Here is a 55,456-nt window from a genome sequence, read left to right as displayed (position 1 = left end):
AACTTCGAGGTGTGACAGATACGCTTTATGATTTTTGTAAACCGAAAATTACCTAATAAACAGAAATATGGTAATAACAAAGAAATCCAAGAATATATAAAGCAAAAACATGGTTATACCCTTAAAACTTGTTGAATTGCACATATGAAAGAAATTTGTAGACTTAATCCTAAGATTTTACCTAATCGATTTTCTCCAAATTCAAGAACAAATCCATGTCCTCCGGATAAACAAGATGATCTCAAAGAAGCTTTCAAGCACTTTAAAATGATTTGACTTATTTCGCTCCCTTCTCAGAAATCTAAAAATAATATTTAAGGAAGCAAAATTGCTAAAACTGTTTAATAACTATGTGGTATAATTATCCAAAAACACATTGGAGGTCGAACATGAATTCTTCTGTAAGCTTGTTTCCGTTACTTACTTTTATTCCGATTATTATTTATCTTGGTCTGATGATATTTGGTGTGTGGTTCGCGGTAAGTTTAATAAAAACATTAAAAGAGAAAAATCAAATTCTAAAAGAGATTGCTAGAAATTTGGAGAATAGGAGTAAGGAAGAAATATAAAATTTCTTCCTTTTTCATTAACTAAATTACTCTTTTATTTCCTTATAAACTAAAATCATCAACAGCATTATCAATGATGTCTTGGTTAATACCGATGTAACGTAGCGTAATCGAGGGAGATGAATGATTCAAAATCTCCTGCAGCAACGCCACATCCTTCGTGCGTTGATAAAAATGGTACCCAAACGTTTTTCGAAGAGTGTGGGTACCGATCTCTGAGATGCCAATTTTATTTGCTGCTCTGTGTTGCTGCAGCTCCCGATTTATTTTGAATTGCTTATATTTCCCTGTTTTTTGTTCGTAAATCATGAGGCGGCTTTTTCCTTTGACATCTTTGACTTTGAGCTTTAGGATATCGCTGATTCTCAATCCCGTGTTAATTCCCAAGACGAACAAAAACCAATTGCGGCGACCTGTTTTCAGCAATTCTGCTTTCATCGCAGCAATTTTCTCTACGTCCCTAATGGGCTGGACGGTGCGCATCCTAAAACAACTCGCTTTCCTCATATTTGATGCATGCTGTTTTCCCTTTTGCTGTTTCAACGATCGTAAAACCATGCTCCACAGCTTCCGCTACTTTTGCCTTCCCTTGTACACCATCAATGACAAGAACGAGCGCTTTACCGGAAACTGATGTACTAGTGCACATCGGCATGACCAGGAATGATTTGATAGGCTAAGGGGGAAGAGTCAAATTCATTCCCGATCATGACGACAGGCACTAGGCCTGTGTGCTTGCCCAATAGCAGTAAAAGATGGTACAATCGGCTTGGGATATAGTTCTTTCTTAAGGGGCAGTGAGCGTTTAGCTTGCTGCTTTTTCTTTTTGACCAAATCGCTTGTAAAGTTCTTCTTTTGCTGCTAATTCTAACGTCATTAACAAAGTAAGCTGGTTTCGCATTTTTTCACAAATTTGACGAACCTCTGATGCTTTCATTAATCGACTTGCAGAAAAACACATGTTCATTGTTTTCCTCCTCGCAATTATTTAAAAACTCACTAATTCTTTAACAGGCGGACATTTATATCGGGCAACGCATTCAAAGTGATAGTACGCTTTCACAAGAGTGTTGATCGCATCCACATACGCTTTACATGTTTTGTATGACGGGCAATCCGAAAGCTTTTTATATGCGCCTTTTCCATCTTTCCATTCATCACGCAGTTCATCTAATTCTGCATACAAAAAACCTTTTAAAGCTTCGATTGCATGATCCACTTAAATTCCTCCTTTTTATATCAACGTTTAATAAATCCTTTGGCTTTGAGCTTCGTACGGTGCTGTTGTCACATTTTAAACCACGAAAATCAGTAATCGATGCAAATGCCTGCTACGTATTGAGTAAGGGCAACAAGCACATCAATCGCCTGCAAAATCGCTTCTTCAAGCCATTTTCTGTCAAACACTTTGATGGACCGCGGGTGATTCGCGATACACACGTTTTCAATCGTTTCAGTGAGTTCTTCTTTCATTTTCATCGCAAAAACACTTATCCGGTGGAGATCGCCGACTTCTCCATCTAACTTCACAGGTCCTCATCCGGTATATTCGGCTGCTGCCTCGAGTGCACCCCACGGATTATTATGTTTTTCTGCAAAGTATTTTGAGATATCCAGTTGCACTCGATATCGTTCACTTTCTTGGTGTGAGATGGATTTACGGGATTCAAATATTTCAAAAGATAGTTGCTGTTGGGTCATATTTGCCTCTTTTCTTGCTTCCTTTACTTTATCTGCGGCTCTACCACACCTCACTTTTTTATCTCTCCCTTCTACCAAAAAAATAAATGCTATGTTATTATTAAAGGAATTTATTCTGAGTCTTTGGGGCGACAACAATCAAGAACTGCTTTGGCGATCTGCTTTAAGACAGGGTTCCCCTTCTCCCATTCTTTTTCGAACCATTCTTTCCGCTCCTCAGCACTCATCAGTACCAACGGGGAGTGAATAATAACAATAGTGTTGCCGTATTTGAATTCCTTCATGCCCGCATTCCCCCTTTGTTCATGTTTATGCGGAGCATGGGAATCAATTGCTGACATTCTGATTTCATCTCACGTGCCGATCATTGTGTTTTGTTACGTTCCTTAAAGGAACATTTATCTTTAAAAAAATTTGTCCAGCTAAGGCCATGAACTGAGGCAATTTTCTTAGCAACCTTAATATCCGTTTTCAATGTAAGTGTAGTAACTGCTTGAAATTTTATAACTTTCAACGACTTGACTTTAGGTCATCTCTTTTCTTTCACGTAATTCCTTAAGCCTTGTTCTCAGCTAAGATCATCACCTTTAGTGCCTTTTAGCTGCATTGTATGTCCCTTAAAGTAACAAGAGGACATGTTTTGTATCCTTTTAGGAACATTTTTATTTCTTCTTTAAAAGTTTCTGACAGCAACTTTATAATAATTAAAATATAATTAGGTAAATTGCGGTGATAGTATGCAAATCTTCGGGGAAAGATTAAAACATTTACGAGAAAAGAAAATTCAAAGTGGACTCAAGAATATGTGACCGACCTTGTTGGAGTGGCGAGATCAACATATACAGCGTATAAACGTGTCACTAAACAACGACAACTAGATACAGTAAGTAAGTTGGCTGATTTATTCGAGGTTAGCGCAGACTATCTTCTCGGTCGCACCGACTCTCCACATGGATACGCAACAGAAACCAAAACCGCAGAAGAAGACGCACTAGCAAAAATCAATCAGCTTATCAAGGAATACAGCATCGAACAAATGGGCTTTTTTGATATTGAGAAATAGAAAAGCCTATCGGAAGGAAGAAATTGAGGAGATAATTAAACACTTTGAGTGGGTTGTTCATAAGGCAAAAGAAAAGAATAAATCACCATATGAGAAGACACCGAAGACTAATATTTAGTTTTAGGTGTCTTTATTTTCCGTTAAGGAGTAATAATAACAAAGAAATCGAACAGATAGCTAATATGTTGAAAGTAACGCCGGAGTTGTGCGAAGAACGCTTAACACAGATTAGAAACCGCCTATTAGTCAAGCCATAGCCTATATTGGGCTATGGCTTTTTGTTATATATGGATATAGTGAGTTATATACTTGTGTAGAGGTGATTTTTATGTACAGGCCGACTAATTTAGATGTTTTCATATATCTTCGAAAAAGCCGCAAAGACATCGAGGAAGAGAAAAAGGCTGCTGAAATCGGTGCATCGTATGATACTCTTCAACGTCATCGCGATACGTTGCTAGCTGTTGTAAGAAAAGAAAATCACAACATCATCGACATCTTCGAGGAAGTGGTTTCTGGAGAATCAATTGCCGAGCGCCCCGAGATTCAAAAGTTGCTTCGTGAAGTGGAGACAGGAATTGCTGATGCTGTTCTTGTGATGGATATTGATCGTCTTGGACGCGGGGATATGTTAGACCAAGGTATCCTAGACAGGGCTTTTCGTTACTCCGGCACAAAAATCATCACCCCTACAGAAGTTTATGATCCAGAAAGCGAAACATGGGAGCTTGTCTTTGGAATCAAATCTCTGGTTGCTCGTGAAGAGTTGAAAACCATCACCAAACGTTTGCAGCGCGGTCGTCGTGCTTCCGCTGCTGAGGGAAAATCCATTTCAAAGAAGCCACCATACGGATATCTTCGCGATGAAAACCTCAAGCTGTATCCTGACCCAGAAACCGCATGGGTAGTGGTGAAAATCTTTGAGATGATGCGCGATGGATATGGCCGTCAGGCGATTGCTGCGGAATTGGACAGACTTGGTGTGAAACCGCCGAACAAAAAACGTGATCATTGGTCTCCTTCAAGCATTACGGCCATTATAAAAAATGAGGTCTACATGGGGCATATCATTTGGGGCAAAGTAAAATATGTAAAACAAAATGGAAAATATAAACGCAAAAAAATGCCTCCAGAGCGCTGGCACGTAAAAGAAAATGCTCATGAACCTCTCGTATCAAAAGAGCTATGGAAAGCCGCAAATAAAGCTCATACAGGTCGTTGGCGACCTTCTACAGTCAATAACAAATCACTTTCAAATCCGCTTGCTGGCTTGTTAAAATGTGCAGTTTGTGGCTATACAATGTGGTATCAACCTCGTCCGGACAGGCCTAACGATCTCATTCGTTGCGCTAACCCACGATGCAAGGGTGTTCAGAAAGGATCTCTACTTCCGCTAGTTGAAGAAAGGATACTGCAGTCACTGGCTGAATTTATCGATCAGTTTGAAATACAAGAACAAATGATAGATAAAAGAGAAAACCAATCTGTCATTCCTCTTAAACAAAAAGCACTTGAGAAAAAAGAAAAAGAATTGAAAGAACTGAATATTCAAAAAAGTAATCTCCATGACTTTTTAGAACGAGGAATTTACACAATCGAAGTGTTCCTAGAACGGCAGCAAAACATTGTGGAGCGTATCAAACAGACACAAGAAGAGATCGAACAGCTCAAACAAGAGATAGAAAAAGAACAGCTCAAAGAAAAGAACATCAACGAGTATGTTCCAACCGTCAAAAAAGTGTTAGAAGCATATCATAGTACGGATGATGTTGAAAAGAAAAACCGCCTCCTCAAATCAGCGCTTGAGAAAGCGACTTACTTGCGTAAACCGGAATGGACTAAGAAAGACCAATTTGTTATTCAACTTTACCCTAGGATATAAATGAAACCGTTGAGAGTTCAAGTTTCTCAACGGTTCTTTTTTCTTATCGAAGTTTATCAAGAAGGTTATAGTAGTAATATGTTTTAGAACGAACTCTTCCGTCTGAGAAAATAATTCTTTGATCTTCCAATTTGCTTAGATATCTCCTAATAGTTACCTCTGATAAACCAGTTAGATTAGACAAAGTTTTTGACGTAAATATTGGTCTTTGGAACATTACATCGATTACAGTACGAATATTACTGCTATTAATAATGGAGCTTGCCCTTGCCAAATCTTCCTCGTATAGTTTATTCACCTCTTCAATTAAGCGAACATTTTTCTTAGCCTGAATACTAATGCATTCTAAGAAGAATTTAATCCATTGTGTCCAATCGCCTTTATAGCGAGTGTCATTTAAATACCGATAGTATTTATGCTTATCTCTTTCTAAAACATCACTAATAAAGAAATTTGGATAGTCAATTACACCTTTATTGTATAAATAAAGAGGTATTAAGATCCTACCTATTCTGCCGTTTCCATCGAGAAATGGGTGAATAGTTTCAAATTGCGCATGAATAATCGCAACCCTTATCAATTCATCGTAATCATCTTGAGGATCGTTTATATACTTTTCTAAATTAGACATATAATCATTAACAAGTTGCGGTTCTGGAGGAATATAGGTAGCTGTCTCGATAGTGCATCCTTCAGGCCCAAGAAAGTTTTGGATTCTTCTAAACTCCCCTGGCGAACGATTGGAGCCCCTTACATTGTTCGATAACAATATTTTATGCATTAATTTAAAAAGACGCGTAGAAATAGGAATACTTTTTAAAGCATCCATGCCATCAATTAATGCTTTATAGTAATTCAGTGCCTCTTGAGTATCCTTATTTGCTTTCTTGGTTTGAGCCTCTACCTCCATTACTTCGTCTAACGTAACTTGCGTACCTTCAATTTTTGTAGATTGAACTGCTTCCTTAAGCATTACTGGTCTTAGCAAGAACTGTGGATGTAGTTTAGAGTTTTTTAACATTGTTTGGTATTCCACGATGCTCTTATTTGCTTCCACTAACTCACGAATAAATTGAATCTGATTTACAATTTCTACCTTTAATGGTAACATTAAAGGAACAAAAGGTTTTAATCTCATGCTTCATTACCCCTTACGTTCATTTTTATTATATATTGTTTGTTAATAATATAATATATACTATTTACAATCATTTATTTCATTTTTTGAATTCAATTATACACTTTCATCACTTATTTGTTAAGAAAAAAGGCTTCTGCTTTCAGCAGAAGCCTCTCTAATTAGTGTATAGGATATATAGTTGTACTGATTAACTTCACCATAACCAAACATGTTCGATACTTTCATGAGCTCGTTGACGAGTTTGACGCAGCGGGCATTGTCGGATGTTAAGTTATCGCCGTCAGAAAAATGGAACGGATAGATATTGTAGCGAGATGGAGAATATTGCGTTTCAATTAACTCAAGTGCTTTTCGATAAGCGGAAGAACAGATTGTACCACCGCTTTCTCCTTTTGTGAAAAATTCCTCTTCGGTGACTACTTTCGCTTCCGTATGGTGAGCGATAAACGCAATTTCGACCGTCTCGTATTTTGTGCGTAAAAAGCGAGTCATCCAAAAGAAAAAGCTTCTTGCCATATATTTTTCCCATAATCCCATCGAGCCACTCGTATCCATCATTGCAAGCACAACCGCTTTCGATTCCGGTTTCACGACCTCGTTCCACGTTTTGAATTTTAAATCTTCCGGATAAATTGGATAAAAGCTTGGATTGCCGCTCATCGCATTCCGTTTAAACGCAGCCATCATTGTTCGCTTTTTATCAATATTCCCCATTAATCCTGTACGGCGAATATCGTTAAATTCAATATGCTGAACAACGTTTTGATCGGCTTCTTTTCTCTTTAAGTTCGGCAATGCTAACTGGCTAAACAATGCTTCTTCCAGTTCCATTAGCGATACTTCCGCTTCGTAATAATCGTGTCCCGCTTGGTCACCAGCTCCCTGCCCTTTTCCTTGGCCTTGTTGCCCCTCTCCGGAACCATCCTGTGCAACGATATCGCCAACTTGACTATCTCCGTTTCCTTGACCGATATGTTTATTTTTATCATAGTTATAACGAATTTTATATTCATCCAAAGAGCGAATCGGAATTTTGATGACATCACGACCGTTTGACATAATGATGCTTTCTTCTGTAATTAAATCCGCTAAGTTATTTTTGATCGCTTCTTTTACTTTTTCTTGATGCCGTTGTTGGTCATCATGTCCTTTCCGGTGGAGGGACCAATCTTCTTTTGATACAACAAAATTTCCACTCATCGTCGTTTCCCCCTCCTAAAAATTTTTCACATTTTTTCATATTGAGGCATATACTTATCTTGGCGTCTGAAAAAATCCAATCAATACATAACGGTTGTTTACTTTATATCCTATGCATGGAAGCGAAATAATTGACAAATTATTACGAAAATTACATCCTAACTTTTGGTCGGACAAGCCAAAAATCATTTCATGTGAGTAAAAAAGCATGCCCGATATTGAGGCATGCTAGCGGTTTAATAGGCTTCCTACATAGCGAAGCAATTCGTTGGCCGACGTAGAATTATAGCCGTATTCATCAATCAGCCGCGCTACCACTTCGTTAATTTTCTTTAATTGTTGCTCATCTGGTGTTTTGCTGGACGTTGTAATTTTGACGATGTCTTTTAAATCAGCGAACAATTTCTTTTGAATCGCTTCCCGCAATCGTTCATGAGAATTATAATCGAATCGTTGTCCTTTTCGCGCATAGGCGGAGATACGAATTAAAATCTCTTCGCGGAACGCTTTTTTCGCGTTTTCGGAAATGCCGATTTGCTCTTCGATTGAACGCATTAGCTTTTCATCTGGATTCATTTCTTCGCCTGTAAGCGGATCGCGCAATTTTGTTTTATTGCAATACGCTTCAACATTGTCTAAGTAATTGTCCATAAGCGTTTTCGCCGATTCTTCATATGAATAGACAAACGCTTTTTGTACTTCTTTTTTCGCAATTTCATCATATTCTTTCCGCGCAAGGGAAATGAAGTTTAAATACCGTTCACGGTCTTCCTTCGAAATGGACGGGTGCTGATCAAGTCCTTCTTTCAACGAACGCAGTACATCTAACGCATTAATAGACGGAATGCCTTTCCGAATAATGCACGAAGAAATACGGTTAATGACGTAGCGAGGATCAATCCCGCTCATCCCTTCATCAGTATGTTCTTTTTTCAATTCCTCTACATCTACTTCGTTAAATCCTTCGACGGCTTCCCCGTCATACAAGCGCATTTTCTTAATTAAATCAATATCCGGACGTTTCGATTCTTTCAGCCGAGTTAAAATCGTAAACATCGCTGCGACCCGGAGCGTATGTGGGGCAATATGCACATCGGCGACATCGCTTTCCCTAATCATTTTTTCATAAATTCTCTCTTCTTCGGAAACTTTTAAGTTATATGGAATCGGCATGACGATAATTCTGGAATGGAGCGCTTCGTTCTTTTTATTAGAAATGAATGAACGGTACTCCGTTTCGTTCGTATGAGCGACAATTAATTCATCAGCGCTAATCAAAGCGAATCGGCCTGCTTTGAAATTCCCTTCTTGTGTTAATGAAAGCAAGTGCCATAAAAATTTCTCATCGCATTTTAACATTTCCTGAAATTCCATAATCCCTCGATTTGCTTTGTTGAGTTCACCATCGAAGCGATATGCCCGTGGATCCGACTCAGAGCCATATTGAGCAATCGTCGCAAAATCAATGCTTCCCGTCAAATCAGCAATATCTTGTGATTTCGGGTCTGACGGGCTAAACGTACCAATTCCGACCCGCTTATTTTCGGAAAAGAAAATTCGTTCGACCATCACATTTTCAATGCGTCCACCGTACTCTTTTTCAAGTCGCATCATATTGAGCGGTGAAAGATCTCCTTCAATACGAATGCCATATTCTTTATAAAAATCATCGCGCAAATGGTGCGGAATCAAGTGGAGCGGATCTTCGTGCATCGGGCAGCCTTTAATTGCATAAACTGCGCCGCGATCGGTTAACGAATAGGCCTCTAATCCCCTCTTTAACATCGTTACAAGCGTCGATTTTCCGCCACCAACTGGTCCCATCAATAACAAAATGCGCTTGCGGACATCAAGTCGTTTCGCAGCCGGGTGAAAATATTCCTCCACTAATCTTTCCAACGCTTCTTCTAATCCAAATAATTGCCCGCTAAAAAACGTATATCGTTTTCTTCCGTCCACTTCCTCGACACCGGCATCTTTAATCATATTATAAACACGTGAATGTGACGATTGGGCAACCCACGGCTTTTCCTTCAAAATCTCTAAATACTCCGCGAAGGTTCCTTCCCATTTCAATCGTTCTTCTTCTTCTCGATATTTCGCGATCTTCTTTAAAATATCCATAAAGGACCTCCTTATCCTTGATGTCTAACAGCAGGATTATTACAATGTATGCGAGGATGTCCGTTATGATTCGTCTCGAAATAAAAATTTGCCCCATCACCTTCGCTTTAGACTCGTCATTCACATTGCTTGTCACATAGGCTATAATAAAAAGACGAGATGACTATTTGATGAAGGAGGAACCGCCGTGAGAACGTTGCTGGTATTAGGTGTAATCGTTGCCTTTTTAACCGCCATTTTTACAGCTGGCTACAATGACAAACCTGGTGTGAAAAATTAATCAATAAAAAACGACCTCCGTATAGAAGGTCGTTTTTTATTAAAATAGCCCATTGAATCGTTGTTGTCGTAACGCTTCATACACTAAAATCGCCGCTGTGTTCGATAAATTAAGGGAACGCACTTTATCGTTCATCGGAATGCGCAAGCAGCGCTCCATATTTGTTTCAATTAACTCTTTTGGAAGTCCGCTCGTTTCGCGACCGAACACAAAGAAGTAATCTTTTTGTGTATCGCTAAAATCAAAGGCATCATAATGCTTTTTCCCAAACTTCGTAATAAAATAAAATTCCCCTTCTTTATATTGATCAAATAGCTCCTGCAATGAATCATAATAAAAGATATTGACATATTGCCAATAATCGAGTCCAGCGCGCTTTAGCATTTTATCATCGGTAGAAAAGCCAAGCGGTCGGATTAAATGTAACACCGTGTCAGTCGCTGCGCACGTGCGTGCAATATTTCCTGTATTCGCTGGAATTTCTGGTTGATATAATACTACGTGTAACGCCACAGTGATTCACCTCAAATTGATGTTCTTCGTCTTATTATACTATACTATTACTTGTCAATAATATGAAAAAACTTATACTGAATATTGGGTGTATAAGCGGTCGAATCTTCATATGACCAGTAGCGCATTCGGCTGTTTGTCGTATGCGCGTTTACTAAAGGCATTCCTTGTTGGTCTTTGGCGACCACGATCGTCGTATGATTGAAGCGCCCGTCTCCTTCAAAATCATAACAAATTACGTCTCCCCGTATTAATTGCTCCGGCGATGATACCTCTACCGCCTGCAATCCAACTCGCGCACTGCTTAAATACCAACGAAATGAATGGGCAACGGCCCAACTATAACTCCAATTATGATTTTTCATCCACCAACCTTTTGCCCGATTCGGGTATCCCGTCATCGGTATGCCGCCAGCGTATAAACATTGCGAAACAAAGTTCGTACAATCAACTTTAAATGTTTTAAATGCCGGATTATAGCTATTCCACCATGTTTCTGCATAGCGTACCGCTTTGATTCGATCATATTCGTAAGAAATTTTCTCTCTAACGGATCGTTCCAACTCAATTTGCTGTTTTGGCTCCATCGTTTCAAAAGGCGTTACCCTTTCATCCTTAACAAGCTCCCCAGATTGAAACCGAGCTCGTCTTTCTTCCACTTGTTCCTCTATATACATCCATCTATTTTGTTTAATTAAAAACTGATAATGGACAAGATATTCAATATCCGCATGCTCCTCGAGTTCGTATTTGCGAACGACTTGCCCTTTTATCGCACATCGAACGATTTCTGCCTCCCGCTTTTCCATTAGGCGATGTTTTCTCTCCATCGCCGGATCATACAGATGGAGCATATCTTCGTTTTTGCTTCCTGACACAAAACATTGCGCACGCTTCGCTAGTAAATCCTGTAATCGCTGTTTCACGTCGCCCACCACTTTCTTTTTGTTACTACGTTATGTGAGCGACAAGCAATTTTTTCCTTATTATTTCAACATCTGCAATGCTTTCTCAATTTCATTGCGAACGTCTTCGTCTTCCTCCGTTTCTTTTGCTTTTTCCAAAGCAGGGAGCGCACGTAGATCTCCGATTTTCCCTAATGCCCACGCAGCCGTTCCTCTAATCACTGGCCGGCTATCCTCTTTTAGCAGCTGTAATAAATCAGGAATCGCCGTTTTATCCTTATAATGTGCTAACGCTAAAATCGCATTGCGCTGAATCGGCTTTTTCCCGCGCCAGGCCCCAGCAATGGAACCGAATTTTTCTTTAAATTCGCGATTGCTAATGTGAAGAAGCGGGATTAATTTTGGTTTTGAAATTTCTGGATCAGGTTCCATTTCCGGATGAAGATGAAAATCTTTTCCTTTATTTTCTGGACAGACCACTTGACAAGTATCGCAACCGTAAAGGCGATTACCGATTTTATCGCGAAACTCATCCGCTAAAAATCCTTTCGTCTGCGTAAGGAACGCAATGCATCGTTGCGCATTGAGTTGGCCTCCTTGCACGAGTGCTCCTGTTGGACAGGCATCAATACATTTCGTACATGTCCCGCAACGGTTTTCAATCGGTTCATCCGGCGGAAAGGGAATGTTCGTAATCATTTCACCTAAATACACATATGAGCCAAATTCAGGCGTAATAATCGAGCAATTTTTTCCGCTCCAACCGATGCCAGCCCTCTCTGCAACAGCACGGTCAGCAAGCTCTCCTGTATCAACCATCGATTTGACTTTTGCATCTGGAGCTTTCTTTAAAATAAATTCCTCTAATTTTGTTAACCGTTCGCGCAAAACATGATGATAATCTCGTCCCCACGAAGCTCTGCAGAAAATTCCTCGCCTTTCCGTTCTTGTACTCCGTGGCGCGTTTTTCATTTTTGACGGATACGCTAAGGCAATCGCGATAATCGACTTCGCCTCAGGTAAAAGTAATGACGGATTCGTGCGCTTTTCAATATCCGGCTCTTCAAACCCAGATTGATATCCTAATTGCTGTTGCTGACGAAGACGCTCTTTTAACTCCACAAATGGATCGGCACTGGCAAAGCCAATTTTATCAATGCCGATCATTTTACTGTATTCAATAATTTCTTCTTTTAATTTTGCCACATCCATCACTATCCCTCCTTTCGCCCAAATTCGGAATATATGTTATACTAAAGAAAAAAGAGGTGAGAAAATGGAAATCGTTGTCTCAGCAGCGGTTAAACAAGCACTGCCCCCGTTTAAAGCGGGAGTCATTATTTACAACAATATCGTTGTTGATCACTCTCCGCAAATGTTAAAAGGAAGATTGCAGCTTTTCCAGGAATCCATTTATTTTGACTTACAAGACACTCCTATTGCTGACATTCCTGAATTAGCAGAATGGCGCGCAGCTTTTAAAGCCATTGGCACCGATCCAAGCCGATACCGTCCATCTTCGGAAAGTTTATATCGGCGCATTCAAAAGCAAAACTTTATCCCGTCGATTCATTCAGCGGCCGATGTGAACAATTTCTTCTCTCTTTATTATAAAATCCCGATCGGCATTTATGACTTAGACAAATTGCAAGGAAATATTTCCATCGACATTGGTACTGATCGCGACGAGTATATCGCTATCAATGGTCGTACGGTCAATTTTGCCCGCAAACTCGTGACAAAAGACGAACTTGGACCGTTCGGAAGCCCTATTGTCGATTCAGAGAGAACCTCCGTCACTCAAGAGACAAAAAACGCAATACAATTTGTCTATTTATTGCCATCTATGAAACAAGAACAATGCGAAAAACTCGTTAATTCTATTCAAAGCATGTTTATACAAATTCACGGAGGAGAAGCTTTTCATCAAATCATTTTGTAATAAAATAAAAAACGCAATGCCCCGTTCTCCCTTAGAAACGAAACACTGCGTTGCCCCCTATGTATTTTATGCATCATGGAGCGGGTGATGGGAATCGAACCCACGACATCAGCTTGGAAGGCTGAGGTTTTACCACTAAACTACACCCGCAAAAAAGCTCGAAATATGTCGACGGAAAATGAAAATAAAAAACAGGTCTACCCTGTCAAAATGGTACTGTTGTATCCCTTCACTTACTAAAAACCTTTTATACCAAAGGTTCTTTTCCTTCTTCTCACCTTTAGATCAATGATTACCGAAAACGATTCGAACTTTCGTGCTGACGATAGATATTATATAATTTATCTCATTTTCGGTCAAGACTTTTTTCTCTATTGAAATAATTAACTAGAAATAAGATTCTGTTTTAGAGTACAAACTCTTAAATAACACCATAAAAAATATATCATTTCATTGACCATTTAACATAGGTAAGGACCTTGGGTAATTTCCAAAAATCAAGCGTTTTCTATTGTTCTTCGATCGCTTCCGTTAACCACCCATGCTACATTTCATGGCCTCAAAGATGATACAAGAAATTCTGTTCCTACATAGAAGTGAAATAGGAAGAGTACATTTTAGAAATCGTTTATTCCAAATTTCTTATCCGTTTTCTAATTTCTGAGGCAATACTTATAGGATCTTTAATCTGAAATATAACATAATTATATTTTTCGTGCCCTTCCAACTCAATAATTACAAGAGGCTCTCTGAGTTCATAAGAAAGAAAATACCATTCATTAGCATATTTAAAGCTCCCCTCATAGATCTCTAGAGGAGATATGGAAGTCCCAGGCATCCTAAGCATCCACCGAGGAGCATCAAAATAGTCTACATATACACTTTTAATTGTACAATAAGGTATTTTTACTTTTCGCTTTAAAGCAAAAAAACTCAAAATTCCTGTTAGCTTTAATGTAAGTTCTGCTTTGTCAAAATGTACTTCCCTGCCCATAATAAGGAGAAACCTCCTCTTCACAAAAAATAACAGCAATACATGCGATTTTTTTCTATATGCTTATACATCCTCCTCCCTGTTCTCCGCATCCGCTTTTTATGCTAACATCAAAAGAACCTGCTTTTCTTATTTGACTAACGGACAGTTTACTTTAGTCGTTAGGCTCTTTTTTATTGAAAACTATACATTTTTGTCAACCTTAAAGGCAATTTTATATTCTTTTTGTTGTGTGTCTTTACCTAAGTCTTTTAAGTCTAACTCCTTGTTTATGAATAAATAGTAATTGCTTCCCGTTTTATACCCCTCTTTAGGAGGAAGAATTTTTATCGTTACATTATTCTCGCGTTGGATTTTTACAGGAATATAGTTATTTCTTTCGTCTAAAACGTAGATGTTATCACTATTTAGCAACGATTCATTGATTCCTTCGTCAAAAACAATAACCCATTCTTTATTACGTTCAACAGTTTGATATAAATCAGTATCTGCTTTTTTAATAGTCTGATGAACATTCGGAGAATTAAAATATAGATAAGTTGATATACACACTGTAAAGATAGACGAAAATAACAATATTTTCTTTTTCACTAATCATACCCCCAGTTTTTTACCATTTTATAATAAATCGAAAATTTTTTCAATTCTTAAACTAATACATGCATTAGATTAAGAAAATTTATAGATAGAACGATAAATAAATATTTATTAACAAAATACATTCAAACATCATTTCAATATAATAAGAAGAAATAGCAATGTCTATTCTGACTGTTACAATTGGTTTTTAAACATTCAGGATATTAAAGAACCAGTGTCAATATGACAACCCCCCCGTATCCGATATGACGCGGGGGTATTGCTTTAAATTAGATTTTTTGTACGCAATAAGAAAACTCCTCAGATCACGGGCATTACGCTACACATCACCTGCTGCGATCCTCCTTCTGCTGTCAGTCGTGGCACTTTAATCATCCTTTGGCTCCTTCACCTTCTCGATGCAAACCGCACAGCGCGGCTGATCAAGGCCGGCAATACCGATACGTGGCCCTCACCCTCAAATTCCTTGAACTCCACGTACACTCCTCGGTCGGCGAAGGCGGACAAGCGTTCTGCAAGCTCCTTCGCGTTGTCATTTATGCGGCTTTTATGACTCTTCTCCAACTCTCCCACTGCCAGTAAGATTTCAACGTTTAGCGTTTCCCGTTCCAAGCGTGACACGAATTGTTGCTCCGCTTCGAGAAGAAGTCGTTTGTTCCAATGAATGGATGGGCTTCCTGCGATATACGTCCGGAAGGCAGTCGGCTTCGTGAAAAGCACATGCAGCGCAAAAAGTCCCCCAAGAGAATGACCAAAGAGCGTTTGCCTCTCGCTGTCAATTTTGAACTCGCATTCTATCTCCGGCTTCAATTCCTCTTCAATAAATTTTAAAAAAACTTCTGCTCCTCCTAGTTCCGGCCATGCGGTTCCGTCGGGTCTGGAAGGCAGTTCAGCAGCGGATACCGGCAGAGTAAAATCATAGAAGCGTGCAGGAGCAAACGGCATTTCCGTCGGATAACCGATACCGACGATCACAGCTGGAAAGACCCCCGTCTTTTCGGGACGACATGCTTGCACGCGCATCGCCTCCACCATCGTTCCGAATACAGCATTGGCATCCAGCAAATAGATGACCGGAAATCCCGAGGGAGGCGGCTCTCCATCAGGTTTGGCCACAAAGATTCGATATTCGCGGTTCCCAGCGCGCGAATGCATCACGCGCTGTTCTGTCCGAGGTATTGTAACCTCACGGCCAGCGGTATCCTTGACCATCATTGCAGCCTGTTCAATTTTTTTGCGAGCCACCGCTAATTCCTCCTCTAAATCTTATTTATTTGTACGCGATGATTGTTGGCGGACAGACAACATCGCAGGCAGAATCTTTAACTCACTGTTTCGTTCGAATATAACCATTTCACCGCTCGAGGGAATCGTCTTGAAAAAAATATGCGGGCATGCGGTGTTCCTTCTTCAAGCACAAACTGCAATCTTTCTCTGGTCAATCCGTTATTCATCAATATGGTATAGGCTTCTTTCGTTCTTGAAACCATTTCTTTCTGGATGTTCTGCTTCTCAATTCCCTCTATACTTCCCACATCCATATAAATTTTCAGTCTGGAATCGATAGTTTTCGATTGCATAAAATCGATGAAACCTTCGTACCAAAACGATCCTGATATTGAACCGATTTTACCAAACACATTGGGGTACAAATAAGCGGCATAAATGGAAATCAGTCCTCCGAGTGACGCCCCGATCATTCCCGTTTGCTGCCGGCGACTGTCCGTCTTGTATTCTCTATCAATATAAGGTTTTAATTTCTCCACAAGAAACGACAGATAGTTGAAGCCCTGGCCGCCAAAATCGGCATATTTATCAGATAAAGCTTTCGCATACCACAGCGTATATTCATCCAATCGATTTTTCGGCTCAATGCCAACCAGTAAAAGCTCTCCAAGTTCGCCGCAAGCAAACATGCGCTCCAATCGCACCAAGGAATTGTTCTGGTGAGGATCGAATAAGTCTCCGCCGTCCTGAACATAAACAACCGGGAATTTCTCTCGACTTGTTTCATAAGAGGGAGGGAGATAGATGAAGAGTTCCCTTCCTTCAAAGAACTCCTTAACCAATGTGCCGTTCATATCGTTCTCCTTATAGTAATCATGACGGATCCAATCATCAAGCTTGATCGAAGACAGTGATCAAATGAGCCGCAGGAATCCTTGGCTGTGCAGGCGGAATCTTGGCAGGATAGCCGATATGAAGATTGCCCACCACTTTTTCACCGGGCTGGATGCCCATTGTTTCACGGAATATGGATTCATGCAACCACCCATACGTCTCCCACACCAATCCGATTCCCTTTTCCCAAGCCAACAAACTGAAGTTGTGGATCACGCAACTGGTCGACGCATAATCTTCTTCCCTGACAATCAGATTGGGATCTTCCTTCATCAGAACAGTCAAAATCATCGGAATGGACATGATTTTGTCATAAAACTTCTGTCCAACTTCTTTCTTTTTGCTCGGGTCGGGTTCCTTTCTCTCTTTGATTTTCCGTACAGCCTCGGCAATCTTCCTGCGTCCTTCGCCATAGGTGAGAATGAAACGCCACGGTTGCGTCATACGATGATTGGGCACCCAAATGGCGGTTTCAAGTAGCTCCATCACAAGTTCGGGAGATACGGGACGATCTTCGAAGGTATGAACCGAACGACGTTCTCTCAACAATTGGCTAAGTTCCATAACAATCCTCCATTTCACCTTATGAACAAGGCCTTTTTCTTCCTACACTTTGGTTTTAAACAACAAGTACACGAAATAAGGGATACCAATGATAGAAATGACAATCCCAACAGGCAGCTCGATCGGGGAAAAGACGGTTTTGGCAATAAAATCGGAAACGATGACTAAAAGCATACCGATGGTTCCGCATACAGGAATGACCCGATGATGATGGATGCCGATCAAACGCTTGGCAATATGGGGCGCTATCAGGCCGACAAATCCGATGTTTCCAGACACGGACACACACGCGCTCACGATGCCAATGCTGCTTAAAAGCAATACATTTTTTTCTTTTTCCGTGGAGACTCCTAAGCTTTTCGCACTGTCTTCCCCCAATTGAAGCAGGTCCAGAATATACGATTTTCTGATGATAATAGGAACTAAAATGACAAGCCATGGCAACATCGAAACGATATATTGCCAATTGGCGTTCCAAATGCTTCCTGTGAGCCATACCGTCGCCATCTCGAAGTCCTGCGGATTCATTTTTAGGGATAAGTATAAAGATAAAGCCCCTAGTCCGGAGCCTGCTGCGATCCCAACTAAGATCAGACGCTGGGGATCCAATCTCCCGTTCCGCCAGGCAAAAAAGTAAATCAAAACGGCGGCTCCCAATCCGCCAATCCATCCGAACAACGGCATTGCCAAGATAGACAGCCATCCACTTCCCGCTATTCGCCCCTCAAAGAAAAACATAAAAATGACAATCGCGGCTCCCGCTCCCGCGTTAATGCCCAAAATCCCAGGATCAGCTAGCCCGTTTCTGCTTATCCCTTGTATCGCAGCTCCCGCGACACCGAGACCGAACCCGACGAGCGCGGCAACTACAATGCGTGGCAGCCGAAAGTCGAAAATGACCAAATCGTGATCCGGAACTGGATCGATTCGCAACAGGGTCTTCAGCACGTCTATGACCGTCATGTCAAATACGCCATTCGTCAGACTGACATAAATCGCAACTAGCACAATTCCGAAACTTATAAGCAGCACTGTCCAATAGCGTCCCGCCGAGTTTTTAGGCATGTTTCCCTCCTCCTCTCTTGTAAATTAAATAGAGGAAGAAAGGCACACCAATCAAGGAAGTGACGACCCCGATCGGTGTCTCAAACGGATAGTTCAAGAACCTGCTGAGGATATCAGACAGAGCCAGAAAGATGGCTCCGAGAACGCCGGCGCAAGGAATAATCCACCGATAATCAACACCAACCAAAAACCGGGTGATATGGGGAATGATCAGGCCCACGAATCCGATATTACCAGCCAGTGCGACGGAAATGCCGGTCAAAATGACGACGCTGGAGACAGCCATCGCCTTGACCAGCATCGTTCTCTGTCCCAAGCTCACGGACACGTCCTCGCCCAATGAGAGAATCGTGATCGATTTGGAAATAAAGAGCGCGATCGCGATACCGACCAGTGCAAAAGGCACCGCGAGTTTGATCAGACCGGGATCCATCTGGTGCAGCCGGGCATTGTACCAAAAACTGATGTTTTGTGAAACTTGAAAATAGGAGGCCATGGCGGCTGAAACACTGCTCAGAAACGTTCCGATGATGGTGCCGATGATCGCCATTCGAACTGGAGACATTCCATCCGGCAAGAGTGACGCTAACCCGAAGACGATGCCCACAGCAAACATCGAGCCGCCAAATGAATACATGATCATATCCAAAGAAGAGGCTCCCGGCGCCAAAATCATACAAAGTGTAATGGCAAAAACCGATCCGTCAGAAACCCCCATAATAGAAGGTGACGCAAGATAGTTTCTTGTCATTCCTTGCATGATGGCCCCAGATATGGCTAGGAACGCTCCGATTAGAAGCGCTCCGATCACCCTTGGCAGCCGGGAATGCATCACGATTTGATGGTTCACATTGTCCGGATCAAAGTGGAAAAACGCATCCCAAACCGTCGTCCAGTCTATATTTTTCGCTCCATATAGAATAGATGCAATGATGATGAACACCATCACAATCGGGGAGAGCCATAGTATGAAAGCCGGCAAAAAAATCTTTGATCGCATATTTATGCTACCGCCTTGTTTTATTCATTGCCCAGCTTCTCCACAGCCGCTTTCAAGAAATTGATTTTACTCCATGCCGTACCGCCTTGCGCGAGCGGATCAACAACGTTCACAAACACTTTGTTATTTTTGACTGCATTGATGCTTTGCCAAATCGGATTGTTTTGCAAGTTTTTGAGTGCATTAGGCTGATCCTTGTTCTCGTCCTCAGAGAACTGCACAAAGATATAATCTGGATTCATTTCACTAAATTTTTCTAGAGAGATCATTTCCTGCGCTTTGGCGTTTTTGATCTCTTGTGGTGCCGTCAGGCCCAAATCCATGTACAGCGAAGGATTGAAAAATACATCTTCTGGATAAATCATGATATTGCCGCCTCTGATGCGAACTATGACGACTTTTTTATCTTTTAGTCGATCACCTAACTGCGCTTTCGCCGCTGCGACATCATCCTTATACTTCTGCAATGCTTTCTCAGCGATGTCTTGCTTACCTGTCAATTCCGCAAGAAGATGCAGATTCGCTTCCCAATTTGTCGATATATGAGAAACCGGAATGGTCGGAGCGATTTTCTCCAATTTTCCGATGACATCCGGCGGGAATTTCGTAGTAGCAAAGATGACATCTGGTTTCAGTTTCAGTATAGTTTCTATATTAGGCTGTGCTTTTTCTCCAATGGATACGGTGGAACCTGTAATTTCCTTGAACATGTCCGGAAACTTGCCGCCGACCGTGATGCCGCCAAGCGGTTTAACTCCCAGAACAAGCGCGTCTTCCATCGTTTCCATACTGCCGGCGATCACAATTCTTTCCGCTTTTGCGGGAACCGTATAATCTTTTCCAAGGTAATGGATGGTTCTTGTTTCATTTGCATCAGCTTTCTTTTCTTGCTCTGTCGTGCTGCTTGTCGAGTTCCCTTCCGCAGCTTTGTCTGGTGCAGATGATTGTTTCGCACCGCAAGCTGTCAATATTAGAATGAGTAAAGCAATAAGACTAAAATAAAGACATTTCCTTTTCATAATAGGTCTAAAGTCCCCCTCTCAATTTCTTCTATTGATAATGATTATCATTAATGATTATAAACTAGGCTCTTTTTTTCTGACCATGGACGGTATCCGGAATTCATTTTGGACAATCTCCAGAAAAAAGCTTCAATGACTCGTCGATGATCCGGTCATGTGCACATGCAGAATACTCCACCCATGGATCCGAAGGAATCAAATAAACTCGGTTGCTCCGAACCGCTTTCAATTCCTGCCATGGTATGGAATATTGCAATGTTTTCCAATAGGCCAATGTTTCATCTTCTTGCCGGACCAACAGGAGAAGTCGATCGGGATCAATTTCAGCCAACTGTTCGATCGTGATCTGCTGATCATAGACGGAACGATCACAACAATACGCGGGAGCCAACTGCAAATCATGATAAAATACTTCAAACATGCTGCGGTTACAGTGAACATATAAATTTTGTTTTGAGATCCGTACAATGAGGAAAGTGTCGTCCCTCACCTCGCGTTTTAACCGAGCTCTTGCAAGGTTCACCTTCCGGTCATAGGTTTTAAGCCAATGCTCCGCTTCTCCTGTTTCACCTAAAAATTCAGCTGTCAGCAGCAGTTGCTCCCGCCAATTCTTCTCCATCCACGGCACATAAAAGATGGGGGCAATCTGTTCAAGCCGCTCTTTCTCTCTGGCATCCAACTCATCCGTGCTGATCACAACATCTGGACGGGCATGGAAAAGCGTTTCGATGTTGGACTCCCAATGTTGATTTTGGCGGTAAGCGCTGAGATGTACGGAAATATCCGTGCGATACATCTTATAGTAATAGGCGGTCCATTTCGGATGAAGCGGCGCAGCATAGGGAATAATCTTGAGAGCAAGCAATTGGCCGGTAATAGGAGATCTATAGGCTGCGATTTTACGACGGCGGCTTTTCATATAAACCGTAGGCGCGACTCCCACTTTCTTCTTGAATTTGCGACTGAAATAAAATTCATCGTGGTAACCGACCTGATGGGCAATGTCCCGCAGCTTAGCATCAGATTGCGCCATGAGTTGCTTAGCCTTGTTGATCCGCAGCTCGGTCAAATAATCGATGGCGCTGATCCCGTACGTTTTTTTAAACAAATCCACAAAATACTTAGGGCTGATTTTAGCTATGCGTGCCAACTGCTCAATCGTCAAATTCTCGTTAAAATAACTTTCCATATAGTCCTTCGCTGACTCCAGCGCCGTTCGCGACTCCCCTGACAGAAGGCGGCGGTTTTTCATAATGTAATAGAGCAATTCCTGAAAAGTGAGTTGACTGCGAAAGCGTTCCAGCCCGTCTTCGCTATGCCAATGACGGTAAATCTCATCGCACAAGGAAGCAAGCTGTCCAGCAGGAGAAACCTGGATTTCTCCCTTCAACGGGAATAAATGCTCTTCTTTCATACCTTGCACGCGCTCATATCTTTGTTCCGTTACCCGAAACACGTCGAACTTAAAAAGAAACATCTTCAGCCCATCCGGATTTTCTGCTTCGGCTCCGTAAGTTTCTCCAGGAGCACACACATAAACAGTGTCCTGCCGCAACCGGCATTCACTACTGTCCAGCATCAATCGTCCTCGTCCGTTTGTCACGACAAAAAGGACATGAGAACCAGTGAGATGCTGCTCGATCTGCCAATTGCCGTCCCCTTTAACAAATTCCATATCCCGAAGTCGAAAAAACAAGCCATCCAACGAAAAATCAATGACTTCCTGCTTAACTGTTTCTTGGTGAATCATATGCTCTCACCGTCCTTATCTGTTTCTGCATCATCTCAATGCAAATAAGCCCTTCGACTTCCGTTGAAAAGCTTTTCGAGAACGTTGTGTATCCTGTCCATGGCATACAACTATTTTTTTAACAAGATTTTCGTAGAAAAACCTTATAATTGATAATGATTATCATTACTATATAGAGTATATCAGATTGCAAAGCAATTTAAAAGTTTAGTGAAAAAGTCCAGCTAATTGATATCCCCCTCTAAAAAGACAGTGTAAAAATCCCACTTTTAATCGTTGGATGTTCCACTATACTTGCAGAGGAGTTTTTATGGCACGAAAAAGGACAAAAATTTCATAGTTATACTGAGAAATTCAAGCAAAGAGCTCATGGATGGGAATGAGGAATTAGGAATCCCAAGTTGTCCTCAAAAGAAGATATAGTTCAAAAAATATCATAAGTGCAGAGAGGAAGAAAAAACACAACAACAAAGAGATCATATACTTAAAGGAGTAACATGTTAGCTTTTCACCGTTCTCGTTCTTTTTAATTGTTATCCAAGAATGCAATTCGCTTTGAAATTCATCACAAGCGAGTCTAAGACTTATGAAAGAAATGAAGACGCAATCCTTGATTAAAAAAACAGCGCTATTTCGGAAAGCAGCTGTCTGTTATTTCCCTAGTCGGCTGAGCCGAGAATTTAGAGCAGATGGTATGTATGTAGCAGAATATGACCTACATCGCATTGGGCACCTGCTTCTTTTGTCTTTCTGCTATTCAAGATCTGTATAACAATAAGACCATACTTGTGATAGACACTGTAGAGGAATTAGCTAAAAAAAGACGTGCATGGAACCATCCTTCATTCTGATCAAGGGTCCCAACACACGCCAAAGCAGTACAACAAACGAATAGAAAAACTTGACCTGATGGGTAGCCACTCTTACAAAGAAAACTGCTTGATAACACTTGCATCGAGTCCTTCTTTTTGCCTCTCAAAACAAAAATGTTGCACTTTCTCAGAATAAAACAGAGCAAGAACTCTATCAAGCCATTGACAACTACATATGGTTTTACAATCATGAACGATTTCAACCACTGTGCCCCAATTGAATACCGAAATACACTACACTGGTCGCTTAGGCCTTTTTATTATCTACTTGCCAAAGGGTAAGACCCTCGTCCCCTTTAGCTGAATAGTTTATTTAAACGCGATTTAAATGCGTGTCTTTAAAATGTGTTGGATATTTTAATCCATAGCCAATCATCCTATCCATTCCAATATGGGCCGACCATATTAAACCTATCGCTAAAACAACTTCGTTTGATAACAATACCCCTAAGATAACAGCTCCAATTGGTAAACTATATGTATGAAATAAGTTATAAAGCACTGCACCAGCCTTATTATTGAGTAAGTACCCTAGCATTGATATATCTGGAGCTAATAACAAAAAGAAAAATAAAAGCCAACTAAATTGATTATAAGAGTAAAAATAAAGACTTAACGATAAGATAGCTGCCCCTTCTAGGTGTAAAAGAATTTTATTCATACCGTCAACTCCTCAATAATAATTACTATTATTCTAATTGAAAAAAGATTACATGATTACGTTATTGAACTAACCTGCCTATTAGTGAAATAAGTTTTGTCCAAACAGCAATGATAAATATGTTTCTGGGTCCTTTTTTCTTTATTAGGAACAGCCTAAAATAATTTACTCATGTTTTTCTTGTTCAGCTATCGCTTCCCGTTAGCCTCCCATGCTGCATTTCGCAGCACCACAGTTACAAAAAAATTTGGTTCTTCTATGGGAGTGAAACAAGAAACCTTACTAACTAAATATGAACTTCAATCTCTTTTACAAAAACAGCTTTACCTGTAATTTCTACTTCATATGAATCCTTATTTTTCATCACACTTACTTTTACTCTTCCATCTCTTCCAATTTCCTGACCTTGTTCAATTAAAAGGTTTAATATGTTATTATCTGCGATATATTTTGCATAATATGCGCCCATTACCCCAGAAGCAGTTCCTGTTACTGGGTCTTCAATCGTGCCAGAGAAAGGCGAAGAAAAATGTCGAGCATGCATATGTGCATTTGAATCATAAGTTTCTAAACAGAAAGGGTGGACAGAAGCCCTTGGCATTTCTTTCAATATACTTGGGAAGAGCTTATTATTTGGTTTCATTCTTTTGAAAGCAATTAGGGTTTTTATTGGAATTAGTAGAGTCCAAGCACCTGTACTTCCGTATAAAATCGGTAAGTTCGGTTCAATATCGTCTTTTTTCAGCCCTATTGAAAAGGCTAATTCTTCAATGGATCCATGAAATTCTTTAAATTGTGGAGATGCTTGTTTCATCGTTATCTCTATTTCGTTTTGCGAATTTCGATTTATTCTTATTGGGAGGATTCCTGCTTTCGTTTCTATGGTTAACTCGCTTTTTTCTTTTAGTAATTCTTTTGTTTTTAATGCATAAATCGTAGCCATTGTTGCATGACCGCATAGATTCATTTCGTGTCCGGGTGTAAAATAACGAATTCTAACGTCGGCTTTATCAGATTTAAGAGGGAAAGCTGTTTCATTAAAGCCTACTTTTAACGCGATTTCTTGCATTTCCTTTTCGGTAAGTTGGTCTCCATCTAAGACTACACCTGCTGGATTTCCCATATTTGGTTCATTGCTGAATGCATCGTAATGATAAACTTTGACTTTCCCCATTTTCATCATCTCCAGAATAAGATTAATCAGTAGTTATTAATTTAATTTTTTCAAAATTTTCTGTGTGATAGTTGCTGTCCTATTAACACATATGCAGTTATGCATTCTCATGCGTAATTTTGAGTTTTTACTCTAGTTTTGCAGCACCATGAATTTATTCAATACTATACTTTATCAATACTTTCCCATCCGTAAGCCATTAGTTTTAAATTATCGTTACCAATTTTTATAAGCTCATTATCAACCACTATTTTTGCTCCCAATCTCTCATAGAAAAAACGAGAATTATTATCTTTTAACACCCATACAATGGAGGAGCGTATATTTAAACTGATGAATTTTTTAAAGAGCTGCCTTAATAATTTCCTACCTATTCCCAAGCCTTGGTACTCTTTTAAGATATAAATGGAGGTTACATCTCCATCATAACCCGGATATTTTCCTGATTTCTCTTTCCCCCCATCTGTGAAGCCGATGATTTGCCCTTCTTCATTTTCCGCAACATATACATAATTATCTTCTCTTGAAATATTTTGAACCCATAGTTTTGTTCTCTGTTTGTATGAAAGTTTATTTAAGAAATCATCAGAGATAATATTTTTATAGGTGGTTCTCCAACAATCAACGTGTACTTTAGCTATACCTTCTGCATCAGATAGAGCTGCTTCTCTTATAATCATTTTTTCATCTCCTTCACTAATTTTAACTTTTTAATATCACTTGGAATTTTTTTACTTTTTAAACTCTCGAATCAAGTATATATTAGTGTTTCTTCGGTCAAGTAATCTGTATTTCATCCTGCTTTCTACACTATAAATCGATGTATTCTCAATAATAGGCGTAATCTTATCTACATAATCGTAGTCCTTGATAATTGGAGAAACTTCATACATGCATTCCTAATACTGTCCATAAACTCTTCAATATCTTCAGAATAATCGATTTCCCTTTTGTCTCTTTTCATTTCGATTCCTTCAGATTCCCTCAACTTTTCATATACTAAATCAGCCCATTTATCATTCTCCCAGCAATATGACAAAAATAACTCTCTTATTCTCCATTTCTGGTAATCCCTCATTCATCCATTTCCGTATTTTCACTTATATAACCATTTTATGTTATGATAAAAAAGAGAGCAGTAGGGGGTACACTATGCCAAATACAGATTGGACAAAGCTCAGTTCTTTACAATTAGGAAGATATGCTGAATATTTTGCAAAAATGGAGTTTGCTTCGTATGGATTAGAAGTCTATACGACAGAAGTAGATGACCATGGTGTCGATTTTATCGTTAAAGATAAAAACGGCCGGTTTTGTGAAATACAAGTAAAGTCGTTAAGAGGAAAAGGCTATGTCTTTATACCAAAGAGCAAGTTCGATATAACTAATAAAAATTTGTATCTAACTCTATTAATTTTTGAAGTTGGGAAACTGCCAGACATATTTCTGATACCAGCAAGAGCTTGGGAAGTGCCGAATGAAGTATTTGTAGATAGAAATTATGATAAGCCAAGCCAAAAAAGCTCACCTGAATACGGTATCAATATTTCTCAAAAAAACTATCCTATACTTGAAATCTTTAGTTTTAAAGAATCTATAAAAGAATTTCTTGTCGATAATGAATAAATGCAAGGGAATACAGATTTGCATTCCCTTCATGTTAGATATTTTTATAATTGTATTGCAGCGTCTCACCAAATATGTATCAGAACCAGTTTATTCAGCAGTTACACGATACCGTTTTTCTGAAATACATTCATTAACTAATTGTTGCATCTTTAACCAACTGATTTCACAGTACTTTATGTTGTTTTAAGAGCAAATTTAGGCGATTTCTTTGGTTCTTATTGAAACGTTCCCGTCACCTTATTTTTCTCCGCTTTATACCATTTACGAAGTTGATTAATATGAGCTTGATGGTATCGATTATGGTCTGCGATATGCCAAATTCCCCAGCGAATCGTTGCTTTTTTTCCGCTTTCATATTCAACGATTTTATCCAATTCACTGTCAGTTAACTGATAACAAACAGACTGAAACATATTGAATACATCATCATAGTCAGTAAGAAGTGTTTCCAATGAAATTCCATAAATTAAAGGAAGTTGATTGTTTTGATCGAACATTGGCCCATACTTTTCTTCAAGCAACTTTGGTACTGGATCACCCTTGATTCTATAAACCCACTTAAGATCCACATATGCTAAATGTCTTATTAATTGTGCCGTGCTATTATATGCTTGATTTGGACCTTTATAATCTAATTCTTCCTGAGACATACCTGCAACAATAGATTTTAATCGTTTATAATTACCATCAACCATCGAAAACAGCATACCTACAATAGGTTCCATTTTTGGTTCGCCTTTTAAATCCAAAATCATTCATTTCACCTCAACTCATAGCTAAAACATAAACTTTTCCCAATAGTTCTTTAACCTTATTACTCTTTTTTGCTCTACTAAACTGCCTATTAGCTAACCGTGCTATGAACGTAGCGCCACAGATTGTATAAGAAATGCTGTTCTTACATGAGCGTTTAATAAGAAGTGTCAATATGAAAAACGTTAACCTTATACCAAATATCTTTCCAGTTCTTTTTTATTATCCGTTCTTCGTAAATTTGTGCTCGTTCTTTTGATTCTTGAAAATAGGGTGTCGGTTTTACTTCCAAGTTAATCACATCATCCACTCCCCAAGGAGCAACCAAAATGATGTCATTCATTTCGTCTAATTTTACACCTAAAGATGTGGCTGTTTCTGGAAACTTTGATATAGCATCTACGGAAGATGAATAAGGAGGAATGTTATTAACAATGTGCATTCTTGCCTCATTTTTCACTGACCAAGGAATGTTAGGAAGAATATTTCTTAACCTAATTTCGAACTTCTTTTCTTCTAATTCGTCCATATTGGTATCATCAAAATAGATAACATCAATATCTGGAATAGGAGTTCTTTCTTTAAAGCCATGTAACGTATCCCATATTTTCGAACGAACAAATCCAGCACAGACCCACCAATCAGGTAAATTTAATGATTTTACTGCTCTTAATATATTCATCATCCACTCGTCTTCTTTAATCAGTTGAATGATATCTTTTTCATTTTTGATCATCATCAATTAAATTCCTCCAATCGAACGTATATCTCCGAATATTTTTTACTAAACTCCCCTTTACTTCAACGAGAAAAGCATTACTTCCTGCTTCTTGAAGTAATGCTTTCATTAGTGAAAGAACAACAAAACCTCCTTCACCGTTATCTGCCACATTATCGAACAAATGAAGAAGCAATTGCACCAATCATATTGGTTCCTCTTTGTTATACGACAGTATACTTTTTTCTTTATTTTGTTTACTATAATTACTATAAATTATAAAAAGGATTCCACTAGACACAAACAATGCCCCTATACCATGGGTTATTGTCAATGGTTCATGAAAAAATACAGTTCCCATAACTGTTGCAGATATAGGCATAACATTGATAAATACAGATGCTGTTGATGCTCCAACATTTTGTATACCCCTATACCACCAAACAAAGCTAATAGCAGAAACAATAATAGCTACATATAGTACGCTTAACCAGACCTCCCATCCACTGCTTTTTATTGAATTCAAAGAGGTATAGTAAATAGCTAAGGGAGATAACAATATCGTTCCGAAGCCTGTTGCATAGGTAGTTGCAGTTAATGGACTGTATTTTTTCATGACAACCTTTCCAATCACTGAATAAATACTCCAACTTAGACAGGCAGAAATTAAAACCAAATCAATCGGAGCAAACCCAAGTTCCAAAATAACACTCAATTGTCCATTCGTTATGATATATAAAGCACCAAATAGAGCTGTTATCACTCCAAGTATATCCTTCCAGCTTATTTCCTCTTTCAAGAAAATAGCTGAAAATAGCGTGATTAAAGGAGCATTTACAGCGATCACCAAAGAACTTTTTACAATAGGTGCATATTTAGTTGCTATAAAAAAACAAATGTTATACAAAAAAATCCCCGTAAGACCAAGCAACGCAAACATTCCCCAGTCCTTTTTCGTCGGAACTGGTTGTTTCGGTTCTTTCCACCACATCAAAGGAAATAAAATGAGGCTTGCTCCAAAAAAGCGGAAAAAGGCAACTGCGACTGGATGTAAGCTTTCAGTTGCAATTTTTCCCGCAATAAAAGCCCCTCCCCAAATGGTTGTAGTTAAAAAAAGAAGAGCATAGGTTTTTATCTTGCTTGTTTTCATTAAAAGTCCTCCCTTTATATAAAATTTCTGTTATAATGAATTTTACAAATATTCGGTCATAGGTGTTATTGATAATAATTGATACCGTAAATCAATATTTTTGATAGGAGTCAAGATGGGGATGAATGTGGATTATTTACAAACGTTCCGTGAAGTGGCTAAATGGAACAGTTTTACGAAAGCAGGGGAAATGTTGGGATATGCTCAATCAAGCGTAACTACGCAAATCAAAAAGTTAGAGGAAGAATTTGGGGTTATTTTATTCGAACGTTGGGGAGGAAAAATCAAACTAACCCAAGCAGGCGTACAATTGTTAGAATATGCAAACAAAATTATTAGCTTGCTGGAGGAAGCCAAACAAAATCTTTCGGAGCAAACTGAGCTTTCTGGAACTTTGTCCATTGGTACAATCGAATCGATTGCAGGTTTTTATCTTCCACCGTATTTACAAGCTTTCAAAAATAAACACCCGAAGGTCAACTTGTTGCTTCAACAAGGGATTTGCAAAGATTTATTAAAAGGGATAAAAGAAGGTAAGTATGATCTAGCCATCATACTTGATCAAAAACAAGAAGACCCTGACTTAAATGTTATCACAATAAAAGAAGAACCATTGGTTTTAGTTGCGAAACCAGACCACCATTTGGTTCGATTCGACCATGTAAGCATCAAGGATTTAAATGGTGAAAAGCTGATTGTTACAGAGCCGAGATGTAGTTATCGTGAAATCATAGAAAAATTATATCATAGTCATGCAATACGACTTGAATACTCTATTGAATTAGAAAGCATAGAAGCAATTAAACGCTGTGTATCATATAACCTTGGAATCGCTTTTTTACCGCTAATGACTGTAGATGAAGAAATAAAAAAAGGAGAACTAGCTTGCATTCCCCTTTCTTCCCCAGAAATAAAAGTGTATTTGCAATTGGTTTACCATAAAAAGAAATGGATTTTACAATCAATGCAACGATTGATAAACCTACTATTGGAGAGTTAATAATATACCCTGAATTTAGGCAATATGAAACTAGAGGATCTTTAAAAGCGTTTTTAAAAATTCCTTATGTGTTATTCGATTTCTTGTGACCTAGGAAACCACAATGGTATATCACGACTTTTGAAGGCTTTTTATAGCCTTTTTCTTTTTTGCCTCTAATCGTTCTTTGTTTGTAGTATTCTTCTCTAAAACTCTTGATATTTTTCTTCTCGCATGAGGAGATGATACATCATTTTGAGTAATGGATGACCGATTGCCACAATGGCTCTTTCTTGAAAATTAGGATTTTCATCATTTGCTGGTGCCGTAAGCACGATATGGAGGTCTTACATGAAAGAACAGAATTTCTTTCTTAATCTGTGGTGCCACGAATGTGGCCAAGACAGCTAGAAGATATGTGAAAAAATTCTTTACATAGAGTAAATTTTTACCCGAAATTATTACCAGGTCATAGTAATAAGTGATAAAATAGATACAAGTCATAAAGCGAGGTGATTTTTCTATGTTTAAATCCACAGCACGTATTACTGCAATAGGTTCGTATGTTCCAGAAAGAAGGATAACAAATCACGATTTAGAAGAACTAGTCGAAACAAACGATGAATGGATTGTTAAACGTACTGGTATTAAAGAACGAAGAATAGCACATGAAGAAGAGTTTACAAGTGATATAAGTTATCAAGCTGTAAAGAATTTAATGGAACGATACGATAAATCAGTCGATGATGTTGATATGATTATCGTCTGTACATTAACTCCTGATTTCAAAACTCCGAGCGTGGCTTCTTTAATTCAAGCAAAGTTAGGTATTAAGAACACAGGTGCTATTGATTTAAATGCTGCTTGTGCAGGATTTACTTATGGGTTGTATGTAGCCAATGGATTGATAACATCTGGTTTAAACAAGAAAATTCTTGTTATCGGAGCTGATACATTATCTAAAATTACTGATTATAAAGACAGAACAACCTGTGTACTATTTGGAGATGGTGGAGGAGCAGTTCTCGTTGAATATGATGAACAACAACCAAGTTTTATTTCTTCATATTTAGGTTCAGAAGGAGAAAATGGAAATAAGTTATATTGTACAAATCTATCTAAACGTATGAACGGTGAAGACTTAATAGATAGTGGTTATATTGTTCAAAACGGTCGTGAGGTCTACAAGTGGGCTGTTAATACTGTACCAAAAGGTATGCAATCTGTTATGAAAAACACTGCAATAGATTTAAAAGATGTTGATTGGTTTGTCCCGCATAGCGCAAATTTAAGAATGATTGAGTCTATATGTGAAAGAAGCGAGTTTCCTATTGAGCGAACATTATATAGCTTGGTGGATTACGGAAATACTTCATCAGCAACAATACCATTGTCATTAGATAAAGGTGTACGTGAAGGGAAAATTAGAAATGGTAATAAGCTTTTATTATATGGCTTCGGAGGTGGTTTAGCACACGCAGGATTACTTATCAATTGGACTCTTTAAAATTTCTTAATAATTTATTTTTAAAAGGCTTTTTTCTAAAAGATTGTTACTACTAAGAAGAAAGATGCAGAAGTAAAACAAATTTTAAAGTTACTGAACCACTATCGCGTGCGTTATCTCTAATAGTTACTTTATTTTAATACAATAAGGACATATTGGAGATATAGGAGGGAGAAAATTGTATCATTTTATTGGATATTTCTTAAAAAGCATCTTGCGTATATTTGGAAAAATACACGTTTATAACAAGCAACATCTTCCCAAAAGTGGTGGTTATGTAATAGCTTGCACACATACAGGATGGGTTGATGTTCTCTATCTAGGTACATCACTCTTACCAACCAAGATACATTATATGGCGAAGAAGGAGCTTTTCAAAAATAAGGCAATAGCATGGTTATTAAAAAAATTAAATGCCTTTCCTGTTGACCGAGAAAACCCTGGACCAAGTGTGCTAAAAATTCCACATCATCTCTTATCTAAAGGAGAGGTTGTTGGAATATTTCCAAGCGGAACAAGAACCGATGAACAAGTCGCTTTAAAACAAGGGGCAATTACAATCGCACAGCGTTCAAAAGTCCCAATTATACCGGCAGCATATATAGGGCCGAATAATTTAAAGGAACTCTTCCTTAGAAAAAAAGCCTGTCTTATATTTGGTGAACCTCTATATATTACTGCAACAGGTAAGGAAGGAAGAGAACATTTTACAATTCTCCTAGAAGAGAAAATAAATGCACTGCAAAGGAATTTACAAGACAAAAAATGATCCTTCTATATCGGTAATTATGTAAATAGAGAGCTGTCCTACAATGGATGGCTTCTTTTATCCTTATTGTACGATTGGCCCCCTTCTTAACCGTATAATGGGTTCGAGAGTTAATAAAATTAAGTACAAAAAAGATAACATTTGGTTGAAAACCAACAACTAACGATAGTAAAGCCAAAAGAAAAAGAGCGGCTTTATCAACCGCCCATACCGATAATTAAATAGTCCTAATCATGGATATTTTTCTATAGGCTCTTTTTGCTATTAAATAAAAAGAAATATAGTGCAACAGTAAGAAGTTAGGTTATAATGATTTTACAATTTACTTTTTTTGTAAAGAGGTGATAATTAAATGAGCAAAAATACAAATAGAAACGTATTGGATTGGTTCGTATATTTACTTTTAGCGATGGCAGTTGTACGGTTTATAGTTCATATTATTTAATTAACTTTACAAGGAGTTTACTTATAAGATTTAATCCTTTTTATGCACCTCACAATAATGCATTAGGTTGTTAAAGAAAACAACGTTTCTATAAAGAGCGATAACCGCTCTATTCTTTTGCTCAAACTCTTTATTGTTTAAAGCGGGTATGTTAAATTCTATTTCCATTTGTGTCATCAGCTTTGCTAAAGCATAGTTATATTCATCTTGCTTAGTGTTAGAATGGACAATTTTTCATACATTCGGTTAATCTCTGCTAATCGTTTTTCTAACATCGTTCAACCTCTTTTCCCTCTGGATTTTCCACAAACTTGGCTAAAATGTTATCTTCTTTTAAGTTCGTTCCGTACAAATTAATATAGTTCAACGTACCATCTAATGTAGAGTGTCCTAACAATCATCATCTTCCCTGCTCGTTATACAGTACTTGACAAAAGTATGTCTAAAGGTATGAATAGAACGCCTCTTTTCTTGTTGTACCGTGCTATGGCGTTCCTTGTCATTTGTTCGCCTAACTCATTAACAAACAAATAATCATCCTTTTTAAGCCTATACATTCTAATATATTCTTTAAGGATTTTGACTAAATGCTCACTAATTGGATTGTATTGTGCCTTCCTATTTTTCGTTGTCGTTAATACTACCATTCCATTTTCTAAATCAATATCTCCAACTTTAAGGTTAAGGACTGTATTAAGCCTGTTACCTGTTTCTAAAAGATAATTGACCAATACCCAATTTCTATGCTCTACAAAGCCACATTCCTTCAAATTCGGCTTTTTGATTAGCTTTTTAATTTCTTCCTCTGTGTATGGCTCTTTTTGCTGTTTATCGGCTTTAATAAGGTTAATCTCGAATTTAATTAAGTAATTTTCCCTCATAGCAAAGTAAAGAAATGATCTTGTAGCCCTCAAATATGTATTAATGGTTGTATCCTTTAACCCTTTATCTTTGAGCCACATAATAAATTTGTCAATGTGCTTTTTCTCAATCTCTCTAACGTACTCAATCCCTATTTCCTCTGTAAAGCGGAAGAAATGTACTAAATTTTGCTCATAAAAGCGGATTGTCATTTCATGTTTTCTAGCTGAAAATCTTCGTAAAGTTCTTGCAAAGTTTTTTCTAATTCCGCCCTTTTCAAGTCCCGTACTTTTGCCAACTTACTTCCTCCCCTTTAAGATTAACATAATCCTAAAGGTGTCCAATAAAGCGATGGGCGTGTTGTCTTGTTGTCCATACGATTAGGCTTTTGCTTTAGTGCGATAAAAAACAAAAAAGCCAATGCTCTGAATTGCTCAAAGCATTGACTTTATAGGCTTTTTGTTATGTATGGTGCCGATGGTGGGAGTCGAACCCACACGGGGGGCTACCCCACACGATTTTGAGTCGTGCTTAAAATGGCACTAAATGGAATATATTTAAAACTACCGATGTATCAATAGTTTTCCTGCAAGATTTTTTCTGATTCAAAAAATTTTCTCATACGACTTTAATTTTTCTTACAATATATAGTACATAATTTATCCCCTGTTTTCAATATTAAATTTTACGATTTTTCACACGTCAGTATCAACAATCCATTCCTTGTTAAATCCACGTCAATAACTTTCCACGTTTGCCCCATTACATCGAATGTCACATTTACAGTGAATTTATTTTTACTCGTTTCATTATCTTGTACAGTAACGATAATCTGATTATCAGCAACACGAATAGGCGCAAAATCATCTATTTTGAAAGTGTATTTATCAATAATTGCAGGAACAGAAATTGATTCAGTTGTGTGACATTCGTATATTGGCTCTCCAAAATCGTTGTATGATACGATTTCACACACTTCCTGCCCCTCAATTTCAATAATATAATTACAATACCGCATGAGCGCTTTCTTATATTGCCCTTCTGTCACATCGGACACAATTAGATAGTTTTTTTCATTATGTACAATGACATTTCCACGTTGAATGGAATCTAGAGTATAAATATATTTCTCCTCATAGTCACCGATTTTCGCATTATTTACAATACATTTTTTTGGTACATTGTCGATGATAACCGTTTCACCAACTGCATCAAGAAGGAATTGAAAGTCAGAATTATCTATTGTAAAAGGATTCATTTTTTAACCTCCTTATCATTCGCCAAAAAAGCGAACTCATAGTAACATCATGTCATCATGTATAGTCGAAAGTAACATCATTTAGTAAAGACCAAGTAAATACCTCTTTACCACGCAAGTAAAGAGGGGAACGAAATATCGTTCCCTACTGCGTGATTTCCAGTCACTCCGTCACGAATTAAACAACATAAATACATTACCCGTTTGCTCTTGTTCATCTGTTTTCATTTGACGGATTTTTCGTTCAAGTTGGTCAATGCGATTTAATAGATTTTCATGAAAATCGGAAATAGTAATATCATTATCGACTTTATATGTTTTCATTAACGTTGGATTATTAGCAATTGATTCGAGGATACTTAACGCAGTACGATAGATATTTCGTTTTGCAGTTGCGCTGGAAGAAATGTATTCATCATGTGCTTTTAGACCGTTTTCTTCTAAATAAACAATCAATTCGTTTTGATCGAGGTCAATCCCTTTTATCTCTAAAAATAAGCGTTGAAGATTCGTCATATCCATCATTCCTTTCATATTAAAATAAAAACTACCTACAAAAAATAGGTAGTTTAAAAGTTAATTCTTTTGATATTTATCTGGAATTTTCATATTGGCTATATTCTCGATATTTGTACCAATTATTTTAAACAAATCTGCTCCTACCTCATTTAATTTTTGAAAATCACTGAATACAAACCCTAAATCTTCCATAGTTTGACTATCATTAGTGACAGGACTTTCAACATATTCTTTTACAATCTTATAATCATAACTATCCTTTATTTGCTTAACAAACGAATCAATATCGGTACCTGCGGAACCATCTAATTGTTCTAGTTCATCAATCGCTGGACGAAGTTTGTCAGTGGCTTCTTCAATTGTTGTTGGGCTTATGTAATCAGTGTCCTGCAAATAGTATTTTTCTACTTCAGCAAATGTATCTAATACCGACTTAACTTTTTCCACAGTTTCTTTTTCTGCTTCTGTATCTCTTAATTTATTTCTAATCTTATTATCTTCTTTAATATCTAACGCTTTATTGTATAAAGAAATAGCATCCTCTAATCTTCCTTCTTTTCTGTACTTGTCTGCTTTGCTTACATAATCTTGTATCTGTGCTTCTTTATTGCAACCACCTAAAATTAAAGTAGTAAATATGAGTAAAAATAAAAATTTTTTCAAGTCAATCCCCTTCCTATATTACATATTATAATATTATTTTACTATATATTTAGGGGGGATATATAAAATATTTGAGTAATTCTTCCTAAAAATTTTTCGTGCGTGTGTAAAATGACTTACTATGCGCAAATTTTGGCAATTAGGGGTACTTTCTACTCAAAAATACTTATACAAATCATGAATACAATATACATTTTTGGTTTACATAATTCTAACTATGAGAAGTTAATACAAAACAAAAACATTGATATATCAACGTTTTTCATAACTTCCAATTTTATCATTTATGCAATATTTTATACATCATTGATTTATCAAGTTTTCTAGCGTCTCTCTATTCATTATTTCCCTCCAATTTTTGCATAAAATCTTGTATAAAAATTTGATTTTATCGGAAGTAAAATCACGTCAAATTCGCCCATCTATACGCCTAACAAGTCCAAAATTGGACTTGACCGCCTGCCCTACTTTGGACACCCTTATTTTAAATGTTTTTTGCGCTCATTCATAACAGGTGCGAGCAGGCGGATATAGTATTTGTCAACTCAATCCCTTGTCACGTTTACATTTTCTTTAAAACAACATCTTGTGTCTTATTATTAACTTCACTACTATATGTAGTGTTATTTTCTTCCTTTAATCTCATCAACTCTTGTTGTACATCATTCACATATGGATTATGTTCTAACAACGTTTCAAGAGAAATTCCTTTCATTTCTCTTAACGCCTTCATGTTCTCAATCACTTCCTTATCACTGCTTGGAAGTGCATACTGGAACACAAGCCCTAATGATTCAAATTCCTCATCTGTAAATGTTATGCCTTTGTATTCAAGTAATCGTCTAATCTTCTCAAAACGTTGCTCAATACCTTCCCTCATATATTGCTCATTTATTGACGCTTTAATTTCTGCTAATTGGAATAAAAGTTTAATACTCACTTCGGACAAATTACTTACATCCGTTTTATTCAACGAAACTGCTGGTGTCTGTGATATATCAAGCAACGCTTGCAACAACGTCTTATACAGCACTTCAAACGTTTGATAATCTGTTTTATTTTGTTCTAGGCGAAAATCGCCACCGTCATCAAGGTTAATGCCTTTTCCAACAACTTCACTAGGTAATTCACCTTTTAACTGTTGACCAATTGAAACTGCAATCGGATCCATAAACTTATAGAATGTATCCATGTATTTGCTTATTAAATCTTCCATGTTGTCAAGGATGGAAATCCAATCTTCTAATTCGCTCTTCCCATCTGTTTCTGATAATTCATTTTGCGTATGGTACACAATAGGCAATCCACTTAAATTCGCATATCTGCCTGTTAATCTTAATTGCCCGCCTTTATTATTGTATGTTTCGACTGTATCCTCTGAATAAATTACATAATAATCAACGCCTGTCACTGTATACGCTTGAACGAAGGCGATCATTTCATTTTCATCATTCCAAACAGGATAACCTTCACTTGCATCAATCAGTTTACTTTTAATTGTATTCTTATCTAAATACACATACTCATACACTTGCCCATACTTCAACATCTTATCTAAAATCTTATAATTCAATCGGTCAAACTTCCCTTGTTTGTTTACCTTTTGATATTCTTTCACAATACGCTCTTTTCCTGTAATGGTAATCGGATTCTTTAACAAGTACGCCTTTTGGAAGTTCAATAACGTCTTTGCATATTGCAAAACAATCTTTCTTGGGTGAAATTCTTTACCGTTATACATGTATGGCTCTTTTTGAAGAATCTTATGTTTTCCGTCAAGATAATCCTTTAAATTCAACACATTCATTACTCTTTGTTGTGCTGTTACACTCTGCACTTCTTCAATAAACCAATCAGAACGTCCTTCATGGTATTCTTTGATATACTGTTTAAGATTCATTCTATACATCCCCTTTCGTAAAAATAAAAAAGATGACTCCGCAAAGTTGAGGAGTCATCTAACCCACAATATTTCATTATTAAAAACGTTTTAAAAATTTTGCTACTGTTAGCAACCGTTTACTACCGTTACCTACCGTTTTAAATCTAAATTAATATTGCTCATTATCATTCAACATTGAGCAACAAATATCATCAAATATCAACGTAATATTTCGCCTGCTTCATCGCTTGTACTGCCATAGCAACGGAAATCACAAGGTCATCATGGTTATTTGCGCCTTTCTTGTTGCCCATCTTTCCATTGTGGTCTTGATATATCTTCATTTCCTCTAATGTACGAACGCATTCAATATTAATAAGTCCTAATTCAAACATTTCTTTCATGTCATTTATAATAATCGGCTTTGTTACATTCGTTGTTTGGAAACCAAGTTGCATTTTTCGTTTACCTCTTTGGTCAAACACCTTTTGTTTTAATAAGTTTAAATATCCATAATCTTTACGTAATCGTTCTAATAGAGGAAGCCCCAGTGCGTTCCTTTCCACACAAATAAAGGCGTAATTATAAAAACGCCCTAAAGCATCCACTATTTCAGCGAATTTGTAAACTGGAATGTCATTTGCATAGAAACTACATTGTTGCTGTCCATCTGCATCAAATATACTCATTGTTGAATAGTCGCCACCTTGACCACTCGATACGTCTACCCCTGCATAGTGTCTTACTTTTGATTTCGGTAAATGATAGATGAATAGATTTTTATTTATGTATTGTTTAAGTACATCGGGAACAATATGATATATTTCTTTTGTTTCTAAAGGCGGTATAACATAATGAAGTCGTTCAATAATCTTTGCAGTATCAAATACTGCTTTATTTGTTTCCATAAACGCTTCGTCTGGTGTCGTTGGAAATTCACGTCTAAACTTCTCAATCGAATTTGTTTGTATGTAATATCTGCGGAACATTAATTGACGATATGTAGCGTTATATTTATCTCTTAAAATCTTTTCATCATGTTCTAAATCCTCATATGTCATTCTGCGCCCTTGATTATTTATCTTAAACCAATTCTCTGCTTCATCGAATGTATGTTTAAATTGCTTTTCATACGCTTTTGCAAGCCATGAAAAGAAAAATGCCTTCCAAACGCTTTCTTTATCTCTGTACGCCTTCATAAACATTTCTTGATAGGTGTTGTAACCATAAGCAGTTGATTCAATAATGATGGCACTGGATTCATTTTTTGCAAGTGCAGGAATACATGTTGCAATGATTTCCTCTTGCACATCAGCAGGGTATTTAGCCATTTCGGACAAGTGGATTAATTGGAAAGTATTACCCGAAATTGAATCTTCACCGTTGGCAGTAGCAATAATAATTCGGCTGCCGTTGTCGAGATAGAGTTCATCACGGTTATTCAATAATGCTTTAGGGAATATGTCATATTTATCATGTGGAAGATTTTTATACATCTTCTTCAATTTAACGAAAAGTGATTTACTGACGCTTGCATGATGAGTCATGATGATATAGTTTGTATCGGGCTTTGTACATGCACTGTACAACATATAAGCAAGAGATAGGGTAGTGAATCCAATTTGTCGCCCTTTCAAAATGATATTGTACTTCCCTATCTCATTCATAAACTGTTCCTGCTCTGGATTCAAAACAAAAGGCACTGTATTGCCAAAGTTGTCAACGATCTTAATGAAATTCTTTGCAAACAATTTAAAATCGTTCGTAATGATTTTTAATTTTTCTTCTTTCGTCAATCGTTTAGCCAATCAATCTCACCTCCTGCAAACAAAAAAGCAGGGTATCAATTCTGATACCCTGCTAACATATAAGCAACCCTAAATCTCTAAATCATCATCCTCATCTTCTTGCACTTCCTCTTGTTGTTTCTTGTTTGTCTGATTCATTGCTTTTTGAAGTTGTGTCATATCTTTATGTAATTGAAGGAATAAACGCACACTTTTCTCTTCCCCTTGTTTCGCCTTTTCTGAAACAACATCATAAACAGTTTCTAAATCACGTTGCATTTTGCCCTTCATGTATATCATAAAGAGTTCCCAATATTCGTCTGTTTGCTCCCAATTCTCGAACACTGTAAATGAACGTCTATCCGCCCATCTTAAAAATTCTTCATCAGACATTGCCAAAATGTGTTCATTTTTCGGTGTTTTAATTTGAAACTTCCGCATAAAATACGCTCTTTTGCGCCAATCCACTTTTTGGAGTGCTTTGTGAATACTCATTATTCATCACCTCTTTTCTCTAAATATTTTTCTAATCGTTTTATGTCAGACAATATTTCTTTTGTAATCAATTGTTGTTCCAAAAGATTTAATTTCATTAGCGACAAACGCATTTGCATCATTTCAATATTTTTCATCATCTCTTTAAATTCTTTCATAAAGATTCCCCCTATTTATTTGATTAAATAAAAAAATGGACTAGCGTTTTGCTAGCCCATTAATTGAAATTCAAAAAGGTTATCTTTTTGCGGTATATATAATAATATACAAATAATTCAAATAATAGATATAATTTAATAATAAATGTAATTAATTATTCTATAAATTATATATACCGTAATTTTGTAACCTTTTTAATTCTAAAGTATATAGTTAAATGTTATATGTTATATATACCGCAAATTTGTTACCTTTTTAATTTTTCTGTGGTAACATCTTCATTTGTTCTTCAATTTGCATCGCCAGTTTCTGTTTTTCTTCGAGTTGTTTGTAATATGTGTATACACTCATTACCTTTCTTTTTTGATACTGTTTAGCGTTATTTGTGAAATTAGTCGGCTCATTTGTGAAATATGTATTTGGCATTTTTTCACCTTTTCCAAGCCCGACAACAAAATCTTCTACTTTACAGTGAATCATATTATATTTTTTTAATGAATCAAGATATTTATCAAGTGTCCGCCCTTTAATCGCTGTTTTTTCCTCTAATGTTTCAAGTGGGACTCTATATCCACCGTAAATTTGATTCATACAACGCAAAAAGGCGTACAGGTAAAACCCTGTACACCCTAAATTCTCATTTGTCATACAAAATATGAACGATTCAAATGGCACTAAATGTGTGCGATCAACATAAAAGAATGTTCCATCTTCATAATAATCTTCTTCTGATTCCTTATCTCTATAAAATGCTTTGACTGGAAATTTGATTTTAAAGTTTTTCGGTACATTTAATACTTTTATGTATGCTGTAAACTCCTTGAAGTCATCAATATATTGAAATTGTAGCCCATCAATTTCATCATAAGAATAAGCAATAGGAAAATCTTTTTCTGTCCGAATATAGCCCATCTGCTCAAGGATTCCATTTTGTTTGATTAAATAATCTAATTTCTTGTAATTCTCATTGTAACCAAGTACCTTCTTAATGAATTTTTGGTCAATCAGTTCATTAACCATTCCGTATTTTGCATATCTGTATAGCCATGTAATGAAGTAAATATAGGAATAAGCAAATGCGATATGTGAGGCATTGTCGATATTCTTTTGTAAATCAGAAAAGACTTCATTTGGCATAAATACTTTACTTTCATAATCATTAAATTGTAATAATTGTTCCATCTCTGCGTAAGTCATCATATTTGATTACCTCCTATAAATTAACAATTTTTCCATTCTTGAATGGCTTGATTGAGAAACTCCGTGCGCTCAAATAACGTAAAAATCATGCCTGTTTTCAAATGCCTGCCTTCGGTGATATAGTCGATTCCTTTTTCATATTTCAAAAAATCTCTTAATCGTTTATCATAGCAAAAGAAATAATTTTTCATTTCTGATTACCTCCTAACAAAGTGTCGTATATTTCATTTTTCTTGTTCCAGTAAGCGCAAAAGAGATTAAATTCGGTATCTGATCTTTCGATTGAATTTGATATGTATTAGCGTCTTGTGTTTTAAATTTTGTAAGTAAACTAAACTGCTTTTGCGGTAACTCTATCGGAAAATCAAAAAACCCTTGCAATTCTGCAAGGGCAATATCAGTTTCTAAATATCCTTCTTTATTCAATTTAATTTTTGATTTAAGATTGTACTTTTGTTGAATATGTAAATAATCGGCTTTTGTTGTTTCATTGAGTAAATCAATCAATTCATCAAAGCCTAATAAGTGTAAATATGTATTATGAGTTTTTCTAAACGCATCGGAATAATGTCCTAGAAATGATGAATCAATTGCAAGAAGAATCATTTTCCCTTCTTTTGTTGCTGGCAAAGGTAAATTGTAAAAACTCCACATAGTTAATGTTGTAGACATTGCATATTTCTTTGTGTAGTTTCCTGCATGTACTTTTAATAAAGCGTTAATGTTTGCAGTAAGAGGATTTACATAGTCATTTTCATTAATTCTTACAACATGATTGCACCATGATTTACCACGATGGAGCGCAAGGTCAATTCCGATTGCTTTCCGTTTATCTTCTTTATCAGCAACGAATATCTTATTAAAATCGTAAAAGTAATTGATTTCATTTCTTTTTACATGCTTTTCAATAGAACAACCAAAAAGGCTATCGCCATCATCAGTTAAAATTGTAGTGTTTTGCTTCGGTGTATAATCACTACACCAAGCAGGGAATAGTTCTCTTAATTTTTGTTTCATCTGATACAGTGAAAGAAAGAGAACACTCCCACAACTCCTTAAAAACAAAACAATAAAAATTAATTTTAAACGTCAATAACCTTACCTACCCATCATGATGATGAATAGGTTTCCTCCTTTTATTCCTTTGAAAATTTTGTTATTTTTGGAATAAAAGGAGTGTGGTTATGACGTGTTCTTAACTACTTTCTTCACTTTTTCACCTCCACTTTCTTTTTGATTAATTAGAATTATTTTTGGTCAATGTATTCTCTATATTTTTGGATTTTCTCTTTAGACATGCCACAATTACCTGTTTCGTATCTGCTGATTAAACTTTGCGAGCATCCAATGTATTCAGCAATTTCTTGCATCGTTATCTTCTTTTTCCTGCGTTTGAGCAAATACTCATCACGCAATTTGATATTCATTTCTTTTCACCTCCTGTAAAAAATATGAGTTTTTTATATTTAAAAAAGGCTCTTTTCTAAAAGTTTGTTGCTATTAAAAAAGAAATATATTGCAACAGTAAGAAATTAGGTTATAATGATTTTAAAATTTACTTTTTTTGTAAAGAGGTGATAATTAAATGAACAAAAGTAAAACAACAAAAAATACAAATAGAAACGTCGTATTGGATTGGTTAGTATATTTACTTTTAACAATGGCTGTTGTACGATTTATAGATCACATATTATTTAAATAACTTTACAATGACTTTACTTATAAGATTTAATCCTTTTTATGCCCCTCACAATAATGCATTAGGTTGTTAAAGAAAATAACAATCTATACGAAAACAACCTAAAAAAAGAGGATACAAGCAAAATGCAAGTATCCCCTTTCTGGTTATGTATTTAATTAAGCAGTAATTTCAAAAGAAACTGCGGCTTTATCATTCAAGAGATTAACACCTGCTTGAGTTTCTAAATAGATAGATTGTTTTGAACCACTTACTGCTTCCACTTGTGCGTGAAATGGAATAAGTACAGGCATTTCAAGGTAGTTAGGATTTACTGCAAAGAATTTGTTATTTCCTAACTCTTCACAAAGAATGAAATTAACTGTACCGAATACAGTAATGTATTGTTCCATGTCAAAGCCTAAAAACTTATCTCTAGCGTAAAATTCAACATTTCCTAATTCATTTAATTGCTTTTTGATACGTGCAGGCACAAATACAAGAATTTCATCAGAAACGCCTGCATCGTAAAGTTTGCCGATTGCTTCTTCAAAAGCATCAGCAGTTAATGCGCCAGTTACACGATGGTCTGCGTGAATTTGTGCAAGGATACCATCAGTTGTGTAAACTCCGTTGCTATATCCTTTTGTGCCGTGAATGAAGCGATTTTCCATACGTTTTTTAATCGCTTTCGTCTTTTTCTCTACTTCATGGGCTAAAAGGTCATTGATACCAACTGCTTTGGAATAAATTGCAGTGTTGCTCGCAGTTGCGGTGGCAGCGAAAATCTCAAGGTAGTTATCTCTTGGAGCAAGCGTATCTTTTACATACGCTGGAGCATCCCCACCTTCTGCCAACGTGACTGCGCTGTCTGCAATCTCTTCCGTAATCCAGTGAACTTGTGGGCTAGTCGCTTTTACTGTTTTAGACATTAAGAAAGTAACGAAAGGAGTTTGTTTTTTATTCACTTCAATAAGAACATCTTTAAGGTCATAATTTTGTCCTGCAACAAAATCTTGACTTGTAAACATATTATCATCCTCCTAAATATTTTTTTAGATATATAAAAAAACGACATGAACATTATTTGTTCATGCCGAATATCGCTTTAATCATATTTTTTGTATTCCCTTGTTTTTTCGCTTGTTCATAGGCAGTCATTTGTTTATGATCGCTTGGTACATAACCTGTTTCAATTTTGATTTCATTTACAATTTGACTCAATTTCTTTACAACATCTTTTAATTCATCTTCATTAGAAACTTTCACAATGTCAGCGAATTTTTCCAAACCATTTTCTTTAAGTGTTAATTGCACTTCTTTTTGCCATAATTCATTCTGTTTCGTTTCAATCTCTTTTTGTCTTTCTGCTTCGCTTGCAAGTGTTTGTTCCATTTTTTCCATTTTAGCGACAAGTTCAAGATATGTTTTCATATCCACCGTTTGTTGCTGGTCTTGTTGTTGAGTTTGATCTTGCTGTTGCTCTTGAGTTGTTTCAGTTTGAGTAACTTTTTCATCAGACATAATATCTACCTCCATTTTCATTTAGAAAATTCAATTTTAACCTTTCCTCTTGAAAGGATAGGTTTTTCGTTGTATAACCCTCGAAACTCGAAAATAATTTCTTGTTTGTCATCGGGCAAAACATAATCATAAAAATAGACACCAACATTTTCCTTATTGGTGTCATCTAATGTTACCTGTTCAATTTGTTGTTTATTAGTGTCATAGATAGTTAATTTAATATCAGTTGGCTCAACAGATTGCCCATCAAATGTTTTAAAATGACATCGAAACCGTACTGTATCGCCTGCTAACGCCAATTAAATCACCTCCACTGTGGAAGGATTTTCGATTGCATATATATTAGAATTGTGTTCAATACAATATAATGAAGAAGGATTTTCTAATACAGACAGATAAGCATTTATAATTTTGTTTTGTATCGGAACAATTACATTTACATGAGAATGAATACTGTCAACATAAGATAATAAGCGTTTCATTGTCTTTGTTTTGCGTTCGACTAATGAACCAATAGGATTTATATATGTATTTACTGTTGCAATTGCACTTCTAACGCTTCTATTTGACTTCTGAACGCTTGTTTCAATCGAAAGGGTATATGTCGATACTGTCCGTTTCGTGCCTGTATGACGCTCTGAAAGCGTCTGAATGGTATTTAAAAAGGATTTTATTTGTTTAGTTGATTTATTTGTTTTAATCACTATAGAATGAATATGATTCACATAGGATTGAATCGAAATTGTTTCTTTTTTCGGTGGTGCTGTTGGTACTCCAAACATTTGCAAATAAGGATAATCATTATTTATTCCCCATACGCTAATAAAATCCCATCCTGCATATGTTGACTGTGTTTTCATTTCAGTAGTTGTTTTTCCTATACCACCTGCTGATTTAGTTTGACCACTTGTATTAATATCCCAATATGAATTTGTAACTTTTGTTGAATCTGCATGAGAACCAACTAAACCGCCATTATATAAGTTAGGATCTGGTGTTACTGTTACTAAACCTGTCGAGTAACATTTATTTACAAGTGAATTAGATGTAGCACCATTCCCGACTAAACCACCAACACGTCCTTTTCCTGTTGCATTAGCATGAGAAAAACAATTTTCAATTAATCCACTGTAATGCCAGCCAACAAGTCCACCAACTCCATATTGACCATTTACTTGCCCTGTTGTGTAGCAGTTTTTTATTGTGCTATTCGTAATATTTCCTACAAGAATGCCCACATAGTTCACGTTTTGACCGACAACATTTGCATTTTCAATTACTAAATTTTGTATAGTTGCATTTTCAGTAAAACCAAACAGCCCGACATATGCAGTTGTTGAATTTATTGTGAGATTTTTAATTTTATATCCTTTACCGTTAAAACTTCCTATAAATTTTGCTGAAGATGTGCCGATAGGAGTAAAATTCCCCCAACTGCCCATATCAATATCATTTCCTAATTCATAGTAGGCAGTTAGGTTATTTCTTACATTATGTAAATCCTGCGGTGTCTGAACAATATAAGGATTCGATTGTGTTCCTGCGCCTAGCATGAAACATCACCGCCTAAACCTGCGGCACTTCAATAGAGTGAATCACCGTTAATTCGTCTTGGTCTGATTCAATTGTGAATGGTGTAAATGATTCGATTGAATAAGCATTTCCGCCTGTCGCAACATCATATATTGCACTAGAAGCAAATGTTTTAGGTTTTGTAATATCAGCATCAGAACCTTTAATGATGACTTGTAATTTTAATACTTGAGCGCCTGCGTTATGTACCCATGTTACTCTTGAATCAGAAGGCGATAATCTTATAATTGCATTTCCTGCATCATCTCTTAACTCAATGTATTTCCAGTTGTTTTGAATATAGTTTTTCAACGCTTGATATGCACTAGACGTTATTTCAGCCATTATTTAGCCACCTCCAATTTCTCAATTTTTTGTTCCATTCGTTCGATTGCTTCAACGATACGTTGTTGTGCTTCATTTTGGCGCTCAATTTGAGCAATTAATTTTTCTTCACGTTGTTTTGCTTCTTTCCGAGTATCAACAAGCAACCAAACGAACAGTAGGGCAAATACACCATTTGTTGCAAATTGCTCTAATGGAATAGATGAAATGTCCATTGTCAAGTGCCTCCTTTCTTTAAAAGTAAAAAATATGAGAAAAAATAAAACAAAAAAAGAGTGAGCAAAAGCCCACTCCCAAGAAAATGGAGGCGAAAAAGCGAAAGAACTTGTAATAATGACTATTAACAAACCTAAAGAATCACGTATTGTAGAGGTATAAAGAAGGGAGATACCCTTCATTCAGTGTCGAGTGATCGGCACTCAATGAAAAATACCTCCTCATAAATAAGGACATTTTTTAATAAATACATGTAAATTTTCATCATTTTACCCACATGAAAAATTTTATAGTATCCATAATATTGCTTTTTTCAGGAAATATTTTTACGATTTTTCGCTAAAGTCTCACATTTTCTACATTGACTTCTACATCCATCTTTACCCAAAGGATCTTTTCTAAAATATCTATCATTATTAATCAACTTAAATTCTCCGCATTTGCTGCATTTTTTATATTTTCCTATATAACTTCCTTTAACGGTGATTATCTCATAATCATGAAAATGTGCTAAAAACCCTTGAATATCAATGGTTTAGGACACTTTAAAAAAATTACGTTTTGCAAAAAACTTCTAAAACCCTTCATACTCTAGGCATTAAGGCGATTTCTAAACTTCTACCAATTTACCTTCCTTTGTAGGCGATTATCTCAAAAGTGACTCTATCCCTTGTCGCTCTAGGGCTCAAGGTAATTTTCAGAAAATTTATTTTTCTTAAAAAGTGGCTCAATCCCTTGTGTATCAAGGAGTTTGACGTTTTTCTAAACTGTTAACATTTTTATAACGCTGTTTACCTTCCTTTAACAGGTATTATCTCAAAAGTGGCTTCAGACCGCATGGCTCTAGGGCTGAAAGTAATTTTTAGAAAATTTATTTTTCTCAAAAAGTGCTAAAAACCCTTATGGCTCAATGGTTTTGGCGATTTTCTAAACTGTCTTATTTTTATAACGCATTTTACCTTCCTTTGTAGGCGATTATCTCAAAAGTGACACAATCCCTTATGGCTCTAGGGCTGGAGTTAATTTTCAGAAAATTTATTTTTCTCAAAAAGTGGTAAAAGTCCTTGCGGCTCTAGGAGTTTGGCGATTTTCATTTTGTCCACCGTTTTCTCGCCTTCCTTTACAGGAAATTATCTCAAAATCGGCTTCAGACCGCATGGCTCTAGGGTTTAATGTATTTTTCTGAAAATTCATTTTTCTTTAAAAGTGTCAAAAAACCTTGTGGCTCTAGGTGTTTAGCGATTTTCATTTTCGCTACCATTTTCTCGCCTTCCTTTGTAGACCATTATCTCAATTTCTTCCTTATGTGTAAAAAATCCAGTTATATCAATGCTTTTAACACCTATTTAAAATTACTTATTTTTCAGATAACTATAAATCCCTTGCCGTTCTAGGGTTTTAACTAACTTCTAAATGGTAAAAACTCAATTTATCTTCCTTTAACATGTATTATCTCCAAAGTGACTCAATCCCTTGTGGCTGTAAGAGTTTAACAACTTTGTTTAAAAATTATTTTTTATCAAAAGTGGATTAATTCCTTGTCGCTCTAGGGATTTGGCGTTTTTGATTTTGGTAAAAATATTTTATAAAATACCCTCTCATCTTTATATATTTCCCTTAAAGGCTTATTTTTACCTATTTTTTTTACGATTTCATAAATAAATATTGAAAAACTCTAAGCAACTTCAAACAGAATACTTTTATATTCCTCATCCAGTTTCTTCTTCACAATACCAAAGAAATAACCAAAAATATTCCGTACTTTACGCCCTTGTTTAATATTCCGTACTAACTGCTTAAATGAATCAATAGCCAATTCTAAACGGTCTTGTTGAGTGTAGTAAGATAAGTAATACGTTTGGATATGAATAACCTTCCAAAGTTCTTCAATCGTCTTATGGTCGTTATAAAAGCACTTTACAAGGTCACGAAACTCTACTGGCACTCTGCTACTTGTAAATAAACCGTCAAGATTTTCTTTTTGCACGTTATCATTACGTTTATTTAATAGATTGCTAGTTTTAGATAGATTACTAGTTTCATTATTAGGTACGTCAATTGTTTCCTGTGTAGGTACTTCAATTGTAGATGATTCAGAAACAATTTGGTAACGCTGGAATACATAAATATTATGTGATTGTTTTCCGTTCTCTTTAAATGTATTAATTACTTGAATTAATCCGAATTTCTTTGCTTTCCGCAACATACGCTCAAAAGTAGAACGTGAGATTTCTTTACCTTTTTCATGACATGCTGAAACAAGCGTTTGAATTTTAGCATTGCAAACGCCTGCGATTTTTGCGGAATATCTAATTAAACGTTTTAAGGCGATTAATTCCGATTTGGTGAATTTGGATTTTAAATCAATCATCCATTGTTCAATCTGATTATTGAAGTCGGTTAAATCCCGAAACTGTGACAAATGCTTAAATTGCTCAATGCTACCTGCTTTCATAAAAAATATGCCCCCTACCGTATGTTTTCAGGGCATACTCAAATAAGCGTACACCTTGCCTATTTTTTGAAAATGGTGTATGCTTTATTTAACGGGATTATTTACTTGAGTATGCCTTATTGGGAGTGATGTTGCCGCATCACTCCCGATTTTTTTTGATTAATTCAAATACTTACGAATCCGTTTAACATCATCGTAAAGTTCACGAAGCGTTTCATCATTCGAGTCCTCTAACCTTATATTGATTGCAAGATAAACATCTAAAACGGCTTTAAGCACATTAATTTCATGTTCAGTGAGATGAAGTGTTTGCATTTACGCCACCTCTTTTCTTTTTACACGTGCTTCAAGTCCAGCAAATAAATGCCATTCAGGAGCATCAGAACAGTAAGTGTTTAATGCTTCTTGATATGAAATTCGGTTGTATTTTTCCCCATCGAAAACTTCAATAATAAACAAATCGTTAAGTTGTATAAATTCCCCGATTTCTAACTGTAAAAATGCTTGTCCATTTTCGATGATTAATGTGCCGAGTGTGTAATTGTCGAGAAAAGCGTCAATTTTGCGTGTAGTATATTGCATGTGGTCAATAAGAATATTCATTATTTGATTACCTCCTTCTTCTACTTGAAAAAACATTTTCTATCGGCGAAAATGTTTTATGCTTTTCAACTACATCATCAGAAAATAGATTGACGTAATGTTTGACCATTTCCATTGAGGAATGACCTAGAACTGCTTGCAATTCAAATATCCCTGCTCCTGCTTCTACTGAAAGACGGGCAAAGGTATGGCGGAATTTGTGACAAGTTGCATGTATACCGCATTTCTTTCCATATGATTCAATTTGCGCCTGCATTTGACGTTTGGTTAAAGGAGTGTCGTCAACAGAAACGAATAGATAATCATGATCTAATGCACCACGAATTGCTAAATATTTTTTCAACTGTTCTTTCATTTGTTTTTGAATCGGTACATATCGTTGCCTGTAACCTTTTGTATTTTGAATAAGGATTCGTGAACGCTGAAAATCTATATCTGATAATCGAATCCCTACACATTCAGAAGCCCTTATACCTGTTTCAAGTAAAAGCATCATTATAGTTAAATCCCTTACACCAGTAAATGTTCTTAAATTCGGTTGCTTAAAAAGAATTTGAATTTCTTCTTTTGTAAAAGTAGGTACTGCTTTTTTACGGTCTTTGAGTAATTTAATTTCATGGAAAGGATTTTGTTTTTTGTGTATGATTTTTTCACGTTCAAGAAAGTTAAAAAATGCCCTTAATGCACGAAGTCGAGTATTAATAGTTACCGTTCTACAATTTTTCTGATTCTTCATATATAGAATGACATTTTGTTTAATGATTTCGGGTGTCATTCTGTATACATCTACATCAATTTCTTGTTCACGAAGAATCTTATAGAATACCGATAATTCATTTTTGTAATATTGAATCGTTTGAGGGCGTAAGTTCCGAATTTCGCAATCCTCAATAAATTTTTCTAACGCCATTTGAAAATCAACTGCATCAGATTGGATAGTACTAGTATGGATTTGAAAAATTTCATCAGGGGATAAATTATTATTACGCCTTGCCAAAATATCACCTCTTTGACAAGTCGTATGATGAATGCTGAATCAGATTTTTTAATGAGGAATCGTGTGAGGATAAAATAAAAAAGGATTCCTACATCTCGCAGGAATCCTTGATACATCGTTATTTTCCCTATTTTCAGTGCCGATGGTGGGAGTCGAACCCACACTCCCAGAGGGAACACGATTTTGAGTCGTGCGCGTCTGCCAGTTCCGCCACATCGGCATGTTAAAATTAACAACAAGAAGATTATAGTAGATATAGTAACATTAGTCAAGCTTTTTCAGTGCCGAGGGCCGGACTCGAACCGGCACGGTAGTCACCTACCGCAGGATTTTAAGTCCTGTGCGTCTGCCAATTCCGCCACCCCGGCGAAATATTGTTTCAATGGAGGCGGCACCCGGATTCGAACCGGGGGTAAAGGTTTTGCAGACCTCTGCCTTACCACTTGGCTATGCCGCCATCTAAGCGGAAGACGGGACTCGAACCCGCGACCCCCACCTTGGCAAGGTGGTGTTCTACCACTGAACTACTTCCGCAATTGGCTGGGGTAGCTGGATTCGAACCAACGCATCACGGAGTCAAAGTCCGTTGCCTTACCGCTTGGCTATACCCCAATGAATGTTTATATAAATGGGGCGACTAGTGGGAATCGAACCCACGCATGCCAGAGCCACAATCTGGTGCGTTAACCACTTCGCCATAGCCGCCATCTTATCTGCATTTGGCAGGGGCAGTAGGAATCGAACCCACACCGGAGGTTTTGGAGACCTCTGTTCTACCATTAAACTATGCCCCTAAACATGGTGGAGGGGGACGGATTCGAACCGCCGAACCCACTGGGAGCGGATTTACAGTCCGCCGCGTTTGGCCACTTCGCTACCCCTCCATTAGCTATTAATAATGCCGACTGCAGGACTTGAACCCGCAACCTACTGATTACGATTCAGTTGCTCTACCAATTGAGCTAAGTCGGCAAAGCATTATGAATCATAAAAAAATTTAATTTTACTTTTATATAAAAATGGTGGCTCGGGACGGAATCGAACCGCCGACACAAGGATTTTCAGTCCTTTGCTCTACCGACTGAGCTACCGAGCCATTATTAATTATTGAATATGGCGGTCCCGACGGGACTCGAACCCGCGATCTCCTGCGTGACAGGCAGGCATGTTAACCACTACACTACGGGACCAATTTTATTGGTTGCGGGGGCAGGATTTGAACCTGCGACCTTCGGGTTATGAGCCCGACGAGCTACCAGACTGCTCCACCCCGCGATGATAATTTATGGTGGAGGATGACGGGATCGAACCGCCGACCCCTTGCTTGTAAGGCAAGTGCTCTCCCAGCTGAGCTAATCCTCCAAACAACAAAGAAAGTGACCCGTACGGGATTCGAACCCGTGTTACCGCCGTGAAAGGGCGGTGTCTTAACCACTTGACCAACGGGCCATTATAATATAGCGACGGAGAGCAAGGGATTCGAACCCTTGAGGCGCTGTTAAACGCCTACACGATTTCCAATCGTGCTCCTTCGACCACTCGGACAGCTCTCCAAGTTGGCTCCGCAGGCAGGATTCGAACCTGCGACCAATCGGTTAACAGCCGATTGCTCTACCACTGAGCTACTGCGGAACGATTAGATCTGCCTAGCGACGACCTACTCTCGCAGGGGCGCTGGCCCCAACTACCATCGGCGCTGGAGAGCTTAACTTCCGTGTTCGGGATGGGAACGGGTGTGACCTCTCCGCCATTGTCACTAGGCAAGATATCGAATTGGACAAGTATGATTATAACGAACCTATCGGTTCTGTCAAGAACTTTTTTTGTTCTCTCAAAACTAGATAACCGATATCCATGCAAAGAAGCGAACGCTCGGCTTCACCTTTTTCTTGGTTAAGTCCTCGATCGATTAGTATCCGTCAGCTCCACGTGTCGCCACGCTTCCACCTCGGACCTATCAACCTCGTCATCTTCGAGGGATCTTACTCGCTTGACGCGATGGGAAATCTCATCTTGAGGGGGGCTTCACGCTTAGATGCTTTCAGCGCTTATCCCTTCCGCACATAGCTACCCAGCGGTGCCCCTGGCGGGACAACTGGTACACCAGCGGTGCGTCCATCCCGGTCCTCTCGTACTAAGGACAGCTCCTCTCAAATTTCCTACGCCCGCGACGGATAGGGACCGAACTGTCTCACGACGTTCTGAACCCAGCTCGCGTACCGCTTTAATGGGCGAACAGCCCAACCCTTGGGACCGACTACAGCCCCAGGATGCGATGAGCCGACATCGAGGTGCCAAACCTCCCCGTCGATGTGGACTCTTGGGGGAGATAAGCCTGTTATCCCCGGGGTAGCTTTTATCCGTTGAGCGATGGCCCTTCCATGCGGAACCACCGGATCACTAAGCCCGACTTTCGTCCCTGCTCGACTTGTAGGTCTCGCAGTCAAGCTCCCTTCTGCCTTTGCACTCTACGAATGATTTCCAACCATTCTGAGGGAACCTTTGGGCGCCTCCGTTACTCTTTGGGAGGCGACCGCCCCAGTCAAACTGCCCACCTGACACTGTCTCCCACCCCGATCAGGGGTGCGGGTTAGAATTTCAATACCGCCAGGGTGGTATCCCACCGTCGCCTCCACCGAAGCTGGCGCTCCGGCTTCTCAGGCTCCCACCTATCCTGTACAAGCGATACCAAAATTCAATATCAGGCTGCAGTAAAGCTCCACGGGGTCTTTCCGTCCTGTCGCGGGTAACCTGCATCTTCACAGGTACTATAATTTCACCGGGTCTCTCGTTGAGACAGTGCCCAAGTCGTTACACCTTTCGTGCGGGTCGGAACTTACCCGACAAGGAATTTCGCTACCTTAGGACCGTTATAGTTACGGCCGCCGTTTACTGGGGCTTCGGTTCGCACCTTCGCGTAAGCTAAGCGCTCCCCTTAACCTTCCAGCACCGGGCAGGTGTCAGCCCCTATACTTCGCCTTACGGCTTCGCAGAGACCTGTGTTTTTGTTAAACAGTCGCTTGGGCCTTTTCACTGCGGCTCTCTCGGGCTTGAGACCCAAGAGAGCACCCCTTCTCCCGAAGTTACGGGGTCATTTTGCCGAGTTCCTTAACGAGAGTTCTCCCGAGCACCTTAGGATTCTCTCCTCGCCTACCTGTGTCGGTTTGCGGTACGGGCACCTCTCACCTCGCTAGAGGCTTTTCTTGGCAGTGTGGAATCAGGGACTTCGGTACTTTTATTCCCTCGCCATCACAGCTTCGCCTTACGGCAAGCGGATTTGCCTACTTGCCAGCCTCACTGCTTGGGCGCGCTCAACCAGTCGCGCGCTTCCCCTATCCTCCTGCGTCCCCCCATTGCTCAAACGGTGAGGAGGTGGTACAGGAATCTCTACCTGTTGTCCATCGCCTACGCCTTTCGGCCTCAGCTTAGGTCCCGACTAACCCTGAGCGGACGAGCCTTCCTCAGGAAACCTTAGGCTTTCGGTGCAGAGGATTCTCACCTCTGTTTTCGCTACTCATACCGGCATTCTCACTTCTAAGCGCTCCACTAGTCCTTCCGGTCTAGCTTCGACGCCCTTAGAACGCTCCCCTACCGATGACGTAAGTCATCCCACAGCTTCGGTGGTACGTTTAGCCCCGGTACATTTTCGGCGCAGAGTCACTCGACCAGTGAGCTATTACGCACTCTTTAAATGGTGGCTGCTTCTAAGCCAACATCCTGGTTGTCTGGGCAACTCCACATCCTTTTCCACTTAACGTACACTTGGGGACCTTAGCTGGTGATCTGGGCTGTTTCCCTTTTGACCACGGATCTTATCACTCGTAGTCTGACTCCCAAGGATAAGTCATTGGCATTCGGAGTTTGACTGAGTTCGGTAACCCGATGAGGGCCCCTAGCCCAATCAGTGCTCTACCTCCAAGACTCTTCCCTTGAGGCTAGCCCTAAAGCTATTTCGGGGAGAACCAGCTATCTCCAAGTTCGATTGGCATTTCACCCCTACCCACACCTCATCCCCGCACTTTTCAACGTGCGTGGGTTCGGGCCTCCAGTAGGTGTTACCCTACCTTCACCCTGGACATGGGTAGATCACCTGGTTTCGGGTCTACGACGACGTACTCAACGCCCTATTCAGACTCGCTTTCGCTACGG

At 38.0% G+C, this 55,456-nt stretch carries 60 protein-coding genes, 17 tRNA genes, 2 rRNA genes and 1 pseudogene (1 of these 80 cut by a window edge); 9 read left to right on the top strand and 71 right to left on the bottom strand.

Annotated features, from left to right (window positions below):
- The first annotated feature begins 389 nt into the window (after positions 1-389).
- Positions 390-569 carry a hypothetical protein gene (locus ISX45_RS18920; protein ID WP_181555573.1) on the top strand — a complete coding sequence of 60 codons (180 nt, stop codon included), beginning with the start codon at positions 390-392 and terminating at the stop codon, positions 567-569.
- Between the two features lie 42 nt (positions 570-611).
- Here ISX45_RS18920 and ISX45_RS18915 read toward each other — a convergent pair whose 3' ends face one another.
- The 7 genes from ISX45_RS18915 to ISX45_RS18890 form a co-directional block, all read right to left on the bottom strand.
- Entirely contained in the window at positions 612-1,052 is a 441-nt protein-coding gene (locus ISX45_RS18915; RefSeq protein ID WP_194519654.1) for a tyrosine-type recombinase/integrase, read from the bottom strand.
- Between the two features lies 1 nt (position 1,053).
- Entirely contained in the window at positions 1,054-1,218 is a 165-nt protein-coding gene (locus ISX45_RS18910; protein WP_228485592.1) for an XtrA/YqaO family protein, read from the bottom strand.
- A 156-nt stretch (positions 1,219-1,374) separates the two neighbouring features.
- Positions 1,375-1,536, bottom strand: coding sequence for a hypothetical protein (locus ISX45_RS18905; RefSeq protein ID WP_181555570.1), 162 nt, complete (start codon positions 1,534-1,536; stop codon positions 1,375-1,377).
- Positions 1,537-1,557: 21 nt separating this feature from the next.
- The gene (locus ISX45_RS18900; RefSeq protein WP_181555569.1) at positions 1,558-1,788 is read right to left on the bottom strand and encodes a hypothetical protein; all 231 of its coding nucleotides are present in this window, start codon (positions 1,786-1,788) and stop codon (positions 1,558-1,560) included.
- A gap of 89 nt (positions 1,789-1,877) precedes the next feature.
- Positions 1,878-2,099, bottom strand: coding sequence for a hypothetical protein (locus ISX45_RS19795; protein ID WP_228485591.1), 222 nt, complete (start codon positions 2,097-2,099; stop codon positions 1,878-1,880).
- A 6-nt stretch (positions 2,100-2,105) separates the two neighbouring features.
- A complete protein-coding gene (locus tag ISX45_RS19790; RefSeq protein WP_228485590.1) occupies positions 2,106-2,324 on the bottom strand; it encodes a helix-turn-helix domain-containing protein in 219 nt (72 codons plus the stop codon).
- A 56-nt stretch (positions 2,325-2,380) separates the two neighbouring features.
- A complete protein-coding gene (locus ISX45_RS18890) occupies positions 2,381-2,611 on the bottom strand; it encodes a hypothetical protein (RefSeq protein WP_181555859.1) in 231 nt (76 codons plus the stop codon).
- A gap of 464 nt (positions 2,612-3,075) precedes the next feature.
- On the opposite strand from ISX45_RS18890, the gene ISX45_RS18885 reads away from it, so the two are divergent.
- A complete protein-coding gene (locus tag ISX45_RS18885; RefSeq protein WP_267240189.1) occupies positions 3,076-3,333 on the top strand; it encodes a helix-turn-helix domain-containing protein in 258 nt (85 codons plus the stop codon).
- Between the two features lie 328 nt (positions 3,334-3,661).
- Positions 3,662-5,215: a recombinase family protein gene (locus ISX45_RS18880; RefSeq protein WP_181555568.1), complete on the top strand. Its 1,554-nt coding sequence runs from the start codon at positions 3,662-3,664 to the stop codon at positions 5,213-5,215.
- Between the two features lie 43 nt (positions 5,216-5,258).
- Here the strand turns inward: ISX45_RS18880 and ISX45_RS18875 are convergent, their stop codons facing one another.
- From ISX45_RS18875 to queG, 6 genes and pseudogenes are all read right to left on the bottom strand, one after another.
- Positions 5,259-6,353, bottom strand: a complete 1,095-nt coding sequence (locus ISX45_RS18875; RefSeq protein ID WP_181555567.1) for a Fic family protein — start codon at positions 6,351-6,353, stop codon at positions 5,259-5,261.
- A gap of 156 nt (positions 6,354-6,509) precedes the next feature.
- A pseudogene (gene yhbH, locus ISX45_RS18870) lies at positions 6,510-7,556 on the bottom strand (sporulation protein YhbH); the annotation flags it as partial.
- Between the two features lie 228 nt (positions 7,557-7,784).
- A complete protein-coding gene (locus ISX45_RS18865) occupies positions 7,785-9,680 on the bottom strand; it encodes a PrkA family serine protein kinase (RefSeq protein ID WP_181555565.1) in 1,896 nt (631 codons plus the stop codon).
- Positions 9,681-9,999: 319 nt separating this feature from the next.
- Positions 10,000-10,473, bottom strand: a complete 474-nt coding sequence (gene trmL, locus ISX45_RS18860) for a tRNA (uridine(34)/cytosine(34)/5-carboxymethylaminomethyluridine(34)-2'-O)-methyltransferase TrmL (RefSeq protein ID WP_194519653.1) — start codon at positions 10,471-10,473, stop codon at positions 10,000-10,002.
- Between the two features lie 47 nt (positions 10,474-10,520).
- Entirely contained in the window at positions 10,521-11,399 is an 879-nt protein-coding gene (locus ISX45_RS18855) for an amidase domain-containing protein (protein ID WP_194519652.1), read from the bottom strand.
- A gap of 60 nt (positions 11,400-11,459) precedes the next feature.
- A complete protein-coding gene (gene queG, locus ISX45_RS18850; protein WP_194519651.1) occupies positions 11,460-12,590 on the bottom strand; it encodes a tRNA epoxyqueuosine(34) reductase QueG in 1,131 nt (376 codons plus the stop codon).
- Between the two features lie 64 nt (positions 12,591-12,654).
- Between queG and ISX45_RS18845 the strand changes: the two genes are divergently transcribed.
- A complete protein-coding gene (locus tag ISX45_RS18845; protein WP_181555561.1) occupies positions 12,655-13,320 on the top strand; it encodes a B3/B4 domain-containing protein in 666 nt (221 codons plus the stop codon).
- A gap of 76 nt (positions 13,321-13,396) precedes the next feature.
- On the opposite strand, the gene ISX45_RS18840 is transcribed toward ISX45_RS18845, so the two are convergent.
- From ISX45_RS18840 to ISX45_RS18795, 10 genes are all read right to left on the bottom strand, one after another.
- Positions 13,397-13,470, bottom strand: a tRNA-Gly gene (locus ISX45_RS18840).
- 478 nt (positions 13,471-13,948) lie between these two features.
- Positions 13,949-14,314 (bottom strand): hypothetical protein, encoded by a 366-nt coding sequence (locus tag ISX45_RS18835; RefSeq protein WP_194519650.1) that lies wholly within the window; start codon positions 14,312-14,314, stop codon positions 13,949-13,951.
- Positions 14,315-14,497: 183 nt separating this feature from the next.
- Positions 14,498-14,905 carry an Ig-like domain-containing protein gene (locus ISX45_RS18830; RefSeq protein WP_194519649.1) on the bottom strand — a complete coding sequence of 136 codons (408 nt, stop codon included), beginning with the start codon at positions 14,903-14,905 and terminating at the stop codon, positions 14,498-14,500.
- Positions 14,906-15,301: 396 nt separating this feature from the next.
- Entirely contained in the window at positions 15,302-16,159 is an 858-nt protein-coding gene (locus tag ISX45_RS18825; RefSeq protein ID WP_323744650.1) for an alpha/beta hydrolase, read from the bottom strand.
- A gap of 77 nt (positions 16,160-16,236) precedes the next feature.
- Positions 16,237-16,995 (bottom strand): alpha/beta hydrolase, encoded by a 759-nt coding sequence (locus ISX45_RS18820; RefSeq protein ID WP_194519648.1) that lies wholly within the window; start codon positions 16,993-16,995, stop codon positions 16,237-16,239.
- A gap of 37 nt (positions 16,996-17,032) precedes the next feature.
- Positions 17,033-17,599, bottom strand: a complete 567-nt coding sequence (locus ISX45_RS18815) for a nitroreductase family protein (protein ID WP_194519647.1) — start codon at positions 17,597-17,599, stop codon at positions 17,033-17,035.
- Between the two features lie 42 nt (positions 17,600-17,641).
- Positions 17,642-18,664 carry a FecCD family ABC transporter permease gene (locus ISX45_RS18810; protein ID WP_194519646.1) on the bottom strand — a complete coding sequence of 341 codons (1,023 nt, stop codon included), beginning with the start codon at positions 18,662-18,664 and terminating at the stop codon, positions 17,642-17,644.
- Positions 18,657-19,664: a FecCD family ABC transporter permease gene (locus tag ISX45_RS18805; protein WP_194519645.1), complete on the bottom strand. Its 1,008-nt coding sequence runs from the start codon at positions 19,662-19,664 to the stop codon at positions 18,657-18,659. The genes ISX45_RS18810 and ISX45_RS18805 overlap by 8 nt, the downstream gene beginning before the upstream one ends.
- Positions 19,665-19,684: 20 nt before the next feature.
- A complete protein-coding gene (locus ISX45_RS18800; protein WP_373367426.1) occupies positions 19,685-20,686 on the bottom strand; it encodes an iron-hydroxamate ABC transporter substrate-binding protein in 1,002 nt (333 codons plus the stop codon).
- Positions 20,687-20,786: 100 nt separating this feature from the next.
- Complete coding sequence (locus ISX45_RS18795) at positions 20,787-22,436, bottom strand: ABC transporter substrate-binding protein (RefSeq protein WP_194519643.1); 1,650 nt, start codon at positions 22,434-22,436, stop codon at positions 20,787-20,789.
- A 949-nt stretch (positions 22,437-23,385) separates the two neighbouring features.
- Here ISX45_RS18795 and ISX45_RS20385 point away from each other — a divergent pair.
- Positions 23,386-23,529: an IS3 family transposase gene (locus ISX45_RS20385; protein WP_194519642.1), complete on the top strand. Its 144-nt coding sequence runs from the start codon at positions 23,386-23,388 to the stop codon at positions 23,527-23,529.
- A 92-nt stretch (positions 23,530-23,621) separates the two neighbouring features.
- Here the strand turns inward: ISX45_RS20385 and ISX45_RS18785 are convergent, their stop codons facing one another.
- The 4 genes from ISX45_RS18785 to ISX45_RS18770 form a co-directional block, all read right to left on the bottom strand.
- Complete coding sequence (locus ISX45_RS18785) at positions 23,622-23,969, bottom strand: DUF4260 domain-containing protein (RefSeq protein ID WP_194519641.1); 348 nt, start codon at positions 23,967-23,969, stop codon at positions 23,622-23,624.
- Positions 23,970-24,255: 286 nt separating this feature from the next.
- The gene (locus ISX45_RS18780) at positions 24,256-25,143 is read right to left on the bottom strand and encodes a PhzF family phenazine biosynthesis isomerase (RefSeq protein ID WP_194519640.1); all 888 of its coding nucleotides are present in this window, start codon (positions 25,141-25,143) and stop codon (positions 24,256-24,258) included.
- A gap of 164 nt (positions 25,144-25,307) precedes the next feature.
- Positions 25,308-25,823 carry a GNAT family N-acetyltransferase gene (locus ISX45_RS18775; protein WP_194519639.1) on the bottom strand — a complete coding sequence of 172 codons (516 nt, stop codon included), beginning with the start codon at positions 25,821-25,823 and terminating at the stop codon, positions 25,308-25,310.
- 170 nt (positions 25,824-25,993) lie between these two features.
- Entirely contained in the window at positions 25,994-26,221 is a 228-nt protein-coding gene (locus tag ISX45_RS18770) for a toll/interleukin-1 receptor domain-containing protein (RefSeq protein WP_194519638.1), read from the bottom strand.
- Between the two features lie 74 nt (positions 26,222-26,295).
- Between ISX45_RS18770 and ISX45_RS18765 the strand changes: the two genes are divergently transcribed.
- Positions 26,296-26,769, top strand: coding sequence for a DUF4365 domain-containing protein (locus ISX45_RS18765; RefSeq protein WP_181557609.1), 474 nt, complete (start codon positions 26,296-26,298; stop codon positions 26,767-26,769).
- Between the two features lie 218 nt (positions 26,770-26,987).
- On the opposite strand, the gene ISX45_RS18760 is transcribed toward ISX45_RS18765, so the two are convergent.
- The 4 genes from ISX45_RS18760 to ISX45_RS18745 form a co-directional block, all read right to left on the bottom strand.
- On the bottom strand, positions 26,988-27,527 hold the full coding sequence (locus ISX45_RS18760; protein ID WP_181557610.1) for a DinB family protein: 540 nt from the start codon (positions 27,525-27,527) through the stop codon (positions 26,988-26,990).
- Positions 27,528-27,682: 155 nt separating this feature from the next.
- Entirely contained in the window at positions 27,683-28,264 is a 582-nt protein-coding gene (locus ISX45_RS18755; RefSeq protein ID WP_194519637.1) for a nucleotidyltransferase family protein, read from the bottom strand.
- On the bottom strand, positions 28,248-28,445 hold the full coding sequence (locus ISX45_RS18750) for a hypothetical protein (protein WP_228485738.1): 198 nt from the start codon (positions 28,443-28,445) through the stop codon (positions 28,248-28,250). The genes ISX45_RS18755 and ISX45_RS18750 overlap by 17 nt, the downstream gene beginning before the upstream one ends.
- A 3-nt stretch (positions 28,446-28,448) precedes the next feature.
- Positions 28,449-29,393: a DMT family transporter gene (locus ISX45_RS18745; RefSeq protein WP_194519636.1), complete on the bottom strand. Its 945-nt coding sequence runs from the start codon at positions 29,391-29,393 to the stop codon at positions 28,449-28,451.
- 115 nt (positions 29,394-29,508) lie between these two features.
- Here ISX45_RS18745 and ISX45_RS18740 point away from each other — a divergent pair, with 115 nt between their 5' ends.
- The 3 genes from ISX45_RS18740 to ISX45_RS18730 all read left to right on the top strand — a co-directional run bounded on the left by ISX45_RS18740 (position 29,509) and on the right by ISX45_RS18730 (position 32,648).
- Positions 29,509-30,393 (top strand): LysR family transcriptional regulator, encoded by an 885-nt coding sequence (locus ISX45_RS18740; RefSeq protein WP_194519635.1) that lies wholly within the window; start codon positions 29,509-29,511, stop codon positions 30,391-30,393.
- 502 nt (positions 30,394-30,895) lie between these two features.
- The gene (locus tag ISX45_RS18735) at positions 30,896-31,879 is read left to right on the top strand and encodes a ketoacyl-ACP synthase III (RefSeq protein ID WP_194519634.1); all 984 of its coding nucleotides are present in this window, start codon (positions 30,896-30,898) and stop codon (positions 31,877-31,879) included.
- Between the two features lie 178 nt (positions 31,880-32,057).
- Positions 32,058-32,648 carry a lysophospholipid acyltransferase family protein gene (locus ISX45_RS18730; RefSeq protein WP_181557517.1) on the top strand — a complete coding sequence of 197 codons (591 nt, stop codon included), beginning with the start codon at positions 32,058-32,060 and terminating at the stop codon, positions 32,646-32,648.
- 713 nt (positions 32,649-33,361) lie between these two features.
- On the opposite strand, the gene ISX45_RS19990 is transcribed toward ISX45_RS18730, so the two are convergent.
- The 40 genes from ISX45_RS19990 to ISX45_RS18535 all read right to left on the bottom strand — a co-directional run.
- On the bottom strand, positions 33,362-33,490 hold the full coding sequence (locus ISX45_RS19990) for a hypothetical protein (RefSeq protein WP_258561123.1): 129 nt from the start codon (positions 33,488-33,490) through the stop codon (positions 33,362-33,364).
- Positions 33,491-33,509: 19 nt separating this feature from the next.
- Positions 33,510-34,166 (bottom strand): tyrosine-type recombinase/integrase, encoded by a 657-nt coding sequence (locus ISX45_RS18725; RefSeq protein WP_194519633.1) that lies wholly within the window; start codon positions 34,164-34,166, stop codon positions 33,510-33,512.
- Positions 34,167-34,639: 473 nt separating this feature from the next.
- Entirely contained in the window at positions 34,640-35,212 is a 573-nt protein-coding gene (locus ISX45_RS18720; RefSeq protein ID WP_194519632.1) for an Ig domain-containing protein, read from the bottom strand.
- 171 nt (positions 35,213-35,383) lie between these two features.
- Positions 35,384-35,728 (bottom strand): hypothetical protein, encoded by a 345-nt coding sequence (locus ISX45_RS18715; protein ID WP_194519631.1) that lies wholly within the window; start codon positions 35,726-35,728, stop codon positions 35,384-35,386.
- 60 nt (positions 35,729-35,788) lie between these two features.
- Complete coding sequence (locus ISX45_RS18710) at positions 35,789-36,394, bottom strand: tetratricopeptide repeat protein (protein ID WP_194519630.1); 606 nt, start codon at positions 36,392-36,394, stop codon at positions 35,789-35,791.
- Between the two features lie 562 nt (positions 36,395-36,956).
- The gene (locus tag ISX45_RS18705; RefSeq protein WP_194519629.1) at positions 36,957-38,294 is read right to left on the bottom strand and encodes a phage portal protein; all 1,338 of its coding nucleotides are present in this window, start codon (positions 38,292-38,294) and stop codon (positions 36,957-36,959) included.
- Positions 38,295-38,488: 194 nt separating this feature from the next.
- Positions 38,489-40,084, bottom strand: a complete 1,596-nt coding sequence (locus ISX45_RS18700) for a terminase large subunit domain-containing protein (RefSeq protein WP_194519628.1) — start codon at positions 40,082-40,084, stop codon at positions 38,489-38,491.
- A gap of 69 nt (positions 40,085-40,153) precedes the next feature.
- Positions 40,154-40,558 (bottom strand): hypothetical protein, encoded by a 405-nt coding sequence (locus ISX45_RS18695; protein WP_194519627.1) that lies wholly within the window; start codon positions 40,556-40,558, stop codon positions 40,154-40,156.
- Positions 40,558-40,716: a hypothetical protein gene (locus ISX45_RS18690; RefSeq protein WP_194519626.1), complete on the bottom strand. Its 159-nt coding sequence runs from the start codon at positions 40,714-40,716 to the stop codon at positions 40,558-40,560. The genes ISX45_RS18695 and ISX45_RS18690 overlap by 1 nt, the downstream gene beginning before the upstream one ends.
- 256 nt (positions 40,717-40,972) lie before the next feature.
- On the bottom strand, positions 40,973-41,917 hold the full coding sequence (locus ISX45_RS18685; protein WP_194519625.1) for a hypothetical protein: 945 nt from the start codon (positions 41,915-41,917) through the stop codon (positions 40,973-40,975).
- 20 nt (positions 41,918-41,937) lie between these two features.
- A complete protein-coding gene (locus ISX45_RS18680; protein ID WP_194519624.1) occupies positions 41,938-42,108 on the bottom strand; it encodes a hypothetical protein in 171 nt (56 codons plus the stop codon).
- Between the two features lie 13 nt (positions 42,109-42,121).
- Positions 42,122-42,934: a hypothetical protein gene (locus tag ISX45_RS18675; protein ID WP_194519623.1), complete on the bottom strand. Its 813-nt coding sequence runs from the start codon at positions 42,932-42,934 to the stop codon at positions 42,122-42,124.
- Positions 42,935-43,164: 230 nt separating this feature from the next.
- Entirely contained in the window at positions 43,165-43,344 is a 180-nt protein-coding gene (locus ISX45_RS18670) for a helix-turn-helix domain-containing protein (protein WP_194519622.1), read from the bottom strand.
- 430 nt (positions 43,345-43,774) lie between these two features.
- A complete protein-coding gene (locus tag ISX45_RS18665) occupies positions 43,775-44,626 on the bottom strand; it encodes an SU10 major capsid protein (protein ID WP_194519621.1) in 852 nt (283 codons plus the stop codon).
- 52 nt (positions 44,627-44,678) lie between these two features.
- The gene (locus ISX45_RS18660; protein WP_228485589.1) at positions 44,679-45,119 is read right to left on the bottom strand and encodes a hypothetical protein; all 441 of its coding nucleotides are present in this window, start codon (positions 45,117-45,119) and stop codon (positions 44,679-44,681) included.
- Between the two features lie 17 nt (positions 45,120-45,136).
- A complete protein-coding gene (locus tag ISX45_RS18655; protein ID WP_194519620.1) occupies positions 45,137-45,418 on the bottom strand; it encodes a hypothetical protein in 282 nt (93 codons plus the stop codon).
- Positions 45,419-46,672 (bottom strand): GLUG motif-containing protein, encoded by a 1,254-nt coding sequence (locus ISX45_RS18650; RefSeq protein WP_194519619.1) that lies wholly within the window; start codon positions 46,670-46,672, stop codon positions 45,419-45,421.
- A gap of 13 nt (positions 46,673-46,685) precedes the next feature.
- Entirely contained in the window at positions 46,686-47,036 is a 351-nt protein-coding gene (locus ISX45_RS18645; protein ID WP_194519618.1) for a hypothetical protein, read from the bottom strand.
- Positions 47,036-47,251 (bottom strand): BhlA/UviB family holin-like peptide, encoded by a 216-nt coding sequence (locus tag ISX45_RS18640; RefSeq protein ID WP_194519617.1) that lies wholly within the window; start codon positions 47,249-47,251, stop codon positions 47,036-47,038. Before ISX45_RS18640 ends, ISX45_RS18645 begins: the two co-directional genes overlap by 1 nt.
- A gap of 1,676 nt (positions 47,252-48,927) precedes the next feature.
- Positions 48,928-49,707, bottom strand: coding sequence for a hypothetical protein (locus tag ISX45_RS18635; protein ID WP_194519616.1), 780 nt, complete (start codon positions 49,705-49,707; stop codon positions 48,928-48,930).
- Between the two features lie 315 nt (positions 49,708-50,022).
- A complete protein-coding gene (locus tag ISX45_RS18630; RefSeq protein WP_194519615.1) occupies positions 50,023-50,310 on the bottom strand; it encodes a hypothetical protein in 288 nt (95 codons plus the stop codon).
- A 7-nt stretch (positions 50,311-50,317) separates the two neighbouring features.
- Positions 50,318-51,307: a tyrosine-type recombinase/integrase gene (locus ISX45_RS18625; RefSeq protein ID WP_194519614.1), complete on the bottom strand. Its 990-nt coding sequence runs from the start codon at positions 51,305-51,307 to the stop codon at positions 50,318-50,320.
- 137 nt (positions 51,308-51,444) lie between these two features.
- Positions 51,445-51,527: transfer RNA gene (locus ISX45_RS18620), tRNA-Leu, on the bottom strand.
- Between the two features lie 62 nt (positions 51,528-51,589).
- Positions 51,590-51,675: transfer RNA gene (locus ISX45_RS18615), tRNA-Leu, on the bottom strand.
- A 15-nt stretch (positions 51,676-51,690) separates the two neighbouring features.
- Positions 51,691-51,764: transfer RNA gene (locus ISX45_RS18610), tRNA-Cys, on the bottom strand.
- 5 nt (positions 51,765-51,769) lie between these two features.
- Positions 51,770-51,841, bottom strand: a tRNA-Gly gene (locus ISX45_RS18605).
- Positions 51,842-51,844: 3 nt separating this feature from the next.
- Positions 51,845-51,919, bottom strand: a tRNA-Gln gene (locus ISX45_RS18600).
- A gap of 17 nt (positions 51,920-51,936) precedes the next feature.
- Positions 51,937-52,012: transfer RNA gene (locus tag ISX45_RS18595), tRNA-His, on the bottom strand.
- Positions 52,013-52,027: 15 nt separating this feature from the next.
- Positions 52,028-52,101 (bottom strand) — tRNA-Trp (locus ISX45_RS18590).
- Positions 52,102-52,106: 5 nt separating this feature from the next.
- Positions 52,107-52,191, bottom strand: a tRNA-Tyr gene (locus ISX45_RS18585).
- A gap of 15 nt (positions 52,192-52,206) precedes the next feature.
- Positions 52,207-52,279, bottom strand: a tRNA-Thr gene (locus ISX45_RS18580).
- A 48-nt stretch (positions 52,280-52,327) separates the two neighbouring features.
- Positions 52,328-52,403, bottom strand: a tRNA-Phe gene (locus ISX45_RS18575).
- A gap of 18 nt (positions 52,404-52,421) precedes the next feature.
- Positions 52,422-52,497 (bottom strand) — tRNA-Asp (locus ISX45_RS18570).
- Between the two features lie 8 nt (positions 52,498-52,505).
- Positions 52,506-52,582, bottom strand: a tRNA-Met gene (locus ISX45_RS18565).
- A gap of 11 nt (positions 52,583-52,593) precedes the next feature.
- Positions 52,594-52,669 (bottom strand) — tRNA-Val (locus ISX45_RS18560).
- Positions 52,670-52,684: 15 nt separating this feature from the next.
- Positions 52,685-52,756 (bottom strand) — tRNA-Glu (locus ISX45_RS18555).
- Positions 52,757-52,771: 15 nt separating this feature from the next.
- Positions 52,772-52,860: transfer RNA gene (locus ISX45_RS18550), tRNA-Ser, on the bottom strand.
- Between the two features lie 4 nt (positions 52,861-52,864).
- Positions 52,865-52,939, bottom strand: a tRNA-Asn gene (locus tag ISX45_RS18545).
- 12 nt (positions 52,940-52,951) lie between these two features.
- Positions 52,952-53,068: ribosomal RNA gene (gene rrf, locus ISX45_RS18540) — 5S ribosomal RNA — on the bottom strand.
- A gap of 128 nt (positions 53,069-53,196) precedes the next feature.
- Positions 53,197-55,456, bottom strand: a 23S ribosomal RNA gene (locus ISX45_RS18535) (it continues 667 nt past the right edge of the window).

The sequence above is a fragment of the Thermaerobacillus caldiproteolyticus genome (assembly GCF_015326725.1).
GTDB lineage: Bacteria > Bacillota > Bacilli > Bacillales > Anoxybacillaceae > Thermaerobacillus > Thermaerobacillus caldiproteolyticus.
The sequence above is the reverse complement of the archived record's forward strand: the minus strand, read 5'-3'. Positions and strand labels throughout refer to the sequence as shown.

What these genes read in the sequence shown, in the direction of transcription:
- ISX45_RS18920 (WP_181555573.1), top strand. Translation starts at nt 390, where the DNA reads ATGAATTCTTCTGTAAGCTTGTTTCCGTTACTTACTTTTATTCCGATT.
- ISX45_RS18915 (WP_194519654.1), bottom strand. Translation starts at nt 1,052, where the DNA reads ATGCGCACCGTCCAGCCCATTAGGGACGTAGAGAAAATTGCTGCGATG.
- ISX45_RS18910 (WP_228485592.1), bottom strand. Translation starts at nt 1,218, where the DNA reads ATGTGCACTAGTACATCAGTTTCCGGTAAAGCGCTCGTTCTTGTCATT.
- ISX45_RS18905 (WP_181555570.1), bottom strand. Translation starts at nt 1,536, where the DNA reads ATGAACATGTGTTTTTCTGCAAGTCGATTAATGAAAGCATCAGAGGTT.
- ISX45_RS18890 (WP_181555859.1), bottom strand. Translation starts at nt 2,611, where the DNA reads ATGTCAGCAATTGATTCCCATGCTCCGCATAAACATGAACAAAGGGGG.
- ISX45_RS18880 (WP_181555568.1), top strand. Translation starts at nt 3,662, where the DNA reads ATGTACAGGCCGACTAATTTAGATGTTTTCATATATCTTCGAAAAAGC.
- ISX45_RS18875 (WP_181555567.1), bottom strand. Translation starts at nt 6,353, where the DNA reads ATGAGATTAAAACCTTTTGTTCCTTTAATGTTACCATTAAAGGTAGAA.
- ISX45_RS18865 (WP_181555565.1), bottom strand. Translation starts at nt 9,680, where the DNA reads ATGGATATTTTAAAGAAGATCGCGAAATATCGAGAAGAAGAAGAACGA.
- queG (WP_194519651.1), bottom strand. Translation starts at nt 12,590, where the DNA reads ATGGATGTGGCAAAATTAAAAGAAGAAATTATTGAATACAGTAAAATG.
- ISX45_RS18845 (WP_181555561.1), top strand. Translation starts at nt 12,655, where the DNA reads ATGGAAATCGTTGTCTCAGCAGCGGTTAAACAAGCACTGCCCCCGTTT.
- ISX45_RS18835 (WP_194519650.1), bottom strand. Translation starts at nt 14,314, where the DNA reads ATGGGCAGGGAAGTACATTTTGACAAAGCAGAACTTACATTAAAGCTA.
- ISX45_RS18820 (WP_194519648.1), bottom strand. Translation starts at nt 16,995, where the DNA reads ATGAACGGCACATTGGTTAAGGAGTTCTTTGAAGGAAGGGAACTCTTC.
- ISX45_RS18815 (WP_194519647.1), bottom strand. Translation starts at nt 17,599, where the DNA reads ATGGAACTTAGCCAATTGTTGAGAGAACGTCGTTCGGTTCATACCTTC.
- ISX45_RS18810 (WP_194519646.1), bottom strand. Translation starts at nt 18,664, where the DNA reads ATGCCTAAAAACTCGGCGGGACGCTATTGGACAGTGCTGCTTATAAGT.
- ISX45_RS18805 (WP_194519645.1), bottom strand. Translation starts at nt 19,664, where the DNA reads ATGCGATCAAAGATTTTTTTGCCGGCTTTCATACTATGGCTCTCCCCG.
- ISX45_RS18795 (WP_194519643.1), bottom strand. Translation starts at nt 22,436, where the DNA reads ATGATTCACCAAGAAACAGTTAAGCAGGAAGTCATTGATTTTTCGTTG.
- ISX45_RS18785 (WP_194519641.1), bottom strand. Translation starts at nt 23,969, where the DNA reads ATGAATAAAATTCTTTTACACCTAGAAGGGGCAGCTATCTTATCGTTA.
- ISX45_RS18780 (WP_194519640.1), bottom strand. Translation starts at nt 25,143, where the DNA reads ATGGGGAAAGTCAAAGTTTATCATTACGATGCATTCAGCAATGAACCA.
- ISX45_RS18775 (WP_194519639.1), bottom strand. Translation starts at nt 25,823, where the DNA reads ATGATTATAAGAGAAGCAGCTCTATCTGATGCAGAAGGTATAGCTAAA.
- ISX45_RS18770 (WP_194519638.1), bottom strand. Translation starts at nt 26,221, where the DNA reads ATGAGGGATTACCAGAAATGGAGAATAAGAGAGTTATTTTTGTCATAT.
- ISX45_RS18765 (WP_181557609.1), top strand. Translation starts at nt 26,296, where the DNA reads ATGCCAAATACAGATTGGACAAAGCTCAGTTCTTTACAATTAGGAAGA.
- ISX45_RS18760 (WP_181557610.1), bottom strand. Translation starts at nt 27,527, where the DNA reads ATGATTTTGGATTTAAAAGGCGAACCAAAAATGGAACCTATTGTAGGT.
- ISX45_RS18755 (WP_194519637.1), bottom strand. Translation starts at nt 28,264, where the DNA reads ATGATGATCAAAAATGAAAAAGATATCATTCAACTGATTAAAGAAGAC.
- ISX45_RS18745 (WP_194519636.1), bottom strand. Translation starts at nt 29,393, where the DNA reads ATGAAAACAAGCAAGATAAAAACCTATGCTCTTCTTTTTTTAACTACA.
- ISX45_RS18740 (WP_194519635.1), top strand. Translation starts at nt 29,509, where the DNA reads ATGGGGATGAATGTGGATTATTTACAAACGTTCCGTGAAGTGGCTAAA.
- ISX45_RS18735 (WP_194519634.1), top strand. Translation starts at nt 30,896, where the DNA reads ATGTTTAAATCCACAGCACGTATTACTGCAATAGGTTCGTATGTTCCA.
- ISX45_RS18725 (WP_194519633.1), bottom strand. Translation starts at nt 34,166, where the DNA reads ATGACAATCCGCTTTTATGAGCAAAATTTAGTACATTTCTTCCGCTTT.
- ISX45_RS18720 (WP_194519632.1), bottom strand. Translation starts at nt 35,212, where the DNA reads ATGAATCCTTTTACAATAGATAATTCTGACTTTCAATTCCTTCTTGAT.
- ISX45_RS18715 (WP_194519631.1), bottom strand. Translation starts at nt 35,728, where the DNA reads ATGACGAATCTTCAACGCTTATTTTTAGAGATAAAAGGGATTGACCTC.
- ISX45_RS18705 (WP_194519629.1), bottom strand. Translation starts at nt 38,294, where the DNA reads ATGAATCTTAAACAGTATATCAAAGAATACCATGAAGGACGTTCTGAT.
- ISX45_RS18695 (WP_194519627.1), bottom strand. Translation starts at nt 40,558, where the DNA reads ATGAGTATTCACAAAGCACTCCAAAAAGTGGATTGGCGCAAAAGAGCG.
- ISX45_RS18690 (WP_194519626.1), bottom strand. Translation starts at nt 40,716, where the DNA reads ATGAAAGAATTTAAAGAGATGATGAAAAATATTGAAATGATGCAAATG.
- ISX45_RS18685 (WP_194519625.1), bottom strand. Translation starts at nt 41,917, where the DNA reads ATGATGACTTACGCAGAGATGGAACAATTATTACAATTTAATGATTAT.
- ISX45_RS18680 (WP_194519624.1), bottom strand. Translation starts at nt 42,108, where the DNA reads ATGAAAAATTATTTCTTTTGCTATGATAAACGATTAAGAGATTTTTTG.
- ISX45_RS18675 (WP_194519623.1), bottom strand. Translation starts at nt 42,934, where the DNA reads ATGAAACAAAAATTAAGAGAACTATTCCCTGCTTGGTGTAGTGATTAT.
- ISX45_RS18670 (WP_194519622.1), bottom strand. Translation starts at nt 43,344, where the DNA reads ATGAATATCAAATTGCGTGATGAGTATTTGCTCAAACGCAGGAAAAAG.
- ISX45_RS18665 (WP_194519621.1), bottom strand. Translation starts at nt 44,626, where the DNA reads ATGTTTACAAGTCAAGATTTTGTTGCAGGACAAAATTATGACCTTAAA.
- ISX45_RS18660 (WP_228485589.1), bottom strand. Translation starts at nt 45,119, where the DNA reads ATGTCTGATGAAAAAGTTACTCAAACTGAAACAACTCAAGAGCAACAG.
- ISX45_RS18650 (WP_194519619.1), bottom strand. Translation starts at nt 46,672, where the DNA reads ATGCTAGGCGCAGGAACACAATCGAATCCTTATATTGTTCAGACACCG.
- ISX45_RS18645 (WP_194519618.1), bottom strand. Translation starts at nt 47,036, where the DNA reads ATGGCTGAAATAACGTCTAGTGCATATCAAGCGTTGAAAAACTATATT.
- ISX45_RS18640 (WP_194519617.1), bottom strand. Translation starts at nt 47,251, where the DNA reads ATGGACATTTCATCTATTCCATTAGAGCAATTTGCAACAAATGGTGTA.
- ISX45_RS18635 (WP_194519616.1), bottom strand. Translation starts at nt 49,707, where the DNA reads ATGAAAGCAGGTAGCATTGAGCAATTTAAGCATTTGTCACAGTTTCGG.
- ISX45_RS18630 (WP_194519615.1), bottom strand. Translation starts at nt 50,310, where the DNA reads ATGAATATTCTTATTGACCACATGCAATATACTACACGCAAAATTGAC.